At 71.2% G+C, this 56,444-nt stretch carries 51 protein-coding genes (2 of these 51 cut by a window edge); 19 read left to right on the top strand and 32 right to left on the bottom strand.

Annotated features, from left to right (window positions below; genetic code table 11):
* Both NNL39_RS05690 and NNL39_RS05685 read right to left on the bottom strand, forming a co-directional pair.
* On the bottom strand, window positions 1-429 hold the 5' portion of the coding sequence (locus NNL39_RS05690) for an alpha/beta fold hydrolase (RefSeq protein WP_255160723.1). 441 nt of this gene lie to the left of the window's left edge; only the first 429 of its 870 coding nucleotides appear in the window; it begins with the start codon at window positions 427-429; its stop codon lies off the left edge, out of view.
* Window positions 426-1,562 carry an acyl-CoA dehydrogenase family protein gene (locus NNL39_RS05685; protein WP_255160722.1) on the bottom strand — a complete coding sequence of 379 codons (1,137 nt, stop codon included), beginning with the start codon at window positions 1,560-1,562 and terminating at the stop codon, window positions 426-428. The genes NNL39_RS05690 and NNL39_RS05685 overlap by 4 nt, the downstream gene beginning before the upstream one ends.
* 56 nt (window positions 1,563-1,618) lie before the next feature.
* Here NNL39_RS05685 and NNL39_RS05680 point away from each other — a divergent pair, with 56 nt between their 5' ends.
* Complete coding sequence (locus NNL39_RS05680) at window positions 1,619-2,590, top strand: ATP-binding cassette domain-containing protein (RefSeq protein ID WP_255160721.1); 972 nt, start codon at window positions 1,619-1,621, stop codon at window positions 2,588-2,590.
* Window positions 2,587-3,441 carry an ABC transporter permease gene (locus tag NNL39_RS05675; protein WP_255160720.1) on the top strand — a complete coding sequence of 285 codons (855 nt, stop codon included), beginning with the start codon at window positions 2,587-2,589 and terminating at the stop codon, window positions 3,439-3,441. The genes NNL39_RS05680 and NNL39_RS05675 overlap by 4 nt, the downstream gene beginning before the upstream one ends.
* 3 nt (window positions 3,442-3,444) lie before the next feature.
* On the opposite strand, the gene NNL39_RS05670 is transcribed toward NNL39_RS05675, so the two are convergent.
* On the bottom strand, window positions 3,445-4,710 hold the full coding sequence (locus NNL39_RS05670; protein WP_255160719.1) for a kynureninase: 1,266 nt from the start codon (window positions 4,708-4,710) through the stop codon (window positions 3,445-3,447).
* Window positions 4,711-5,085: 375 nt separating this feature from the next.
* On the opposite strand from NNL39_RS05670, the gene NNL39_RS05665 reads away from it, so the two are divergent.
* Both NNL39_RS05665 and NNL39_RS05660 read left to right on the top strand, forming a co-directional pair.
* A complete protein-coding gene (locus tag NNL39_RS05665) occupies window positions 5,086-5,814 on the top strand; it encodes a hypothetical protein (RefSeq protein WP_255160718.1) in 729 nt (242 codons plus the stop codon).
* Window positions 5,801-6,964: a helix-turn-helix domain-containing protein gene (locus tag NNL39_RS05660; RefSeq protein ID WP_255160717.1), complete on the top strand. Its 1,164-nt coding sequence runs from the start codon at window positions 5,801-5,803 to the stop codon at window positions 6,962-6,964. Before NNL39_RS05665 ends, NNL39_RS05660 begins: the two co-directional genes overlap by 14 nt.
* Window positions 6,965-8,257: 1,293 nt before the next feature.
* Here NNL39_RS05660 and NNL39_RS05655 read toward each other — a convergent pair.
* The 3 genes from NNL39_RS05655 to NNL39_RS05645 are packed head-to-tail and all read right to left on the bottom strand — an operon-like array spanning window position 8,258 to window position 12,026.
* Entirely contained in the window at window positions 8,258-9,325 is a 1,068-nt protein-coding gene (locus NNL39_RS05655) for an ABC transporter ATP-binding protein (protein ID WP_255160716.1), read from the bottom strand.
* Window positions 9,322-10,926: an ABC transporter permease gene (locus tag NNL39_RS05650; protein ID WP_255160715.1), complete on the bottom strand. Its 1,605-nt coding sequence runs from the start codon at window positions 10,924-10,926 to the stop codon at window positions 9,322-9,324. Before NNL39_RS05650 ends, NNL39_RS05655 begins: the two co-directional genes overlap by 4 nt.
* Window positions 10,927-10,985: 59 nt before the next feature.
* A complete protein-coding gene (locus tag NNL39_RS05645) occupies window positions 10,986-12,026 on the bottom strand; it encodes an iron ABC transporter substrate-binding protein (protein WP_255160714.1) in 1,041 nt (346 codons plus the stop codon).
* 145 nt (window positions 12,027-12,171) lie between these two features.
* Between NNL39_RS05645 and NNL39_RS05640 the strand changes: the two genes are divergently transcribed.
* Window positions 12,172-12,609 carry an Lrp/AsnC family transcriptional regulator gene (locus NNL39_RS05640; protein WP_255160713.1) on the top strand — a complete coding sequence of 146 codons (438 nt, stop codon included), beginning with the start codon at window positions 12,172-12,174 and terminating at the stop codon, window positions 12,607-12,609.
* Between the two features lie 213 nt (window positions 12,610-12,822).
* On the opposite strand, the gene NNL39_RS05635 is transcribed toward NNL39_RS05640, so the two are convergent.
* The 4 genes from NNL39_RS05635 to aceA all read right to left on the bottom strand — a co-directional run bounded on the left by NNL39_RS05635 (window position 12,823) and on the right by aceA (window position 17,490).
* Window positions 12,823-13,401 (bottom strand): hypothetical protein, encoded by a 579-nt coding sequence (locus NNL39_RS05635; RefSeq protein WP_255160712.1) that lies wholly within the window; start codon window positions 13,399-13,401, stop codon window positions 12,823-12,825.
* 256 nt (window positions 13,402-13,657) lie between these two features.
* Window positions 13,658-13,942: a PIN domain-containing protein gene (locus NNL39_RS13005; RefSeq protein WP_322972929.1), complete on the bottom strand. Its 285-nt coding sequence runs from the start codon at window positions 13,940-13,942 to the stop codon at window positions 13,658-13,660.
* 559 nt (window positions 13,943-14,501) lie between these two features.
* Window positions 14,502-16,154 carry a malate synthase A gene (gene aceB / locus NNL39_RS05625; protein ID WP_255160710.1) on the bottom strand — a complete coding sequence of 551 codons (1,653 nt, stop codon included), beginning with the start codon at window positions 16,152-16,154 and terminating at the stop codon, window positions 14,502-14,504.
* 31 nt (window positions 16,155-16,185) lie between these two features.
* Complete coding sequence (gene aceA / locus NNL39_RS05620) at window positions 16,186-17,490, bottom strand: isocitrate lyase (protein WP_255160709.1); 1,305 nt, start codon at window positions 17,488-17,490, stop codon at window positions 16,186-16,188.
* A 139-nt stretch (window positions 17,491-17,629) separates the two neighbouring features.
* On the opposite strand from aceA, the gene NNL39_RS05615 reads away from it, so the two are divergent.
* Genes NNL39_RS05615 through NNL39_RS05605 form a run of 3 tightly spaced genes read left to right on the top strand, consistent with a single transcriptional unit; the run spans window position 17,630 to window position 20,481 of the window.
* Window positions 17,630-19,099, top strand: a complete 1,470-nt coding sequence (locus NNL39_RS05615) for a helix-turn-helix transcriptional regulator (protein WP_255160708.1) — start codon at window positions 17,630-17,632, stop codon at window positions 19,097-19,099.
* 44 nt (window positions 19,100-19,143) lie between these two features.
* Window positions 19,144-20,115, top strand: a complete 972-nt coding sequence (locus NNL39_RS05610; protein WP_255160707.1) for a hypothetical protein — start codon at window positions 19,144-19,146, stop codon at window positions 20,113-20,115.
* 9 nt (window positions 20,116-20,124) lie between these two features.
* Complete coding sequence (locus NNL39_RS05605) at window positions 20,125-20,481, top strand: GntR family transcriptional regulator (protein WP_255160706.1); 357 nt, start codon at window positions 20,125-20,127, stop codon at window positions 20,479-20,481.
* Between the two features lie 286 nt (window positions 20,482-20,767).
* Here NNL39_RS05605 and NNL39_RS05600 read toward each other — a convergent pair whose 3' ends face one another.
* Complete coding sequence (locus NNL39_RS05600; protein WP_255160705.1) at window positions 20,768-24,274, bottom strand: proline dehydrogenase family protein; 3,507 nt, start codon at window positions 24,272-24,274, stop codon at window positions 20,768-20,770.
* A gap of 60 nt (window positions 24,275-24,334) precedes the next feature.
* Between NNL39_RS05600 and NNL39_RS05595 the strand changes: the two genes are divergently transcribed.
* On the top strand, window positions 24,335-25,924 hold the full coding sequence (locus NNL39_RS05595; RefSeq protein WP_255160704.1) for a phytoene desaturase family protein: 1,590 nt from the start codon (window positions 24,335-24,337) through the stop codon (window positions 25,922-25,924).
* Entirely contained in the window at window positions 25,921-26,790 is an 870-nt protein-coding gene (locus NNL39_RS05590; protein ID WP_255160703.1) for an endo alpha-1,4 polygalactosaminidase, read from the top strand. Before NNL39_RS05595 ends, NNL39_RS05590 begins: the two co-directional genes overlap by 4 nt.
* Here the strand turns inward: NNL39_RS05590 and NNL39_RS05585 are convergent.
* The 6 genes from NNL39_RS05585 to NNL39_RS05560 form a co-directional block, all read right to left on the bottom strand.
* Window positions 26,787-27,101, bottom strand: coding sequence for a DUF202 domain-containing protein (locus NNL39_RS05585; protein ID WP_255160702.1), 315 nt, complete (start codon window positions 27,099-27,101; stop codon window positions 26,787-26,789). The genes NNL39_RS05590 and NNL39_RS05585 overlap by 4 nt on opposite strands.
* Window positions 27,098-27,484, bottom strand: a complete 387-nt coding sequence (locus tag NNL39_RS05580; RefSeq protein ID WP_255160701.1) for a YidH family protein — start codon at window positions 27,482-27,484, stop codon at window positions 27,098-27,100. The genes NNL39_RS05585 and NNL39_RS05580 overlap by 4 nt, the downstream gene beginning before the upstream one ends.
* Before the next feature lie 50 nt (window positions 27,485-27,534).
* Entirely contained in the window at window positions 27,535-28,083 is a 549-nt protein-coding gene (locus NNL39_RS05575) for an acyl-CoA thioesterase (protein WP_255160700.1), read from the bottom strand.
* Window positions 28,084-28,101: 18 nt separating this feature from the next.
* Window positions 28,102-29,082, bottom strand: a complete 981-nt coding sequence (locus NNL39_RS05570) for a DNA-3-methyladenine glycosylase family protein (protein ID WP_255160893.1) — start codon at window positions 29,080-29,082, stop codon at window positions 28,102-28,104.
* Between the two features lie 108 nt (window positions 29,083-29,190).
* Window positions 29,191-29,541 (bottom strand): DUF4190 domain-containing protein, encoded by a 351-nt coding sequence (locus NNL39_RS05565; protein ID WP_255160699.1) that lies wholly within the window; start codon window positions 29,539-29,541, stop codon window positions 29,191-29,193.
* 94 nt (window positions 29,542-29,635) lie between these two features.
* The gene (locus NNL39_RS05560) at window positions 29,636-30,034 is read right to left on the bottom strand and encodes a PPOX class F420-dependent oxidoreductase (RefSeq protein WP_255160698.1); all 399 of its coding nucleotides are present in this window, start codon (window positions 30,032-30,034) and stop codon (window positions 29,636-29,638) included.
* A gap of 113 nt (window positions 30,035-30,147) precedes the next feature.
* On the opposite strand from NNL39_RS05560, the gene NNL39_RS05555 reads away from it, so the two are divergent.
* Genes NNL39_RS05555 through NNL39_RS05545 form a run of 3 tightly spaced genes read left to right on the top strand, consistent with a single transcriptional unit; the run spans window position 30,148 to window position 32,658 of the window.
* Window positions 30,148-31,173, top strand: coding sequence for a 6-phosphofructokinase (locus NNL39_RS05555; RefSeq protein ID WP_255160697.1), 1,026 nt, complete (start codon window positions 30,148-30,150; stop codon window positions 31,171-31,173).
* Window positions 31,174-31,213: 40 nt separating this feature from the next.
* Window positions 31,214-32,263 carry an acrylyl-CoA reductase family protein gene (locus NNL39_RS05550; RefSeq protein ID WP_255160696.1) on the top strand — a complete coding sequence of 350 codons (1,050 nt, stop codon included), beginning with the start codon at window positions 31,214-31,216 and terminating at the stop codon, window positions 32,261-32,263.
* Window positions 32,260-32,658, top strand: a complete 399-nt coding sequence (locus NNL39_RS05545; protein WP_255160695.1) for a DUF1304 domain-containing protein — start codon at window positions 32,260-32,262, stop codon at window positions 32,656-32,658. The genes NNL39_RS05550 and NNL39_RS05545 overlap by 4 nt, the downstream gene beginning before the upstream one ends.
* Here the strand turns inward: NNL39_RS05545 and NNL39_RS05540 are convergent.
* From NNL39_RS05540 to NNL39_RS05525, 4 genes are read right to left on the bottom strand one after another with little or no spacing between them, the layout of a single operon-like run.
* Window positions 32,655-33,497 (bottom strand): uroporphyrinogen-III synthase, encoded by an 843-nt coding sequence (locus tag NNL39_RS05540; RefSeq protein WP_255160694.1) that lies wholly within the window; start codon window positions 33,495-33,497, stop codon window positions 32,655-32,657. The two genes, NNL39_RS05545 and NNL39_RS05540, sit on opposite strands and share 4 nt — an antisense overlap.
* A 40-nt stretch (window positions 33,498-33,537) precedes the next feature.
* Window positions 33,538-33,762, bottom strand: coding sequence for a DUF3618 domain-containing protein (locus tag NNL39_RS05535; protein WP_255160693.1), 225 nt, complete (start codon window positions 33,760-33,762; stop codon window positions 33,538-33,540).
* The gene (locus tag NNL39_RS05530) at window positions 33,759-34,181 is read right to left on the bottom strand and encodes a phage holin family protein (protein WP_255160692.1); all 423 of its coding nucleotides are present in this window, start codon (window positions 34,179-34,181) and stop codon (window positions 33,759-33,761) included. Before NNL39_RS05530 ends, NNL39_RS05535 begins: the two co-directional genes overlap by 4 nt.
* Window positions 34,178-34,495, bottom strand: coding sequence for a YtxH domain-containing protein (locus tag NNL39_RS05525; protein ID WP_255160691.1), 318 nt, complete (start codon window positions 34,493-34,495; stop codon window positions 34,178-34,180). Before NNL39_RS05525 ends, NNL39_RS05530 begins: the two co-directional genes overlap by 4 nt.
* Window positions 34,496-34,648: 153 nt before the next feature.
* On the opposite strand from NNL39_RS05525, the gene NNL39_RS05520 reads away from it, so the two are divergent.
* The 5 genes from NNL39_RS05520 to NNL39_RS05500 all read left to right on the top strand — a co-directional run bounded on the left by NNL39_RS05520 (window position 34,649) and on the right by NNL39_RS05500 (window position 39,634).
* Window positions 34,649-35,653 carry a siderophore-interacting protein gene (locus NNL39_RS05520; protein ID WP_255160690.1) on the top strand — a complete coding sequence of 335 codons (1,005 nt, stop codon included), beginning with the start codon at window positions 34,649-34,651 and terminating at the stop codon, window positions 35,651-35,653.
* Complete coding sequence (locus NNL39_RS05515) at window positions 35,650-36,672, top strand: FecCD family ABC transporter permease (RefSeq protein WP_255160689.1); 1,023 nt, start codon at window positions 35,650-35,652, stop codon at window positions 36,670-36,672. Before NNL39_RS05520 ends, NNL39_RS05515 begins: the two co-directional genes overlap by 4 nt.
* Complete coding sequence (locus NNL39_RS05510) at window positions 36,669-37,721, top strand: FecCD family ABC transporter permease (protein ID WP_255160688.1); 1,053 nt, start codon at window positions 36,669-36,671, stop codon at window positions 37,719-37,721. Before NNL39_RS05515 ends, NNL39_RS05510 begins: the two co-directional genes overlap by 4 nt.
* The gene (locus NNL39_RS05505; RefSeq protein WP_255160687.1) at window positions 37,718-38,533 is read left to right on the top strand and encodes an ABC transporter ATP-binding protein; all 816 of its coding nucleotides are present in this window, start codon (window positions 37,718-37,720) and stop codon (window positions 38,531-38,533) included. The genes NNL39_RS05510 and NNL39_RS05505 overlap by 4 nt, the downstream gene beginning before the upstream one ends.
* An 81-nt stretch (window positions 38,534-38,614) precedes the next feature.
* Window positions 38,615-39,634, top strand: a complete 1,020-nt coding sequence (locus tag NNL39_RS05500; protein WP_255160686.1) for an ABC transporter substrate-binding protein — start codon at window positions 38,615-38,617, stop codon at window positions 39,632-39,634.
* Here NNL39_RS05500 and NNL39_RS05495 read toward each other — a convergent pair.
* The 7 genes from NNL39_RS05495 to hemE are packed head-to-tail and all read right to left on the bottom strand — an operon-like array spanning window position 39,631 to window position 47,274.
* The gene (locus tag NNL39_RS05495) at window positions 39,631-40,992 is read right to left on the bottom strand and encodes a glutamate-1-semialdehyde 2,1-aminomutase (RefSeq protein ID WP_255160685.1); all 1,362 of its coding nucleotides are present in this window, start codon (window positions 40,990-40,992) and stop codon (window positions 39,631-39,633) included. The two genes, NNL39_RS05500 and NNL39_RS05495, sit on opposite strands and share 4 nt — an antisense overlap.
* A complete protein-coding gene (hemB, locus tag NNL39_RS05490) occupies window positions 40,989-41,999 on the bottom strand; it encodes a porphobilinogen synthase (protein WP_255160684.1) in 1,011 nt (336 codons plus the stop codon). Before hemB ends, NNL39_RS05495 begins: the two co-directional genes overlap by 4 nt.
* The gene (hemC, locus tag NNL39_RS05485; protein ID WP_255160683.1) at window positions 41,996-42,985 is read right to left on the bottom strand and encodes a hydroxymethylbilane synthase; all 990 of its coding nucleotides are present in this window, start codon (window positions 42,983-42,985) and stop codon (window positions 41,996-41,998) included. The genes hemB and hemC overlap by 4 nt, the downstream gene beginning before the upstream one ends.
* The gene (locus tag NNL39_RS05480) at window positions 42,982-44,199 is read right to left on the bottom strand and encodes a ferrochelatase (protein ID WP_255160682.1); all 1,218 of its coding nucleotides are present in this window, start codon (window positions 44,197-44,199) and stop codon (window positions 42,982-42,984) included. The genes hemC and NNL39_RS05480 overlap by 4 nt, the downstream gene beginning before the upstream one ends.
* Window positions 44,196-44,861, bottom strand: coding sequence for a hydrogen peroxide-dependent heme synthase (hemQ, locus tag NNL39_RS05475; protein WP_255160681.1), 666 nt, complete (start codon window positions 44,859-44,861; stop codon window positions 44,196-44,198). The genes NNL39_RS05480 and hemQ overlap by 4 nt, the downstream gene beginning before the upstream one ends.
* Window positions 44,858-46,195 (bottom strand): protoporphyrinogen/coproporphyrinogen oxidase, encoded by a 1,338-nt coding sequence (locus tag NNL39_RS05470; RefSeq protein WP_255160680.1) that lies wholly within the window; start codon window positions 46,193-46,195, stop codon window positions 44,858-44,860. The genes hemQ and NNL39_RS05470 overlap by 4 nt, the downstream gene beginning before the upstream one ends.
* Window positions 46,192-47,274: a uroporphyrinogen decarboxylase gene (hemE, locus tag NNL39_RS05465; protein WP_255160679.1), complete on the bottom strand. Its 1,083-nt coding sequence runs from the start codon at window positions 47,272-47,274 to the stop codon at window positions 46,192-46,194. The genes NNL39_RS05470 and hemE overlap by 4 nt, the downstream gene beginning before the upstream one ends.
* 125 nt (window positions 47,275-47,399) lie before the next feature.
* Between hemE and NNL39_RS05460 the strand changes: the two genes are divergently transcribed.
* The gene (locus tag NNL39_RS05460; RefSeq protein ID WP_255160678.1) at window positions 47,400-48,671 is read left to right on the top strand and encodes a glutamyl-tRNA reductase; all 1,272 of its coding nucleotides are present in this window, start codon (window positions 47,400-47,402) and stop codon (window positions 48,669-48,671) included.
* Here NNL39_RS05460 and NNL39_RS05455 read toward each other — a convergent pair.
* The 4 genes from NNL39_RS05455 to NNL39_RS05440 form a co-directional block, all read right to left on the bottom strand.
* Window positions 48,626-49,033: a pilus assembly protein CpaE gene (locus tag NNL39_RS05455; protein WP_255160677.1), complete on the bottom strand. Its 408-nt coding sequence runs from the start codon at window positions 49,031-49,033 to the stop codon at window positions 48,626-48,628. The genes NNL39_RS05460 and NNL39_RS05455 overlap by 46 nt on opposite strands.
* Before the next feature lie 106 nt (window positions 49,034-49,139).
* Window positions 49,140-53,078: a hypothetical protein gene (locus NNL39_RS05450; RefSeq protein WP_255160676.1), complete on the bottom strand. Its 3,939-nt coding sequence runs from the start codon at window positions 53,076-53,078 to the stop codon at window positions 49,140-49,142.
* 291 nt (window positions 53,079-53,369) lie between these two features.
* Entirely contained in the window at window positions 53,370-55,775 is a 2,406-nt protein-coding gene (locus NNL39_RS05445; protein ID WP_255160675.1) for a hypothetical protein, read from the bottom strand.
* 287 nt (window positions 55,776-56,062) lie between these two features.
* On the bottom strand, window positions 56,063-56,444 hold the 3' end of the coding sequence (locus tag NNL39_RS05440) for a serine hydrolase (RefSeq protein ID WP_407665164.1). The gene runs 527 nt beyond the window's last position; only the last 382 of its 909 coding nucleotides appear in the window; its start codon lies beyond the right edge, outside the window; its stop codon occupies window positions 56,063-56,065.

The raw sequence follows: 56,444 nt of genomic DNA, 5'->3' as shown, positions 1-56,444 counted from the left end.
GGCGAACCAGTCGAGGCCGTCGGCGTCGTGCGGCGCGAGCCCGCCGAGACTCACCGCCGCGATGATCCGCGCGGGCTGCAGCGCTGCGCAGGCGATCGCGTGCGGCCCGCCGCCCGAGTGCCCGACGACGGCGAATCGATCGAGGTGCAGGATGTCGGCCAGCGCTGCGGCGTCGGCGGCCGTGTCGGCGACCGAGCGCCCCGGGTTCGCGGTCGAGCCTCCGTAGCCCGGCCGGTCGAACGAGACCCACCGCAGACCGAGCTCCGCGGCCAGCATGAGCAGCGGCCGAGGAGGCGTGCCGACGTTCGGCGTGCCGTGGTGCCACATGACGGGCGCGCCATCGCCGCCCGCGTCGTAGCCGTGCAGCGTGCGCCCGTCGGGCAGCGTGATGTCGAACTCGAGCACATCGCTCGATGCTGCTGCGGTCATGGCACGGGTCCTAACAGGTCGGCGGCCACGGTCGCGTGCACGGCCTCGGTATCGCTCGGGTGGTAGATGCCGGCGAGCACGTCGCGCTGCAGCCGGCTCAGCTCGGCCGACCAGCGGTAGGCGCCGCCGCCCGCGATGCGCATCGACTGGTCGACCACGTGCCGAGCGGTCTCGACGCTGCGGTGCTTGAGCCCCGCCAAGTCGCGGAACCACCGCACGCCGCGGTCGACACCCTGGTCGCGATCGCGCGAGACCGCCTGCAGTTGCGGGGCGAGCGCGTCGAGGGCGAGCGCGGCATCCGCGATGCGCCAGCGGATGTCGGGGTCGTGCGCCTGGGGCGCTCCGCCGGCGCGCAGGCTCGTGCGGCGTCGCGCACTGTCGACGGCGAGCTCGAGCGCGCGGTCGGCGATGCCGGCATAGACGCTCGCGATGAGGGTGTGGAAGTTGGCGGCGATCGCGAGCGTGTACACGTCGCCGCTCGGTCCGACGGGCAGGATGCGCGCCACACGCTCGTCGGTCACGACCGCGCCGTCGAGCCGCGTCGTGTGGCTCTGCGTCGCGCGCATGCCGAGGGTGTTCCAGTCGGGCGTGATCGTGACGCCCGCAGCCTCGCCGCCAGACTCGCGCGTCAGGAAGCCGTGCACGATGCTCGGCTCGCCACCGTCGGCCGGATCATGACGCCCGAGCACGCCGAGTCGCGTCCACGCGGGCGAGAGGGTCGTGAAGATCTTCGTGCCCGTGAAGGCCCAGCCGCCCACGGTGCGATCGACGCGCGTGAGCGAGTCGCTCATCACCCGGTCGTTGCCCGCCTCGCTGATGGCGAAGGCGAAGAGCTCGCCGCGCTCGGCGTCGTCGAGCACCCAGGCGAGGCTCTCGTCGCCGGCGGCCGCGAGATCGCGCGCCACGCCCATCCACACCAGGTGCATCGTGAGGCCGAGCGCGGTCGCGGGCGCGTGGGCGGCGAGCAGTCGCTGATCAGCGGATGCGGCGCTCAGGCCGCGGGGCGCCAGATAGCCCGCGGCGCGCAGCTCGTCGAGATCCTCGGCGAAGAACGCGTTGCGCTCGTCGTAGCCCGGAGCGCGCTCGCGAATGCGCTGCAGCAGGTCGGGGGTCAGCGCACTCGGGTCGGGCATGCCCCCCACGCTACCCGCGCCTCCCCAGCGTCACCCCGGGCGAGTAGCATCCGCGCATGGCATTCATCGAAGCCTCCGGGCTCGTCAAGACCTACACGCCGAAGGGCGCGCCCGTCGTGCGCGCCCTCGACGGCCTCGACCTAGAGGTGCCGCAGGGCACCGTCACCGCGCTGCTCGGGCCGAACGGCGCCGGCAAGACCACGACCGTCAAGGTGCTCACGACGCTCATCTCGCCCGACGAGGGCTCGGCCACGATCGACGGCGTCGACGTGCTCGCCGACCCCCAGGCCGTGCGACGCATGATCGGGGCGAGCGGGCAGTACGCCGCCGTCGACGAGAACCTCACGGGTCTCGAGAACCTCATGATGGTCGGCCGGCTCTACCACCTCGGCGCGAAGGTCGCGCGGCAGCGCGCGACCGAGCTCATCGAGCTCTTCGACCTCGTCGAGTCGCAGAACCGCCCGGTCAAGGGCTACTCGGGCGGCATGCGCCGGCGCATCGACCTCGCGGGCGCGCTCGTCATCAAGCCGCCCGTGCTCTTCCTCGACGAGCCGACGACGGGCCTCGATCCGCGCAGCCGCATCGGCCTGTGGGACGTCATCGAGCGCCTCGTCTCCGACGGCACCACCGTGCTGCTGACAACGCAGTACCTCGAAGAGGCCGACCGCCTGGCCGACTCGATCTCGGTCATCGACAACGGCCGGGTCATCGCTCGCGGAACCGCCGACGAACTCAAGGCCTCGGTCGGCGGGCAGCGGGTCGCCCTCACCGTCGTCGACGAATCCGATGGGGATGCTGTGCGCAGCCTCCTCGCGAGCCACGGCACCGGCGAGCCCGTCGTCACGGGTGGGCGCACCTGGGTCGTGCCGGTGACCGACGGTCCCGCCGCCCTCGCGGCCATCATGGCCGCGGCATCGGCGGCCGGCATCGCGCTGCACGATGCCGGAATGCGGCGTCCGACCCTCGATGATGTGTTCCTGCAACTGACCGGCCACGTGGCCGACGAGACCACGGAGAGTGCGGCATGAGCGCGACGACGACCACGAGCGCAGCATCCCGAACCCTGCAGCCGGTGCCCGGCAGCGCGGTCTCGCGGTTCCTCAGCGACGGGCGGGTGACCACGTGGCGCAACCTCATGAAGATCATCCGGGTGCCCGAGATCCTGCTGTTCAGCCTCATTCAGCCGATCATGTTCGTGCTGCTCTTCACGTACGTGTTCGGGGCCGCGATCGAGATTCCCGGCGACGGCTACGAGTCGTTCCTCATGGCCGGCATCTTCGCGCAGACGGTCGTGTTCGGGTCGACCTACTCGGGTGCCGCGATGGCGCAAGACCTGAAAGACGGCATCATCGACCGGTTCCGCACGCTGCCGATGAGCGGGGCGGCCGTGCTCGTCGGGCGCACGAACGGCGACCTCGTCATCAACTCGCTCTCGATGATCGTGATGATGCTCACGGGGCTCGCCGTCGGCTGGCGGGTCAACTCGTCATCGCTCGAGTTCCTCGCCGGCGTGGGCCTGCTGCTGCTGTTCGCCTACGCGTTCTCATGGGTCATGGCGTTCTTGGGCATGTCGGTGAAGAGTCCCGAGATCATCAACAACGCCTCGTTCCTCATCCTCTTCCCGCTCACCTTCATCTCGAACGCGTTCGTGCCGAGCGAGCGCCTGCCCGACCCGCTGCGCATCTTCGCCGAGTGGAACCCGGTCTCGGCGCTCGTGCAAGCGGCGCGAGAGCTCTTCGGCAACGTGCCGCCCGGCACGCCCGTGGGCGACGCCTGGCCGGCGCAGAACCCCATCGCCACGGTGCTCATCGGCGTCGCGGTGCTGCTGCTCGTGTTCGTGCCCCTGTCGATCCGGAAGTTCGCGACGCTCTCGCGGTAACCCTTAGGACAGGGCCTCGCTGAGGGCACGGATGCCGCGCTCGACCTCAGTGAAGCTCGTGCTGAGCGGCGAGAGGCCGATGCGCACGCCGCTCGGGTGACGGAAGTCGGGGATGACGCCCTGCGCCCAGAGCCGCTGGACCGCGACGGCGGAGTTCGGATGGTCGATGGTCAGGTGGCTACCGCGCCGAGCCGCGTCGCGCGGCGTGCTCACGGTCGCCGTCGGGATGAGCGCGTCGACGAGCTCGATCGCGTAGCTCGTCAGCGCGATCGACTTCTCACGGATCGCCGCGATGCCGGCGGCCTCGATGAGGCTCACCATCTCGCCGAGCGCCACCATCGTGAGAATGGGCGGCGTGCCGCTGACGAGCGAGCCGATGCCGGGCGCGGGCGTGTAGCCCTCGGTCATCGAGAACGGCGCGGCCGCCCCGAGCCAGCCGGGGATCGGGTTGCGCAGCGTGTCATGGTGCCGCGCGGCGACGTACGCCCACGCCGGGGCGCCCGGGCCGCCGTTGAGGTACTTGTACGAGCAGCCCACGGCGTAGTCCACGCCCCAGGCGTCGAAGTCGAGCGGCACCGACCCGACGGCGTGCGAGCAGTCCCAGATGACGAGGGCGCCCGCGGCCTGCACCACGCGCGTCACCTCGGGCATGTCGGCCCACCACGCGCTGCGGTAGGCGACCCCGCTGAACAGCGCGGCGATGGTGCGCGGGCCCACGGCCGCGGCGGCGAGCTCGGGGGTGATGCCGGCGTCGAGCGGAGCATCCACCCACCGCACCGTCAACCCGTGATCGTCGGCGAGGCGCTCGATGATGAACCGGTCGGTGGGGAACTCGTCGCGCAGGATGACGAGCTCGTCGCGGGCCGTGCCTGTTCCCAGCGCCTCGACCGTCTGCTGTGCGGCGATCGCGGCCCGCAGCAGCTTGAAGATGAGCACGCTCGTCGAGTCGGCGACGATCGTCTGACCGGATGCTGCGCCGAGGCACGCAGCCCCGATGCGGTCGCCCAGCTCGGCCGGGCGGGTGAGCCACAGCTCATCCCAGCCGCGGATGAGTCGCCCGGCCCACTGCGTGCGCACGAAGTCGTCGAGGGCGGCGGGAACGCTCGCCACGGGGCGCCCGAGCGAGTTGCCGTCGAGGTAGGCCACGAGGTCGTCGCCCGGCACGAAGTGCGCCGTGTACGCGGCGAGCGGGTCGGAGGCGTCGAGCACCGCGGCGCGGGCACGCAGCTCGGCGGGGTTGGCGGGCTTCGGGGCGTCGGCGTCGCTCATGCCGCGAGCCTAGCCGCGGGCGCGGGTCGGATGCCGGGCGGGGCTAGACGGCCGCGAACGCGAGGCCGGGCCGCTGCACGGCGAGGCGCACGTCGTCGCCCACCTCGGGCAGCTCGACAATTGCCGAAGTGACGCTGCGCATCGCGGTCAAGCTCCGAGTGAGTAGGAAACCGCCGACGCAGTGCAAGTGATGATCGACCTACTCGGAGCCCACGGGTTCTACCTACGCACGGATCATGCTGATCCGGATGGAGGCGGCTTCGTGGTCAGCGAACAGGAAGATGACCGATAAGTACCGCATGCCCGGTGAGCGGATATTGGGAAAAACTAAAGCGTTGTGATACATTCGCTGTAGACAGATGAAGGGACTTGATGATGGCTATCGATGAAGGTCGCGTATGGGCGTTGCAGACACTCGGTCCGGACGGCGTACTGGTGAGAAAGCAGATCTCCTCCATCATCCGCGACTGCCACGAGAAGATGGCGAACGCCCAGGCGGAAGCCGACATGAAACACACCGGCGTGTACGGGCAGATCTGGCGTAAGTGCCTCGATGAGTTCGTGACTGTGCTCGGGCGCCTGCCATCCGCCGAGATCATTCCGCGTCGCGGGTACAAACTGGTCTCGTTCAACGGGGTGGTCTTGTTCCCCTGGCGGTTCGCGAGGGAACGTTCCGCAGATATCGGGTCGCGTCCTTTCGCAGTGTCGGACACGCGCGTCTCCCTGTTCGCCGAGGAACGCGAGCCGACCCATCAGCGTCTGGACATCGAGTTCGAGCACCCCGAGCTTTCTGAGCAAGAGCGGGAACTGCTCGACGCTGAGAGCAAGGCACTCGAGGAAGCACTGTCGTCCCGTTCGCGTGTGGTCGTCGTACCGTATGCGAGCAACCCGTCCGCCCTGTATAGCGTCGATTGGGGCGAGGCGACACTGGGCGGGGACGGTTTTCTCACCTTTGCGTCGATGGAGTCGCTACTCGAGGTGGGCACGGGCTCCCTGGTGGACGTGGACCTGACGGACGAGTCCTTCTCCGACGGGCCTATCCCTCGCCCGGATCTGGGGGTGAAGGGCGACGAGGCGGACGGAGAGGTAGATGGACGACCGTGACACCCTCTTCTCGCTCCTCGGGTCAGCCGAACTTCCAAGTCTCGACGCGGTCGCTGACGCGTTCGACCCAGCCCGGCTGACACAGGCGCGATTCGCAGCCGGCTTGTCGAAAGCGAAGCTGGCCGAGCTGGTCGGCATCACGCCGGCGGCGATCGGTCAGTACGAGTCGCGAGTCGTCACGCCGCGTCGCGATGTGTTGCCGGTCCTCGCACGCGAGCTCGATGTTCCAGTGGGTTACTTCGCCACAGGTCGACCGATCGGCCGCGTTGACGGATCCGAGGCGCATTTCCGTAGTCTGCGCTCCACCACCGCGCGGGATCGATCCAAGGCGATCGCGTTCATCGAGCAAGTCTGGGAACTGACGTTCGCGCTGGAGAAGAAAGTCCGATTCCCCAATGTCGACTTGCCGGTGCTTGATCGGCAGCATGCGGATCCCATATCCGCGGCACACACGCTTCGCGAGCATTGGGGGCTCGGCGTAAAGCCAGTCAAACACCTGGTGGCCTTGACGGAATCGCACGGGATCGTCGTGAGTCTCCTGACGTTGGCCAACGCCGACGTGGCCCGGGTGGGCGCGTTCTCGACTTCTCGCTTGGCTCGCCCGGTCGTCGTCGTGACGCCGGAACGGGCGAAGTCGGTGTTCGTCTATCGGTTCACGGTCGCCCACGAGTTGGGCCACTTGTTGTTGCACGGCGAGGCGGCACCGGGCGATCAGCAGCAAGAGCGAGAAGCCGATCAATTCGCTGCCGAGTTCCTGACGCCACGCTCCCAGATCGTGAACTTGCTGCCGCGGACGGTGAACCTTTCCCGGCTCGATGAGCTCTCCCGACATTGGGGGGTGTCGGTGGAATCGCTACTGCTCAGGATGAGGGAAACCGGTAGCGTCTCCGACGCTTCGATCCGCCGGGGCTACCAGAAGTTGAACCACCTGCGCAGCTCCTCACTGGATGCCCCCGAGCCAGTTAACGCCTATCCAGGTGAAGTGCCGTCGATGCTGGCCGAAGCGGCTCGGCTTGCCGATCAAATCGGATTCACGCAGATAGACCTCGCTCGCGAGTTGCGATGGCACCCAACACGGGTGCGCGAAGTCCTGGGCGTCGACGACCCGAGGCCAACGCTGAGGCTTGTCAACGATCCTTCACCCGAATAGAACACCGCCCATAGGCGGCGAGCGGGTCGGCGGGATTAGCGTGCTTCGAGGCATCGGGGTCGCTCGTGCCGCGATCCTAGCCGCGCTATTCGGCGGTCGACGTTTGGTCTTGTCCAGGAGCATCCGTGGCTCGATCACCGTCGGCAACGCCGTTGGGGACCCACGGCGCCGGCTGACGGAACCCAGCATTGACGGTGTAGAGGTTCCGGCGGCGCTTTCGAAACGTATCTAGATCGATCGACTCTTCAACCCGAACGTCCAAGACACCTTCTGCCACCAGCTCAGCAAGTCCGCGTTTTCGACTCGATCGCGAAATACCGAACCTTGACTCGAAGAACGCGGCGGATACAAAAAACTCTGCATCATCGTGGCGGGTTAGAGCCAACGCACAGAGGTACATTGCGACACCCGCGCCGGAGAGCCGGCCCACAACCCCAGTGCTCCAAAGAGTTCGAGGCACTGGGAGGTAGGGCTCCCCGTAAGGGAGCATGTACGGCGTTGGTTCAGTCGCTCCGTATGCCCATGCAACCTCGTCCAGAAGAGTGATCTCCACACTGGACGAGCTCGCACTAAGGGCGATTACGCCTCGGTCTTCGAGCTCGTGAAGACAGTCTCGTATCGCACGAGCTCCTTCACCTCGAGGGTCATCACGGCCCAACAGGTCTGCCCAGTAGGCGGCAACTCGCCTCGTTGAGAAGGGCTCGCGAGCGCAGACCCAGATGAGACTGAGCAGGAGTGTGATTCGAAGTGCTCCGCCTTTCCCACCTGTAGCCCCCTGAGTTCTCAGGAGTTGAGCTAAAGGCGTGGCCCTGTCATCTCCGTCAAGCCTCTCGACGAACGACCGACGAATGGGCGACGCGTTCCGCTTGATCCGTTCCGCGAGCGAAACGTCACCTTCAACATCTGACACGCTCATTTCCCTTCTGAGCAACCAAGCGATATCGTTGCCTGAACTGATGCGCGATGACGGGAAGCACCTCTATAGGGGTTCCGTTAGGGCAATGTTACGGCTCCTGTTCATAGTATGCAAGGGGTTCAGGCTTGGGCAACGTGAGAACCAGTCTGCCCAGACCGCTGGGCGTAGACGGACGCGAGCAAGACTGTGGTAATCTCAGGATGGCGGCTTAGGCCGCGGCACTCCCGGGCTTGAACCTCCGGCGTCCAAACCCGACAGGGGGAGGGCCTGGTCGACAAAGCCCGACGTATCTTTCGATGCGCGAAGTCGGGCTCGACCCGGTGGGATTGCCGTTCAGCCCCTTCTGGCTTCCAAAACCAGCGGGGGTTGAACCATTTCTAGGGCAGTGTGGCCGCGGCGAACGCGAGGCCGGGGCGCTGCACCGCGAGACGCACGTCGTCGCCCACCTCGGGCAGCTCGACCGCGGCCATGCGCAGCAGCACCGAGGGGCCGTCGACAAGGTCGGCGGTGATCATGGCATCGTGGCCCGCGTACGAGATGCTCGCGACGCGCGCGTCGGCACCCGCGGCGGCCTGGGCAAGCAGGTCGGGGCGCGGCACGATCCACTCGGGGCGCAGCATGAGCCGCACGGTGTCGCCGTCGGCGGGCGTGAAGCCCACGGCGCTCGCTTCGACCGAGCCGAGTGCGCACAGCACGCGGCCGCCGCGCCACTGGCCGGGCAGCTCGACGACGTCGCCGACGAACGAGGCCACCCAGTCGCTCGCGGGCTGCTGGTAGATCTCCTCCGGCGTGCCGAACTGCTCGAGGTGCCCGTCGCGCAGCACGGCGACGCGGTCGGCGAGCGTCAGCGCCTCCTCCTGGTCGTGCGTGACGAGCAGCGAGGTCGTGCCCTGGTCGCGCAGCAGCTCGGCGACCTCGCGACGCAGCCCCGTGCGCAGCTGGGTGTCGAGCGCGGCGAAGGGCTCGTCGAGCAGCAGCAGGTCAGGGCGCGGCGCGAGGGCGCGGGCGAGGGCGACGCGCTGCGCCTGCCCGCCCGAGAGCTGGTTGGGGGCGCGGCCCGTGTAGTCGTCGAGGCCGACGAGGTGGGCGAGCTCGGCGATGCGCTCGGCCCGCGCTGCGCCGCGCCCGCGCGGCACCGCGAAGCCGATGTTCTCGCCGACCGACAGGTGCGGAAAGAGCGAGGCCTCTTGCGGCACCCAGCCGACGCCGCGCTTCTCGGGCGCGACCGTGCGGCCAGGGCGCGAGATCTCGCGGTCGCCGATCGTGATGGTGCCGGCCTGCACGGGCAGCAGCCCGGCGATCGACAGCAGCAGCGTCGTCTTGCCGCAGCCCGAGGGCCCGAGCACGGCGACGAGCTCGCCGCTGCGGATGCTGAGCGAGACGTCGTCGATCGCGAGCGTCGACCCGTGGGTCACGCTCACTGCGTCGACGACGAGGTCGCTCACAACTCCTCCTTGGCCGAACTGCGCACACCCGAGAGAATCACCGCGGGCACCGCCGCGACGAGCACGAGCAGCGCCGCGTAGGGCGCCGCCGCCCCGAACTCGAACACGACCGTGCGGTTCCAGAGCTCGGTCGCGAGCGTCTGCACCCCCGTGGGGCGCAGCAGCAGCGTCGCGGGCAATTCTTTCATGGTCGCGATGGCAACCAGCAGGGCGCCGATGCCGACGCTCGGCAGCGCGAGCGGAACCGTCACGCGCCACCACGCCTGCAGCGGCGACATGCCGAGCGTGCGCGCCACCGAGACGAGCCGCGGCGGCACGTCACCGAGGCCCGCGCGCATCGTGCCGATCGCCTTCGGCATGAAGAGCACGGCGTAGGCGAAGACGAGCACCGCGATGCTCTGGTACAGCGCCGGCACGACGGCGAGCGAGAAGAACACGAGCGAGAGGCCGACGACGATGCCCGGGAGCGCGTGCCCGAGGTAGCCCACCGACTCGATCGCGGTGACGAGTCGGCCGCGGTAACGGGCGGCGAGCGCCGCGATCGGCAGCGCGAGCAGCACCGCGAGCAGCGCCGCGGCCACGGCGACGCCGACCGTCGAGCCGACCGCTTCGAGCAGCCGCGGCACGTCGATCTCGCGCAGGGTGGCCGCCTCGAGCAGGCGCGAGAGCAGCCCCAGCAGCGGAACACCGACGCCGATGAGCGGTGCCACCGCGACGACGGGCAGCATCGAGAGGAGCATCCCGCGCCCGACCGTGCGGGGCGCGACGGCGCGGGCGGCCGCGCGCGGCAGCTGGCGGCGGGCGGCGCGCTCCCCCGCCACGACGACGAGCGCGAGCACGACGAGCAGCAGCGCGAGCGTCGCCGCCTGCGCGCGGTCGAAGCTCGCCGAGTACGCGGCGTTGATGCCCCACGTCAAGGTCGGAAACCGCATCATCGCCACGAGCCCGAAGTCGCTGAGCGCGTAGAGCGCGACGAGCAGCGATCCGGCGATCGCGGCGGGCCGCACGCTCGGCCAGGTCGCCACGAGGAACGCCCGCATCGGGCCGCGGCCCAGCGTGCGCGCGACGCCTTCGAGGTCTCCGGATGCTCCGCGCAAGGCGGCCGCCACCGGCAGCGTCACATAGGGAACCGTCACCGCCGTCAGCAGCAGCCAGCTCGGCACGAACCCGTTCAGGCCCGGGATCACCACGAGCCACCCGTATCCCGCGAGGTACGACGGCACCGCGAGCGGCAGGGCCGAGATCAGCAGCCAGGTGCGCGCGAAGGGCACCCGCATGCGCGTGAGCACGAACGCGACGGCGGTGCCGAGCACGAGCGCGGTGGCCGTCGTGGCCGCGGCGAGGCCGAGCGAGTTGGCGGCGTACTCGAGCACTCGCCCGCGCGACAGTGTGGTGATGATCGTCGCGAGCCCCGACTCGGTCGCGCGCACGAGCAGGTACACGAGCGGGATCGCCGCGGCGGCGGCCGCGACGAGCGCGGCCGCGAGCAACCCGAGCGGCGGCCGGCCGCGCCCCCCGGCACGCGACGACGCCGCGGGGGCGGTCCGGGCATCCGGAACCCCCGCGGTGGTCGGGCGTGCTCGCTCGGGCGCGACGGTCATGCGTCTAGTGCATCACGGTTCGACTGGTCGTCGGCAGAGACCGAAGTCCTGCCCGCGGCTCAGATCAGGCCCGCGTCGGCGAGCAGCTGCTGCGTCGTCGCGAGGTCGTCGAGGTCGCTCAGATCGAGCTCGGGGTTGATGAGGCTCTCCAGGCTCGGCAGGCCGGCAGGCGCGTCGACGCCCGGCAGCAGCGGGTACTCGAAGGTCTGCTCGACGAAGTAGGTCTGCGCCTCGAGCGAGACGAGGTAGCGCACGAACTCGAGCGCGTCGGCGTCGGTCGCGGCGCCGTTCAGGATGCCCGCTCCGGTGACGTTGACGATCGAACCCGCATCGCCAGCCTCGAGGAACTTCAGCTGCGCGCGCATGTTCTCCTCGCCCGCCTCGGCGGCCAGGCCGTACCAGTAGTAGTGGTTGATGAGACCGACCTCGAGCACGCCCTCATCGACGGCCGTGAGGATCGCGCTGTTGCCCTCGAAGATCTGCGGGCTGTTGCCGGCGAGCGCCGACACCCACTCGGCCGCGTCATCCTCGCCGTCGAGCACACGCAGAGCGGTGACGAACGACTGGAAGCTCGCGTTGCTGGGCGCCACGCCCACACGGCCGTTCCACTCGGGGTCGACGTAGTCGTCGATGTCGTCGGGCAGCTGGTCGGCCGTCAACCGCTCGCCGTCGAAGACGACGACGCGCGCCCGGCCCGTGACGCCGACCCAGCTGCCGTCGGTCGAGGTGAAGCCGGCCGGCACGGCATCGGTCACATCGGCGGGCAGGGTCGTGAAGAGTCCGGCCTGGCTGAGGGCGCCGAGCGCGCCGGCATCCTGTGAGAGGAAGACGTCGGCGGGGGTCGCGTCGCCCTCTTCGAGCAGCAGCGCGCCGAGCTCGGCGGTGTTGCCGTAGCGCACCTCGACCTCGATGCCCGTCTCGGCCTCGAACTGGTCGATGAGCGGCTGCACGAGCTCCTCATCGCGACCCGAGTACAGCGTGAAGGCGCCGTCGGCGGCGGGCTCGGTCGGCTGCTCGGAGTCGACCGGGGCGGCGCAGCCGGCGAGCAGCAGGCCGGTGGCGGCGAGGGCGGTGAGCGAGAGGGGTGCGGAGACGCGCATAAGAGGGGATGCTCCAGAGGAGTAGTGAGGACGGGAACCGGCGGCGGCTGTCGAACAGCGACCGCGCCGTCGGTAAGGTTAGCCTTACTTTACCTCGCGCGCCACTCGGGATGCTGGGCGCGGGCCGAGCGCTACGCTCACGGTCATGGATGCCATCGACTACCGCATCATCGACCAGCTGCGGCAGAACGCCCGTGCGGGCTACGGCGACATCGGCGATGTGGTCGGGCTCTCGGCCTCGGCCGTGAAGCGGCGCGTTGACCGGCTCGTCGGTGATGGCGTCATCCGCTCGTTCACCGTTCAGGTCGACCCCGCGGTCGACGGCATGGCGGTCGAGGCCTACGTCGAACTCTTCTGCCGCGGCACCGTCGCGCCCGACGAGCTGCGGCGCATCCTCTCGGCGGTGCCCGAGGTCGTCGACGCCGGCACCGTGACGGGCGACGCCGACGCGATCGTGCACATCCGCTCGCGCGACATCGCCTCGCTCGAAGACGCCCTCGAGCGCGTGCGCGTCGCCCCCAACGTCGACCACACGCGCAGCGCGATCATCCTCACGCGCCTGATCGACCGCCGCAACCAGTAGGTACAACAGCATCGCACCTCTGCTACTCGCTTGACCACGAACAGCCGGCACAGGCGCCCCACCCGGGCGACGACCTTCCGGTCCTCTTCGAGTGATCGGCTCATGGCGTCGTGTTCGACAGCGCTCTCGACTGGCGTTTGTTCTCGCGATCCTTGCGATTTCGTCGCCGAGTCGATGAGCTAGATGCCCAGTTCAGATGTTCCGCGCCCCGGGTCAGGCCTGACCGAACTTCTTCGCGATACGTCGCTCAATCTTGCCGAGGGAATCGTTGATCTCATGAAGGCCATTTCTCACGATCCGCATCTCGTGATGGAGGTGCTTGCTACCAATCTCGAACTCTTCGCGGTGCACCTCACGGCGCCTCGTCCCTCGAAACGAAAGTTCGAGCAGGTGTGCAGGCTCCGCTTCGTCAATGCGTCGACCATTAAAGTCCCAAACTGTCTTCCATTCCTGCCCGGGTGCAAGTATCGGAAGTGCGTCAGGCAACTTCATCTCCTCACCCTTGCCTCTTCCGAAAGTTGATCGAACTGGTCGATCCCACACGAGTCGAATATCGCGAGCGGCCGTCTGCCCAAAGTTCTTGATGATGAGGTCAACACTTGAATGGGCGGATCGCTCCAAGAAAGCGACGACGTACGGTCTCGCTTGGTCGCGACGGGTCTTTGCGGCTTCCCGAACTTGGAAGTAGGCAAAAACTGCAGCGGCCAGAGCCACGGCAAGAGTTCCCATAGAGCCAACGGCCTGCCATGTGTCAGTCCAGGAAGTTCCAGAAGTTGAGGTCGAAGCGAACATGCGTCGACGCTATCGCCCAGGGTTGTCGAGGCCGTTGGGGACGTCTTGTCGGACGACGCTGCTTTCTAGCTTCGTAGTCGTCTGCCAGCGGCTTCTCGCGCGCCAAGAACGGCGAGCTGCTGAATAGCCTCCGCACTTAGCCAGGACGGGGGGCAGAAAAAACCCGCCCTCACATGGAGGACGGGTTGGTGCTACAAGTGTGCCACAGACATCCGCGTAGATGTAACCACCGGTCGCCAAGTGGGGATGACCGTCGTCACCAGCCACTGGGGCGGCGATACTTTCCTACCGGATCAGTGAGCTGACTCCGCAGAAAGTCTGCTGGACTCAGTTGTTTCCACCAGTGACGGCCGGCTCCTTCAGTTGACGAGCCCTTCAGCGCTCCGGCCAGGTAGTTCTTCTGCGGGTTGATGGTGCCCACTGGCACGACCGAACGCGCGAACCGCAATGGCAGGGCAAGGTCTGAGTCGTTCGAGACCACGATCGCAGCGTCAACGTCGTTGCTGTAGACATCTCGAAGAAGGTGGGTAGCGACGTTCACGTCCGACCCCTTTTCCTCGCGCTTCCGAACTGTGGCGAGAATCTCCCCCGTTGGGGTCCGGCGAAGTGGTAGCGCGGAATCCCAAGTCTCAAGCCCAGTAGAAGCCAACAATGAAGGTGCTCGAGAGCCCGCTATTGAACTCGATAGAGGCGCCTCCTTTGCCCACGAGTCATATCGCCCCTCTTCAATCAGGTCTACGGAGCCGGCGGCCAGCAACGCGTCCAGGTAGGCGGACTGATCTACTGCGGCGCTGGGACTGTCTACTGGACTAACTCGAGCAGTGCAGTACACGATCCTCTCGATCGACGAGTTGGACCAACCGGCAAAGGGGAGCACCAGCGCACGAACGTCAAGCCAGCGCCATCCCGAGGTACCTCGGCCACAGTGAGCCCGACCTCCGTAGTAGAGGTTGTAGCCGTCGACGTAAACACCCACTCGCATTGCCCCACTTTAGTGACGAAACCCCGCTTATGGCAGCGATGTGGTCCTTGCAACTCCTTCTGCAGGACTCCGGGGTGCCCGTCCGCCCACTTAGCGGTCGGACACCCGGGAGCCCATCTCAGGCGGCGGCGAACTCGCGCGCCGCCTCCTCGCGCTCGACGAGGAACCGCGTGTAGGCCGGCACCGTGAGGAAGGTCGGGAAGTCCTCCTGCAGCGTGACCGTGCGGAAGACCTCCTCCGCCTCCGCCAGCTTGTGGCCCTCGGGGCGCGGCAGCTCCTCGAGAACGGAGGTCAGCATCCCCTCGACCAGGTCGCGCGTGATGGGCTCACCCTCGACGGTGGTGTGGTCCTGGTGCATCCACTGCCAGAGCTGCGAGCGGCTGATCTCGGCCGTCGCGGCGTCTTCCATGAGGTTGTCGATCGCCGCGGCGCCGACGCCGCGCAGCCACGACTCGAGGTAGCGCACCGTGATCGACACGTTCGCGCGCACGCCCGCGAGCGTCACCTCGCCGCCCGCCGAGCGGATGTCGAGCAGGTCGCGCGCCGTCACGTGCACGTCGTCGCGCTGCCGGTCGAGCTGGTTCGGCCGGTCGGCGAGCACCGCGTCGAACTCGGCGCGCGCCGTCGGGATCAGGTCGGGGTGCGCGACCCACGAGCCGTCGAAGCCGTCGCGAGCCTCGCGGCGCTTGTCGGCCGCCACCCGCTCGAGCGCGCGCTCCGTCACCTCGGGGCTGCGCCGGTTGGGGATGAACGCGCTCATGCCGCCGATCGCGTGGGCGCCGCGCTTGTGCGCGGTCTTGACGAGCAGCTCGGTGTAGGCGCGCATGAAGGGCAGGGTCATCAAGATGCGGTCGCGGTCGGGCAGCACGAACCACTGGCCCCGACCGCGGTAGTTCTTGATGATCGAGAAGACGTAGTCCCAGCGCCCCGCGTTGAGGCCCGCGCAGTGGTCGCGCAGCTCGTAGAGGATCTCGTCCATCTCGAACGCAGCCGGGAAGGTCTCGATGAGCACCGTCGCGCGGATCGTGCCGTGCGGCAGCCCGAGCTGCTGCTCGGCGAAGGTGAACACGTCGTTCCAGAGCCGCGCCTCGCGGTGGTTCTCGATCTTCGGCAGGTAGAAGTACGGCCCCCGGCCGCGCGCGATCAGCTCGGCGGCGTTGTGGAAGAAGTACAGCCCGAAGTCGACGAGGCTCGCACTGGCCGCGTAGGTGCGGCCGCTGCGGTCGGTGTGCTCGAGGTGCTTCTCGACGAGGTGCCAGCCGCGCGGGCGCATGACGATCGTCGGGGTGCGCTCGGCGGTGACGCGGTACTGCTTTCCTTCCGGGCTCGTGTACTCGAGCTCGTCGCGGATCGCGTCCTTGAGCGAGAGCTGCCCCTCGATGATGTTGCCCCACGTCGGGCTCGTCGCGTCTTCCAGGTCGGCGAGCCACACGTTGGCGCGCGAGTTGAGCGCGTTGATCGTCATCTTCGGGTCGCACGGGCCCGTGATCTCGACGCGGCGGTTCTCGAGGCCCGGGCCGGCGCCCGCGACGCGCCACTCGGCGTCCTCGCGAATGGATGCCGTCTCGGGCAGGAAGCGCAGGTCGCGGCCGTTGCCGAGGTCGTAGCGCAGCTGCATGCGCTCGGCGAGCAGCTCGTGGCGGCGGCCGGCGAACCGGTGCTGCAGCTGCTCGACGAAGGCCAGGGCATCCGGGGTCAGGATCTCGTCGTAGCGCGGCCGCATCGGGCCGGCGATTTTCAGGGATGCAGCGGTCAGGTTCTTCGTGCTCATGATCTGGTCTCCGTGTCTCGGTCGTGCGGGCTTAGTGGAACTGCTCGGACTCGGTGGAGCCGACGAGGGCCAGGGTCGCGCTCTCGGGGTTGAGAGCCGTGGCGATGCGGTCGAAGTAGCCGGTACCCACTTCGCGCTGGTGCTTGGTGGCGGTGTAGCCGTGGGCCTCGGAGGCGAACTCGGCCTCCTGCAGCTCGACGTAGGCGCTCATCTGGCGGTCGCGGTAGCCGCTCGCGAGCTCGAACATCGAGTGGTTGAGCGAGTGGAAGCCGGCGAGGGTGATGAACTGGAACGCGTAGCCCATGGCCGACAGCTCGCGCTGGAACTTCGCGATGGTGTCGTCGTCGAGGTGGCGCTTCCAGTTGAACGACGGCGAGCAGTTGTACGCGAGCTTCTTGCCGGGGAACTCCTTGTGGATGCTCTCCGCGAAGGTGCGCGCGAGCTCGAGGTCGGGCTCGCTCGACTCGACCCAGAGCATGTCGGCGTACTCGGCGTAGGCGTGCCCGCGCGCGAGCACCGGACCGATGCCGGGCTCGACCTCGTAGAAGCCCTCGGCCGTGCGGCCGCCGGTGAGGAAGGGCTTGTCGCGGTCATCCACGTCGCTCGTGATGAGGTTGGCGGCGAGCGAGTCGGTGCGCGCGATGACGATCGTGGGCACGTCGGCGACGTCGGCCGCGAGGCGGGCAGCGTTGAGGGTGCGGATGTGCTGGCTCGTAGGCACGAGCACCTTGCCGCCCATGTGGCCGCACTTCTTCTCGCTCGCGAGCTGGTCCTCCCAGTGCACGCCCGCCGCGCCGGCCTCGATCATGCCGTGCATGAGCTCGTAGGCGTTGAGCGGGCCGCCGAAGCCGGCCTCGGCGTCGGCGACGATCGGGGCCATCCAGTCGCGACCGTCTTGCTCGATCTGGCCCGCTCGCAGCAGCGCGTTGTTGATGCGGCGCACGACGGCGGGCACCGAGTTGGCCGGGTAGAGGCTCTGGTCGGGGTAGGTCTGGCCGCTCAGGTTCGCGTCGGCGGCGACCTGCCAGCCGCTCAGGTAGATGGCCTTGAGGCCCGCGCGCACCTGCTGCACGGCCTGGTTGCCGGTGAGGGCGCCGAGGGCGTACGTCCACTCCTCGGGGTTGCCCGTGTTGGCCTGGATCTGCTCCCAGAGCTTCTCGGCGCCGCGGCGGGCGAGCGTGCGCTCCTCGCGCACCGGGCCGCGCAGCTCGACGACGTCCTCGGCGGTGTAGTCGCGGCGCACGCCGTTCCAGCGCGCGTCGGTCTTCCAACGGGTCTCGAGCTCGGCGGCGGTCTCGGTCTGGTCGCCCGGTCGGGTCGGCTGGTTCTGCGTCATGAGGTGCTCCTGAAGGTCGGTGGTTCGAGGTCGTGTGAGCCACACTGGGCGAAGAACGACCCCCTCGACCGGGACTTGTCGACTGAAATACCGCCAAATTTCAGTTGCGCCGAAAAGTTCGGGCTGTCAGGCTCTCGACATGCTCGATTCGCCGCTCGCCCGCGCCCAGGCTGATGATGTGATCGATGCCCTGACCCTCGGCCAACGCCTCCGCGCGCTCCGCACGACCGCGGGGCTGACCCTCGCCGAGGTCGCCGACGCGGTGGGGATCGCCACCTCGCACTTGAGCGTGCTCGAGAACGGCAAGCGCGAGGCCAAGCTCAGCGAACTGCAGGCGATCGCGCGGGCCGTGGGCGCGAGCCTCGACGAGCTGCTCAGTGCGGCACCCCTCACCGGACGCGCGGCCCTCGAAGTCGAGCTCGCCCGGGTGCAGGCCGGTCCGCTGTTCGCGAGTCTGGGCATCCCGCCCCTGCCCCTGCGCAAGAGCGTCAGCGACGAGGCGATCGCGACGGTGCTCGCCCTGCACGCCGAGCTGCAGCGCGTGCACAGCGAGCGCGCCGCGACGCCCGAAGAGGCCCGGCGCGCCAACACCGAGCTGCGGCGCACGATGCGCGACCGCGGCAACTACTTCGGCGAGCTCGAGCAGCGCGCCGCCGAGCTGCTGCGCGCCGTCGGCCACGAGGGCGGGCCGCTCTCGCAGCGTCTCGCCGCCGAGCTCGCCGCGCACCTCGGGTTCTCGCTGCACTACGTGGGCGACCTGCCGGCCTCGACCCGCTCGGTCACCGACCTCGAGCACGGCCGCATCTACCTGCCCGTGCAGACCGCTCCGGGGCGGGATGCTCGCACGACGCTCCTCCAGGCGCTCGCCGGTCACGTGCTCGGGCGATCGGAGCCGCGCGACTACGCCGAGTTCCTCACCCAGCGCGTCGAGACGAACTACCTCGCCGCCGCGCTGCTCATCCCGGAGGCCGATGCCGTGTCCTTCCTGCAGCGCGCGAAGCAGCGCCGCGAGCTTGCCGTCGAAGACCTGCGCGACGCCTTCGCGGTCTCGTACGAGACGGCCGCGCACCGGTTCACCAACCTCGCGACCGAGCACCTCGAGATTCCCGTGCACTTCTTGAAGGTCAGCTCGCAGGGCGTGCTCGCGAAGGCCTACGAGAACGACAGCGTCCAGTTTCCGACCGACGCCCTCGGAGCGGTCGAGGGGCAGCTCGTGTGCCGCAAGTGGTCAGCGCGCCAGGTGTTCGACGAGCCCGACCGCTTCAGCCCGTACCACCAGTACACCGACAAACCCACGGGCACCTACTGGTGCACCTCGCGCATCGAGTCGGGAGCGGGGGGCGACTTCTCGATCTCGGTCGGCACGCCCTTCGCGCACGTCAAGTGGTTCCGCGGGCGCGAGACCGACCGGCGCGGGGCGTCGACCTGCCCCTCCCCGGAGTGCTGCCGCCGGGCGCCCGCCGACCTCGCGGCGCGGTGGTCGGGGCGCGCGCGACCGCAGGCGCGCATCCATGCCAGCCTGCTCGCGACGCTGCCGACCGAGTCGTTTCCCGGGGTCGACCAGACCGAGGTGCTCGGGTTCCTCGAACGGCACGCGCCGAGCGGTTGATCAATGCTCGCATCGTCACCATTTGTATTGCTACAATAAGAGTCATGTCCCCGCATCAGTCTTTCTCCGTCGATATCCCGACCGACGTCTTCTTCGGGGCGCTGACAGCACTGGTCGCGATCGGCATGGGGGCCATTGCGGCAACAGTCATTGTTCAGTTCGTGGCGACATGGCAGGCCTCGGCGCGCGAGAAGATGGTGAACCGATACGCGCTTCGGCTCAATCTGATGGTCGCCGAGGGAATGCGCCCCGCACTCGAGCATCAGCTCGCGATGCGCACGCGCGGCGGGCTTCTCGGCGCGATGGCGGCACTCGGCGTCATCGTCGCGATCTTCTTGCCATGGAGCTCGGCGCCCATGAATCTGGGGCTGGCATCAAGCATCATTAGCGTGGGCTCTGCACTCATGCTCACCCAGTTAGGAACCATCATCGGCGGCGCGCTCGCGCGACGCGCGGCGCCGACGACCGAGACGGTCGCACGCTTGCACCTCGTCGGCCTCGCCGAGCTCGTCGCGCCGGTCGAACGGCGCATGGCCGCTGTCGCGGCGGCCCTTGCAGTTGGGTTGCCCACCCTCCTGCTGGTTATCATCACCCTGCCCGGCGCGGACGCTCCCGAGGCCATCGCACGATCAGCGCCCCCCCTCGCCATCGTCGGACTCGGCGCCGGGTCTCTCTATCTGGCGCTTCCGCGCATCGCGCGGAGGCTCGTCAGCCGCCGCGCCCTCCTCGGCGACGCCGGTGCACTCGCGTGGAGTGACGCGCTCGCGGCGCAGAGTCTGCGCGATCTGCATTGGCTCGTTGCCACCGTCGGGGGGCTCGTTGGCTTCACGGCCCTGCAGGCTCTCGGCGTCGCATTTCCGACGGGCGCCGAGGCCGCCACCATGGTCTGGATCAACCTCATCGGCTATCTGGGTTTCATCGGGCTGCTTCTGGTGATCGTCATCGTGCTCGCCCGCTCGCCCGAACGCCACGTGCAGCGCACCCTATGGCCCGAATTCGCGATCGTCGCGAAGTAGTCTCACCCCATGATCGTCATCGTCGACACTCGACTGTCGACACCGCCCTACGAGCAGATTCGCGTGCAGGTGCGCGACGCGGTCGCGGCCGGCGAGCTCGCCGCGGGCGCGAAGCTGCCGACCGTGCGCGCGCTCGCCGACGAGCTCGGGCTCGCGGTCAACACGGTCGCGCGCGCCTACCGCGAGCTCGAGACGGACGGCATCATCGAGACGCGCGGCCGGGCCGGCTCGTTCGTCGCGCCGCAGGGCGATGCCGGGCAGCAGCAGGCGCAGGTTGCCGCGCGCGAGTTCGTCGAGCGCACCCGGCGACTCGGGCTCGAGGACGCGGCTGCGATCGACCTCGTGCGCGCCGCCCAGCGCGGCTGAGCATCCACCGCCCCGATCAGCCTCGGCCTCGCTCGGCATACCTTGCCGGCGTCCACAGCCGAGCCACACCTGTTTGCGGTTCAGGAAGCTCCGCATGATGAAGGCGATCGGCGGCGTGTCGCACCCCTCACCAGGGGTCTGACGTCGATCTTCCTGATCCGCGAGCAGCGAGCAGCAAGCAGCAAGCACCGAGCACCGAGTGCTGGCCACCTTGTCGATCGCACCAGACGAGCTAGCAAGGTGGGGTGGCATCGCGCGGCACCGCTCCGCGCACGGGAGCGCAGCGCTACAGCTCGAGTTCGGCCATCGCCGGGAACGGGTTGCCGAAGCGGTGCGCCGTGATCGACACGGCCTGTTCGCGCAGGAAGGGCAGCAGCTCGACCCGACCCGCGGCCGTCACCGCCCCCGAGAAGATCGCCACGTCGGGGTCGCCCTCGAGCGCGAGGTGCAGCGCACGCGCCACCTCCGCGCCCTCCGGCGCGATGAGCCGGATGCGGGCGGGGCGCACCTCGCGCATCCGCTCGCTGAAGCGCGCATCCGTCTCGATCGCGATCGAGGCCGCGCGCAGCGCCGAGACGCCGGAGTCGAGCAGCGCGAGCAGGCTCGCCGGCAGCGGCACCGCGCTGCTGATGTCGACGCGCGACCCGGCGCGCGCCGCGGCGAGCAGCACGCGCACGACGTCGGCCATCGCGGCGCCCTCGGCGGCCCGAACGGTGACCGGCGTGCGGCGGTACCGCAGAACGTTGCGCTCGACGACGGCACCGGCCGCGGCACCCAGCCTGCTGTCGTCGCGCGCAACGCCGAACTCGTCCTGCCACGCGCGCTCGTCGCTGAGCGCGCCCGCGCGCGCGGCGTCGAAGCCGACGAAGTCGAGCCCCGGCTGGCTGGCTTCGAGCACCTCGCGCACGCCGCGGTCGAGGCCGCGGAGGCTCAGCGACTCGCGCGGCTCGCGCGGCACCGGCGCGAAGGTGCCGAAGCCCATGACGTACGAGGGTCCGCCGGCCTTGGTCGATCCGCCCACGCTCGAGCGCTTCCAGCCGCCGAAGGGCTGACGGCGCACGATCGCGCCTGTGATGCCGCGGTTGACATAGAGGTTGCCGGCCTCGACGTGGTCGAGCCAGTACGCGACCTCCTCGGCGTCGAGCGAGTGCAGCCCCGCCGTGAGTCCGAACGCGGTGGCGTTCTGCAGGTCGAGCGCCTCGTCGAGGTCGCGCGCGCGCATGATGCCGAGCACGGGCCCGAAGTACTCGGTCGTGTGGAAGGCGCTGCCCGGCGCCACCCCTCGGCGCACGCCGGGGCTCCACACCTCACCCGAGGCGTCGAGCGCGCGCGGCTCGATGAGCCACGCCTCGCCCTCGTCGAGCGTCGTGAGCGCGCGCAGCAGCTTGCCCGAGGCGCGCTCGACGAGCGGCCCGACGACCGTGGTCGGCTCGAGTGCTCGGCCGACGCGCAGCGTGCGCACGGCATCCACGAGCTGGCGCTCGAAGCGGGCCGATGACGCGACCGAGCCGACGAGGATCGCGAGCGAGGCGGCCGAGCACTTCTGGCCGGCGTGACCGAACGCCGACTTCACGAGGTCGGCGACGGCGAGGTCGATGTCGGCGCTCGGCGTGATGACGATGGCGTTCTTGCCGCTCGTCTCGGCGAGGATCGGCAGGTCGGGCCGCCACGAGCGGAACAGCGCCGCGGTCTCCCACGCCCCCGTCAGCACGAGCCGGTCGACGGCCGGGTGCGCGATGAGCGCCTGCCCCACCTCGTTCTCGGGCACGTCGACGAAGCGCAGCACGTCGCGCGGCACCCCTGCGTCCCACAGCGCATCGACCATGACGGCCGCACTGCGGCGGGTCTGCGGCGCGGGCTTGATGATGACCGCGCTGCCCGCGGCGAGCGCCGCGAGCACGCCGCCCGCCGGGATCGCGACGGGGAAGTTCCACGGCGGCGCGACGACCGTCAACCGCACAGGCGCGAACGTCGCGTCGTCGATGCGCGCCAGGTCGCGCGCGCTCTCGGCGTAGTAGTGCGCGAAGTCGATGGCCTCGCTCACCTCGGGGTCGCCCTCGGCGAGCGTCTTGCCGGCCTCGGCCGCCATCACCTCGAGCAGGTCGGATCGGCGGGCTGCGAGCATCCGCCCTGCCCGATGCAGGATGCCCGCGCGATCCTCGACCGACCGCGCGGCCCACCCGGCCGCGGCCTGCCGGGTCTCGGCGACGATGCGTTCGATCGCGGCGACCGTGGCGACTCGGCTCACCTCGACGAGCGAGACGCCGCGGGTCGTCGTGGCGGCCCGCTCGAGGATCGCGCGGGCCCACGCGCGGTTGGCCGGCAGCGCGACATCGGTGTCGGCCGCATTCTCGAAGCCCGAGCGCACTCCGCCGATCGGCAGGGCGTCGTGCGCGTCGAGCGGCCGCTCGTCGAGCCGGTTCTGCACGCGGTGCGGCGCCGGCGCCGCGGGCGCCGCCTGGAATGCGGCGAGGGAGTCGCGGAAGCGCTGCTCCTCCCGCGCGAAGATCTCGGGCGAACGCGTGAGCTCGAAGACGCCGGAGAGGAAGTTCTCGGTGCTCGCGTTCTCCTCCAGCCGGCGGATCAGGTAGCTGATGGCCGACTCGAAGTCGCGCGGGTGCACGACGGGCGTGTACAGCAGCAGGTGCCCGACGGTGCCGCGCACGGCCTCGGCCTGGTCGGGCGCCATGCCGAGCAGCATCTCGACTTCAACGCGCTCGCTCACGCCGCGCGCCTCGGCGAGCAACCAGGCCCACGCGATGTCGAACAGGTTGTGGCCGGCGAGGCCGATGCGCACCGCATCCACTCGATCGGGGCGCAGGGCGGCCTCGAGCACGCGCTTGTAGTTGGCGTCGCTGTCGCGTTTGCTGGGCAGCACGGCGACGGGCCAGTCGTGCAGCGCAGCATCCACTCGCTCCATGGCGAGGTTGGCGCCCTTGACGACGCGCACCTTGATGCCCGCGCCGCCCGCCGCTCGGCGCTGCTGGGCCCACAGCGTGAGCCGGTCGAGCGCGGGCAGTGCCTCGGGCAGGTAGGCCTGCAGCACGATGCCGGCCTCGTACCCGCGCAACGACGGCCGGTCGAGCAGCCGCTGGAACACCTCGATCGTCAGGTCGAGGTCGCGGAACTCCTCCATGTCGAGGTTGAGGAAGGCCGGGTTCACCCCGAGCGCCGCCGTCTCGTAGAGCGGCACGAGCCGCTCGACAACGCGCTCGACGGTGTCGTCGAAGGCCCACATGCTCACCTGGCTGACGACGGCCGAGACCTTGACGGAGACGTAATCGACATCGGGCCGCTTGACGAGCTCGGTGATGCCCGCGAGGCGCCGGTTCGCCTCGCCATCACCGAGCACGGCCTCGCCGAGCAGGTTGATGTTGAGCCGATCGCCCTCGCCCTGCAGGCGGTCGAGCGTGCGCCCGAGGCGGGTCGGGGTCGCATCGACGACGAGGTGCCCGACCATGCCGCGCAGCACGCGCCGCGCGATGGGCACGATGGGCCAGGGCAGCAGCCGGGCGAGGGGTCCGCCGATGGCGATGAGCACGCGCAGCGGCCAGGGCAAGAAGCTCGGGATGCGGTGCGCCAGCTGCTCGAGGTTGCGCGCCGCGACGCCGAGGTCGTCGGGCCGCGCCACCCGGTCGACGAACCCGATGGCGAACTCGAGCCCCACCTCGTCCTGCAGCAGCCCCGCGAGTCGGGCCGCGCCGGCATCGGTCTGCGCACCCTCGGTCTGCCGCAGCCACTGCCGCACGAGTCCGACGGCGGCGTCGGCATCGGGCTGCTCGAGAGTCGTCACACGCCCATCCTCTCGCGTGCGGGCATCTCGCGCCCAGTTCTCGCCGGATACGCTGGCGCCATGATCGAGCAGCGCGACGTCGTCATCATCGGCGGGGGCCACAACGGCCTGACCGCCGCCGCCTACCTGGCCCAGGCCGGACTCGACGTGCAGGTGCTCGAACGCCTCGACGTGCTCGGCGGCGCCGCGATCTCGGCCGAGGCCTTCGCCGGCGTGGATGCGCGCCTGAGCCGCTACAGCTACCTCGTGAGCCTGCTGCCGCAGCGCATCATCGACGACCTCGGACTGAGCATCGAGCTCGCGCCGCGCCGCTACAGCTCGTACACGCCCGTGCCCGGAGGCGACACCGGACTGCTCGTCGACAACCACGATCCGATGGCGACCGCCGAGAGCTTCGGCGCGCTCGACGCCGAGGACGACGTCGTCGCCTGGGCGCAGTTCTATGAGGGCACGCAGCACCTCGCCCGCGCGCTGTTCCCGACCGTCACCGACCCGCTGCTGACGCGGTCGGAGGCGCGCGCGGCGGTCGGCGACGACCGGCTGTGGGATGCCCTCATCGAGCAGCCCGTCGGCCGCACGATCGCCGACACCTTCAGCAACGACCTCGTGCGCGGGGTCGTCTACACCGACGCGCTCATCGGCACCTTCGCGCCGAACGACGACGCGACGCTGCTCGCCAACCGCTGCTTCCTGTACCACGTCATCGGCGGGGGCACGGGCGACTGGAACGTTCCCGTCGGCGGCATGGGCGCCGTGTCGGGCGAGCTCGAGCGGGCCGCGCGGCTCGCGGGCGCGACGCTCACGACGGGGGCCGAGGTCGTCGCGCTGACGACGGAGAAGACGGTGCGCTGGGTCGACGCCACGGGGGTCGAGCATGAGACGAGCGCCGAGCACGTGCTCGTGAACTGCTCGCCGCACGAGCTCGCGCGGCTGCTCGCGGCGGGCGACGCGGGCCCCGCATCCACCGCTGACGGCGCCGCCGCCCCGCCCGCCGAGGGTGCCCAGGTCAAGGTCAACCTGCTGCTGAGCCGTTTGCCGCGCCTGCGCGACGAGCGCGTCGACCCGGCCGCGGCCTTCGGCGGCACGTTCCACATCAACGAGACCTTCAGCCAGCTGCAGCGCGCCTACGACGAAGCCGCGGCGGGGCAGGTGCCGGGCGTCATCCCCGCCGAGATCTACTGCCACTCGCTCACCGACCCGAGCATCCTCGGACCCGAGCTGCGTGCGAGCGGGGCGCACACGCTCACCGTCTTCGCGCTGCACGTGCCCGACCGGCTGCTGACCGAGGCGAACAACGAGGCGATGCGCGCGACCCTGCAGCGGGCCGTGCTCGACTCGCTCAACTCGGTGCTCGCCGAGCCCATCGAGAGCCTGCTGCTCACCGACGCGAACGGTCAGCCGTGCGTCGAGACGAAGACGACGCGCGACCTCGAGCACGTGCTGCGGCTGCCGGGCGGCAGCATCTTCCACGGCGACCTCGCGTGGCCGTGGGCGGAAGACGACGAGCCGCTCGACACCCCCGCGCGTCGTTGGGGCGTCGACACCGGCATGCCCGGCGTGCTGCTGTGCGGCTCGGGCGCCCGCCGCGGCGGCGCCGTGAGCGGCATCGCGGGCCACAACGCCGCGATGGCGGTGCTCGAGTCGCGATGACACGATCCGGCCGGCGAGCGCGCACCGGGTTCGGGATGCTCGCCGCGAGCATCGCCCTCGTGCTGAGCGCCTGCTCCGCGGGCCCCGCAGCGGCGCCGCCAGAGCCAGCCCCGCCCGCCGAGCGGTTCGCCCTGCCCGCCGAGGGCCTCGTCGACTACCAGCTCGGCGGCGCCTCCGAGCCCTCTGCCGGTGTGACGCTCGTCGTGCGCGACGCGACCGACGAGCCCGCGCCGGGCATGCCGAGCATCTGCTATCTCAACGGCTTCCAGACGCAGCCGGGCGAGCTCGAGTCGTGGCTGGACGAGGCCCCGGAAGCCGTGCTGCGCACCGCCGCGGGCGACCCGGTCATCGACCCGAACTGGCCCGACGAGGCCCTGCTCGACCCGCGCACGCCCGAGGCTCGAGCGGCGATCGTCGACCGGCTCGGCCCGCTCATCGACCGCTGCGCCGAGCGCGGCTTCGTCGCGGTCGAGTTCGACAACCTCGACAGCTACACGCGGTCGGGCGGCGTGCTCACCGCCGACGACGCCCTCGCCCTCGCCTCCCTGCTCGTCGACTGGGCGCACGACGCGGGGCTCGCCGCCGGGCAGAAGAACGCGCTCGAGCTCGGCGCGCGCGGGCGCGACGAGGCCGGCTTCGACTTCGCCGTGCTCGAGGAGTGCGACCGCTGGGCGGAGTGCGCCTTCGCGACCGCGGTCTACGGCGACCAGGTGCTGAACATCGAGTACGCCGACGACCTGCGCGGCACGTGGGCCGAGGTCTGCGCCCGCGGCGAGGTCCCCGCGCTCACGGTGCTGCGCGACCGGATGCTCGCACCCCCCTCGAGCCCCGACCACGTGCTCGCCCACTGCGCCCCGAGTCGCTAGAGCTCGAGCGCGACCGCCACCACGAGCATCACCGCGACGAGCGCCGTGGCGCTCAGCACGATCACGGTGCGCACCATGAGCATCCACGGATCGCGGTCGGCGACCTCCGACCGCTTCACGCGCGGCGTCGTCGCACCGACGAGGATCGCGAAGCCCGCGATGACCGCCCCGCCCACGGCGACGGCGGGCTCGCCGAGCTGCGTCGCCGTCACAGCGGCGACCAGAGCGAGCAGGGCGGAGTGCATCGCCGTACGCTGCCACGAGAGGCTCGTGCGATCGACGGGCGCGCGCGGGGCATCCAGCTCGCTCACCGCGCCAAATCGATCGCCTGGAACGTCGCGAGCACGGCGAGCAGCAGCCCGACCGCGACCACGCCCGCAACGACCCAGGGCAGCACCGAGGGCTCGGGGATCGGCTCGCGCAGCCGCAGCGCGCGCTCGGTGCGGCGCCACGAGACGAGCGCCCACACCGCGAGCGCCGCGCCGCCGAGGCTCGCGAGCCCCGCGATGACGAGGATGACGAGCGGCAGCTCGCCGAAGCTCGAGAGGGTCGCGAGGGCGACTCCGCCCGCGATGAGGGTCATGCCCGTGCGGATCCACGACAGGGCCGTGCGCTCGTTGGCGAGCGAGGCCTGCACCTCGGGCTCGTCGCCCACCCCGTAGACGCTGCGGGGCCGGCGGTCGTCGTCAGTCATGACGCGACGGTACCGCGCGACCGGCCGTCAGATGCACCCCTTGACGCGCGTCACTCCCACACGCTCGGCGCGGGCTCGCGGCGCGAGGGCAGGGCGGCGTTGCCGCTCCACTCGGCGAGCCAGGCGGGCAGCGGGTGGTTCTGCGGGTCCATGTCGAAGAGCTCGGCGAGCTCGGGGATGGGCACGATGCCACCCGACTTCTTGAGGAAGCGCGCCTTGATGACCGCGCGCGCGACGATCTCGCCGTCGCGCACGAAGCGCTGCTCGACGTAGGCGGCGATGTCATCGATCCCCACGATGCGGCTCTCGAGCTCATAGGTCTGCCACAGCTCGAGCGAGCGGCGGTAGGTGATGGTCGAGCTCACGATGACCGGGTAGTAGCCGCGGGCGGTGAGCTCGCCCCACACCCCCGACCGCACCATGAGGTCGATGCGGCCGAGATCCATGAGCGAGAGGTAGACGCCGTTGTTCATATGGCGCTGCAGATCGAGGTCGTTGGGCAGCACGCGGAACCGCACCGAGCCGACGTCAGTGGGGGCGAGGGGCGTGGCGCGACGGGCACGCCACAGCACCCAGAGGAAGCGCAGCAGTTTGTTCACGCCGCCACGCTAGGGCGGTCAGCGCCCGCGGTGGTCTTCGATGGTGGCCTTCGCACCGAAGCGGGGCGCCTCGACGCCGAGCGAGGTGATGAGTCGCACAACCCGGTGCCGGTGACCCGCATAGGGCGCGAGCAGATCGAGCATGCCGGCGTCGTCGACGCGAACGCCCGTGAACCACGTGCCGATGACGTGCGGCAGGTGCGCGTCGCCGACGCTGAGCGTGTCGGGGTCGCCGTGCGAGCGCTGCAGCACTTCGGCCGCCGTCCACTCCCCCACGCCCGGAATCGAGCGCAGCGCCGCGACCGCCGCCGGCCCGCCGCGACCGAGCGCGAGGGTGCGCTGCAGCGCCGGCTCGACGGCGGCGACGCGGCGGATGGTCGCCATGCGCTGCGGTCCCACCCCCGCGCGATGCCAGTCGTGATCCGGGATGCTGCGCCACCCCACCCCGTCGGGCATCACGGTGAGCCCCTCGGGCGCGGGGCCGGGCGCCCGCTCGCCGTGCTGCCGCACGAGCTGCCGCCACGCGCGCCGCGCCTCGACTCCCGTCACCTTCTGCTCGAGCACGGCGGCCACCGCCGCCTCCAGCACGAGGTGGGATCGGGTGAGCCGAAGCCCGCGCGTGCGCCGGCGCAGGCGATGCAGGGCCGCCGCCGCGGGGTCGCCCTCCACCGTGCGCTGCGCGAGCAGGGCGTCGAGCCCGCTCCAGTCGTCGCCGTCGCCGAGCAGCTGGGGCGCGTGCGCGAGACTCCACGCGGCACCGGGGCCCCACGCGGCGAGGTGCAGCCGCCGCGCCGCGGTGGGCGGGCCGTCGAGCACGGTCAGCCGCAGCGAGGCGCAGCCCTCGGGTGTGCGCTGCGCGCGCCAGACCTCGCGCCACGCATCCGGCCCCGCGGCGGTGTGCAGGGTGGGGTCGCCGCGGCCGCGGCGCAGGAAGGCGAGGGTGGCGCCGAGGTCGAGGGGCTCGGGCGGGGCGAGCTCGCGCTCCGCATCCGGCATCATCTCGACCACGCGCTCAGCGTACGACCGCGCCCTGACCATGCAGAACGGCGGGGAGGCCGCTCGTGATGAGCGCCCTCCCCGCCGTCGCGGACTGTCGTAACGGATGCCTTACGGGCACTCGTACGTGACGCCGTTGACCTCCCAGACACCGGACCCGAGCTCGGCGCAGACCTGCGCGAGGCCGCCGAACAGTGCGGCGCCGCCCGCGACGAGGCTGATGATCACGATGATGCCGATCACGAGCCCGACGAAGCCGACGATGATGCCGGCGAGGGCGAAGCCGTTCTTCTGGCCCGCCTTCTTCGACTGGTTGAGGCCGACGAAGCCGACGATGATGCCGATCAGGTGCAGGCCGATGATCGACAGCACGAGAGCGACGATTCCCATCGTCTTGCCGGGGTTGACGGGGGCGGCGGGAGCGCCGCTGTAGGCGGGTGCGGGGGGAGGGGCGTCGGTCATTCTGACTCCTGCGGGGTGGGGGGCCGAGATGGCCCCGTTCGCTCGAATCGTACTGCCCCGCGCGCCCCGCGCGTGAGAGCAGTTTCTGCTCAGGTCAGGCGGACGGCGCGACGAGCCGCACGACGACCGAGCTCGACGCTGATCGGCCGCGCAGCCGGCCCATCGCCCGGATGGCGGCGTACTGCACGCCGTACTTCTCGCTGAGCGCCGTGTCGAGGTGCGCACGCGAGGCCTCGTCATCATGCACGCTCGCGATGGCCTCGACGACGGGGGCTCCGTCGAGCGGGCGCCCGACCCGGTCGCAGGCCTGCAGCGTGACGCGCGGAGTGTGCCGGATGCGCTTGACCTTGCCCGCCTCGGCGCCCGTCGTCACAAGCAGCGCCTCGTCATGGCGCGCCACCCACACGGGTGTCGCGACGGCGACGCCCGAGCGGCGAGTGGTGGTGAGCAGTACGTACTGCTCGTCGGCGAGCGCGACGACGGGGTCGGTCATGAGTCCTCCAGCAGGGGCGGGGTGCGGCGTTCACGATAGCGCCGGGCCCCGGGCGCGCGCCGAGAGCCCGCCCGTTTTCGCGCCGCCCGCCGCGACGGGCCATGATGGAACCCATGCGCATCGGAATGCTCACCTCCGGCGGAGACGCCCCTGGCCTCAACGCGGTCATCCGCGGGGCCGTGCTCACCGGCACCACCGTGCACCACCACGAGTTCGTCGGGTTCAAGGACGGCTGGAAGGGGCTCGTCGAGAACGACACGCTGCCGCTCGGCCGGCACGAGGTGAAGGGCATCTCGAAGCAGGGCGGCACGATCCTCGGCACGAGCCGCACGAACCCCTTCGAGGGCCGCGGCGGCGTCGACCGCATCAACGACGTCTTCGCCGAGAACCGCCTCGACGCGCTCATCGCGATCGGCGGCGAGGGCACGCTCGCGGCGGCGAAGCGGCTGACGGATGCGGGCATCCGTATCGTCGGAGTGCCGAAGACCGTCGACAACGACCTCGATGCCACCGACTACACCTTCGGCTTCGACACGGCCGTCGGCATCGCGACCGAGGCGATGGACCGCCTGCGCACGACGGGCGACGCCCACAACCGCTGCATGGTCGCCGAAGTCATGGGCCGCCACGTCGGCTGGATCGCCCTGCACTCCGGCATGGCGGCCGGCGCCCACGCCATCCTCATCCCCGAGCAGAACACGAGCATGGACCAGTTGTGCGCGTGGGTGCAGAGCGCCTACGACCGCGGGCGGGCGCCGCTCGTCGTCGTCGCCGAGGGCTTCACGCTCGACGGGGCCGACCAGCCCCACTCCGAGCGCGGCCTCGACGCCTTCGGCCGCCCGCGGCTCGGCGGAATCGGCGAGATGCTCGCGCCCATGATCGAGGAGCGCACGGGCATCGAGACGCGCGCGACGACGCTCGGCCACATCCAGCGCGGCGGCACCCCGAGCGCCTTCGACCGCGTGCTCGCGACGCGCCTCGGCATGGCCGCGATCTCGGCCGTCGACGATGCGCGCTGGGGCGAGATGGTCGCCCTGCGCGGCACCGAGATCGTGCGCGTGCCGTTCGAGGCCGCGCTCGGAAAGCTCAAGACCGTGCCGCAAGCGCGCTACGACGAGGCCGCACTGCTCTTCGGCTGAGCCCTCGCCGGGCGACGCCGCGCGGCCTAGGCTGGCGGGCATGACGCGCGGCTGGCAGATCACCCTCGATGACGCGGGCCCGCGCGTCGAGCTCATCGAGCTCGACGAGACCGTGCTGAGCCCCGCCGCCGACGAGCGCGGCGATGTCGAGGTCGCGGTGAGCTACTCGGGCCTCAACTACAAGGACGCCCTGGCGTTCGCCGGCACCCCCGGCGTCGTGCGCCGCTCGCCCCTCGTGCCCGGCATCGACGTCGTCGGCACCGTGATCGCCTCGAGCGACGCGCGCTGGGCCCCGGGCGATCGCGTGCTGCTGAACGGCGCCGGGGCGGGCGAGACGCGGGCCGGGGGCCTCGCCGAGCGCGCGCTGCTCGACGGCGGCACGCTCGTGGCCACGCCCTCCGCGTTCACGGATGCACAGGCCGCCGGCATCGGAACCGCAGGCTTCACTGCCATGCTCGCCGTGCTCGCCCTCGAGCGGCACGGAATCACTGAGGGCGACGTGCTCGTGACGGGCGCCAGTGGCGGACTCGGATCCTTCGCGGTCGCCCTGCTCGCGCGCGCGGGCTTCACGGTCACGGCCGCGACCGGGCGGCCCGAGAGCGCCGCGCGCCTGCGGGCGCTCGGCGCCGCGAGCATCCTCGACCGCCGCGAGCTCGACCGCTCAGAGCCCGACCGACCCCCGCGCGCGCTCGAGTCGCAGCGCTGGGCGGGCGTCATCGACGCCGTCGGCGGGCAACCCCTCGCGACCGCGCTCAGCCAGCTGCGGCAGGAGGGCGCGGCGGTTGCGTGCGGCAACGCGGCCTCGCCCGCGCTGAGTACGACCGTCATGCCCTTCATCTTGCGCGGCGCGGCGCTGCTCGGCGTCAACTCCTCGCTCACCCCGCTCGCCCGCCGCGAGCAGGCGTGGGCGCGACTCGCGCGCGACCTCGACCCGGCGGTGGTCGACGACATCGCGCGCGTCGTCGAGCTGGAGGAGGCCGCCGAGCAGGCCGCCGAGGTGCTCGCCGGCCGTGTGGCCGGGCGACTGGCCGTGCGGGTCGGCGCGAGCTCCGCATCCCCCACCGCCCGCATCGAGACGGAGACCGCATGATCGGACTGACCCTCATCGGCCTCGTGCTCGCCGGCATGGCGGCGACCCTGCACGTGGCGTTCTTCGTGCTCGAGAGCGTGCTGTTCCGGCTGCCGTTCGGCCGGCGCCTGTTCGGGGTGCGGGCGGAGCACGACTCGCCGCCGCTGCGCCTCTTCGCCGTGAACCAGGGGCTCTACAACCTCGGGCTCGGCATCGTCGTGTTTCTCGGCATCGTGCTCGTGGCGATCGATGCCGGCTCGATCGCGGGCGTCGCCGTCATCGTCACCGGATGCGCGATCATGGGGCTCGCGGGCGCGGGCCTCGCGCTCACGGCGCCGCCCCGCATGATCCCGATCGCGCTGGCGCAGGGCGTGCCACCCCTGCTCGCGATCGTCGCGCTGCTCGCGGGGGGCTAGGAGACGACCGGCGGAACGCTGTCGTCGGGGTTCATCGCATACTCGGCGAGCGCGCGCACGAGGGCCGCGGTCGAACGCTCGTCCGCGATCCGGTGCACGGTGAGGCCGGCCGCGCGGGCGTCGAAGGCCGTGCGCGGGCCGATGCAGACGACGACGGTGCCCTCGGGCAGCGGCGCGAACTGCTCGGCGATCTGGCGCGCGACGCTGCCCGAGCTCACGATGAGGCCCCGGATGCGCCCGGCGGCGACGTCGGCGACGACCGCGGCGGGGGCGGTGACTCCGACCGTGCGGTAGGCGCTCACGAACTGCGCGTCGATGCCGCGGTCGGCGAGGCCGCTCACGAGCGTGGGCTCGGCGATCTCGCTCTGCGGCACGAGCACGGCACCCTGCGCCGCGGTGCCCGGCCACTCGCGCACGAGCCCGCGCGCCGAGTGGTCGCTCGGCACGAAGTCGACCGAGTAGCCGGCCAGCTGCAGGGCGTGCGCGGTGGTCTCGCCGACCGCGGCGATGCGCGTCGTCGCGGGGACGCGCACGTCGTGGCCGACGAGCACGTCGACCGTGGTGGCGCTCGTCACGACGAGCCAGCCGTACGCGCCCGACTGCAGGCGCTCGAGCGCCGCGGAGAGCTGCTCGGGATGCTCGGTGCCGGCGAAGTTGATGAGGGGCGCGATGACCGGCACGGCGCCCAGCGCGCGCAACTGCGCGGCGACGCCGTCGCCCCACTTGCCGCCGCGCGGCACCAGCACCGTCCAGCCGAGCAGGGGCTTGATGACGGGCAGCGCGCCCGTGGGTGTGCGCTCGATCGTCACGTCGTGCAGGGAGGAGAACATCTCCTCCATGATGACTCCGCTCGCGCGAGAGTCATAATCGGCCGGAAGCTCAGTCGTCGCTGAAGATCGCCCAGGCGACGAGGCCCACGACCACGACGGTCGCGGCGGTCGCCCCGATGATCCACGGCACGGGGTTCTGCTGGTACGAGGTCTTGACGCGCTCGGTGAGCTCACCGGCCTGCTTCTTGACGTCGAGCTTCTCGTCGATCGCGTCGAGCGTCTGCTCGAGGCGGGCACGGGTGGCGGAGACGGTGCTTGCGACGGTATCGCTCATGATGCTCCTCGCTTTCTCAGTCCGCGCACGACGCGGACATCTTCTTTGACGCTCTCGATGGTCTGGGTGGGGGTGGGCGGCACCCCGTGCTTGAGCTGCGCGACGCCGATGGCGGCGGCGAGGCCCGCGAGCACGAGCAGGGCTCCGCCGACGATGAGGGCCGCGGCCCAGGGCGGGAGCACGAGCGCGAGCGCGAGGATTCCGGCAGCCGTGAGCACGAGCGTCGCGAAGAACGCGAACACGCCGGCGGTGACGAGGAACCCGGCGCCGATGCCGGCGGCCTTCAGCTTGCCGACGATCTCGGCTTTGAGCGCCTCGATCTCGGCCTCGATGAGCTCACGGATAAGCCCGGGAATGTCGGCGATCAGCTGGAAGAGGCCGCGGCGCTCGCGCGTCGTGGCCGGCGCGGGCTCGCTCATGACGACGCGGCGGGCTTCTTCGCAGCGGTGGTCGGCTTCTTCGCAGCGGGCTTGGACGCGACCGGCTTCTTGGCCGCCCCGCGACCCGTCACCTGGTCGACGACCTTCTTGGCGCCGTCGGAGACGAACTCGGCGACCTCGGGCGCCTTCTCCTTCACGAAGTCTTCGACCTGGTCGACCCGGTGCTGCACGCGGGGGTCGTTCCAGAAGCCCATCGCGGCGTTCTTGAGCTGCTCGTAGCGCTCGCGGCCGGCGCGGGTGCCCAGCACGTAGCCGACGGCGAGGCCGGCGGCGAACAGGATCTTGCCTCTCATGACGCACTCCTCACGCTGCCCGACCGTGGCGGATCGGCCGCGGCAACTCCCCCAGCGTAGTGCGCCCCGCCCTCGAGGGGTCGAGTGATGCTGAGGGGATTCCCAGGGGAGGGGGCGTGGTGCTACCCTCGCGGCACCATGCATACTTAGGTAATGCTTACCTTACCTGGCGAGGCGACCGAGGCGGTCACCCACCCCGCCTACCGCCCCTACGCCGTGACGGTGCAGCGCGTGCTGCCGCTCAGCCCCCACCTCGTGCGCGTCACCGTGACCGGCGACGACCTCGTCGTCTTCGGCACGCGCGGGCTCGACCAGCGCATCAAGCTCGTACTGCCCCTCGACGACGGTTCGCTGTGTGACCTCGGCGAGCACGACGAGGCGGCGCAGCGGGCGGGCGACTGGTACGCCCGCTGGCGGGCGCTGCCGGATGCTCGCCGCAACCCCTTCCGCACCTACACCGTGCGCGGCATCCGCCCCGACCGGCGGCAGCTCGACATCGACATGGTGCTGCACGAGCCGACCCCCGGGGTGGATGACGGCCCGGCCGCGCGGTGGCTGCGGCGGGCATCCCTCGGCGATCGCCTCATCGTCATCGGACCGGACGCCCGCACGGCCGACCCGACGATCGGATGCGACTGGCGCCCGGGCGCGGCCCGCCACGTGCTGCTCGTGGGCGACGAGACGGCAGCCCCCGCGATCTGCTCGATCCTCGAATCGCTCGACCCGGGGGTGACGGCGCAGGCCTTCATCGAGGTCGCCTCGAGTGCCGACGTGCAGAACGTCGTGCCCCGCGGGCGCTCGCGGCTCACCTGGCTCGCGCGCGACGCCGGGTGCGAGACCGCGCAGGGCTTCGAGGCGATCGCGCCGCACGGCGAGCTGCTCACGCGCGCCGTGCAGCGCTGGCTGCCGCGGCACATGCGCGAGCTCTCCTCGGTCGTGCGCGCGACGCCCGACGTTCTCGACGACGTGGATGTCGACAGCGCGCTGCTGTGGGATTCACCGCTCGACCCCGAGTCGGGCGAGTTCTACGCCTGGATCGCCGGCGAGGCGGCGATGGTCAAGCAGCTGCGTCGACACCTCGTGAGCGAGCTCGGCATCGCCCGCACGAACGTGGCCTTCATGGGCTACTGGCGGCGCGGGCGCAGCGAAGCGCAGTGAGGCGCGCTGAAGCACAGGGCCGCCGCGCCCTCGGCGCGACCGCCCTCGTGGTCGCGCTGCTCCTCGCCGTCGTCGCGAGCCTCGCGCTCGGCGCGCGCGGCATCGACCTCGGCACGGTGCTGACGGCGGTGCTGCGACCCGGCGACCCGGGGCTCGACCCCGTCGACCTCGTCGTCGTGCGTGAGTTACGCGTGCCCCGCACCGTCATCGGCCTGCTCGCCGGAGCCGGGCTCGGCATCGCCGGGGGCATCATGCAGGGCGTCACGCGCAACCCCATCGCCGACCCGGGACTGCTCGGTGTTACCGCGGGCGCCGCCTTCGCCGTCGTGCTCGGCATCGCCGTGCTCGGCGCATCGAGCCCGCTCGCGTTCGCGGGGCTCGCACTCGTGGGTGCCCTCGGCGCCTCCGCGCTCATCGCCGCCCTCGCCGCGCGCCCGCGCATCGCCGACGCGCCCGTGCTGCTCGTCGTCGCGGGCTCGGCCGTCACGGCGGCGCTGACCTCGGCGACCTCGCTGCTGCTGCTGAGCGATCCGGAGACGCTCGACCGCTACCGCTTCTGGACCGTCGGCGCCCTCACCGCCCGCGGCCTCGACGAAGCCGTCGCGCTCGCTCCCCTGCTGGCCGCGGGCCTCGTCGTCGCGCTGCTGCTCGCTCGGCCCCTCGACGCGCTCGCGCTCGGTGACGATGTGGCACGCGGGCTCGGCGTCCGGCTGGGCCGCACGCGCGCGCTGAGCCTGCTCGGCATCGTGCTGCTCGCCGGCGCGGCCACCGCGCTCGCGGGACCGCTCGTCTTCGTGGGCCTCGTCGGCGCGCACCTCGCGCGGTGGCTCGTCGGGCCGCGCCACGGCGCGCTGCTGCCCCTCGCGGGCGTCGCGGGCGCGACCCTCGTGCTCGCCGCCGACGTGCTCGGCCGCCTCGTCGCACCCCCCGGTGAGATCGAGGCCGGCATCGTCGTCGCCGTGCTCGGAGCCCCCGTGCTCATCGCCCTCGTGCGCTCGCGGGCGGGGGCGGCGCTGTGAGCCGGCTCGAGCATCCCGTCGACCCGATGCGGCAGCTCGCCGGCATGCGGGCACGCGACCGCCGCCGTGCGCTCGCCGTCGACGGCGGCCTGCTCCTGACGATCGCCGTGCTCGGGATGCTCGCGCTCGGTCTCGGCGCCGTCGCCCTCTCCCCCGCCGAGGTCGTCGCCGCGCTGCTCGGCCTCGAGAGCGCTCCGGGTGCCGCGTTCATCGTGCAGGGCGTGCGGTTGCCGCGCCTCGTGCTCGCCCTGCTCGTGGGGGCCGCACTCGGCCTGGCCGGAGCCCTGTTGCAGTCGGTCGTGCGCAACCCCCTCGCGAGCCCCGACATCGTCGGCATCGCGCAGGGCGCGAGCGCCGCGGGCGTGCTCGTGATCGTCGCGGGCGCGAGCGGCGCGGCCGTCACGGGGGCCGCGATCATCGGCGCGCTGCTCGCGGCGGCCCTCGCGGTCACCCTCGGTGGGCGGGGGGTGAGCGGCGCCCGCTTCGTCGTCGTCGGTGTCGCCCTCGCCTTCCTCGCCAACGGGGTGCTCGGCTACGCCCTGACGCGCGCGGCGCTCGTCGACGCGGGCAGTGCCTACTTCTGGCTCGTCGGCTCGGTCGGCTCCCCCTCGTGGCCCGACATCGCGATCGTCGGCGGCGTGCTCGCCCTGTGCGCGGTGCTCCTGCTCGCCGGGCGGCGCCTGCTCGAGGTGCAAGCCTTCGACGACGCCACCGCGCGGGCGCTCGGCGGGTATCCCGTGGCCGTACGCGCGGGTGCGATCGTCGTGACGAGCGCCCTCACCGCGGTCGCGGTCGGTGCCGCGGGACCCATCGCCTTCGTCGCCTTCGCCGCGGGCCCGATCGCCCGAGGTCTGCGCGGTCGCGGCCCCGCGCTCAGCACGGCCGCGCTCGTCGGCGCCGCCGTCGTGCTCGGCTGCGACCTCATCGCTCAGCACCTCATCCCCTCGACCTTCCAGCCCCCGGTCGGCCTCATCACGGGCGCCCTCGGCGCGCTCGTGCTGCTGGCGCTGCTCGTGCGGGGCGACCGACGCACGGAGGCCCGCGCATGATTGACCTGCCCCACACCGAGAGCCCTCAGCTGCGCGCCGAGGGGGTGCATCTCGCCTACGGCGACCGAGCGGTCGTGCACGGCGTCGACCTCGCGATCGCCCCCGGTCGCCTGACGGCGCTCGTCGGGGCGAACGCGAGCGGCAAGTCGACGCTGCTGCGCGCCCTCGCCGGGCTCATCGCCCCGAGCGCGGGGCGCGTGCTGCTCGACGACCACGATCTCGCCCGGGTGCCGCGCCGGCGGCTCGCGCGCACGATCGGCATCCTGCCGCAGTCGCCGCTCGCGCCCGAGGGCATCCGGGTCGGCGACCTCGTGGCGCGCGGACGGTACCCCCACCACGGGCTGTTCCGCGGACAGCGCAGCGACGACGATGCCGTCGTGGCTCGAGCGCTCGCCTCCACCGACGCGCTCGGGCTCGTCGACCGCCGCGTCGACGAACTGAGCGGTGGCCAGCGGCAGCGGGTGTGGATCGCGATGGCGCTCGCGCAGCAGCCGCGCATCCTGCTGCTCGACGAGCCGACGAGTGCGCTCGACGTCGCCCACCAGGTCGAGGTGCTCGACGTGCTGCGCGGCGAGGCGGCGGCGGGCATGACCGTCGTCATCGTGCTGCACGACCTGACGCTCGCGGCGCGCTACGCCGACGAGCTCGCGATGCTCGCAGGCGGGCGGCTCATCGCGCAGGGCGCGCCGGGCGCCGTGCTCACCGCCGAGACCGTGCAGCGGGCGTTCCGGGTCGACGCGCGCATCCTCACCGACCCCGACACGGGCCGACCCGTCGTGCTGCCGCGAGCGGGGTCAGCGACACTGAGTTAGTTAGGTTAGGCTAACCTTACTGAGCGAGCCACGCGGCTCGAGCATCCCCCGCCCGCACCGACCCCTCGCAAGGAGCCCCTCGTGACACGCCCCCGCCGCGCCGCCCGCAGCGCCGCCCTCATCACCGCGCTCGCCCTCACCGCGCTCACCGGATGCGCCGCCCCGCCCGCCGCCCCCGAGTCCTCCGCTCCTGCCGACGGGTTCCCCGTCACGATCGAGCACGCCTTCGGCGAGACCGTCATCCCCGAGCAGCCCGAACGCGTCGCGACCTGGGGCTGGAGCACCGCCGACGCCGTCATCGCCCTCGGCGTGACGCCCGTGGCGATGCCGTTCCAGAGCTACGGCGGCGACGAGCAGGGCGTGCTGCCCTGGGTGCGCGAGGCGCTCGACGACGCCGGCGCCGAGACGCCGATCATCCTCACGAACACCGGGGAGGACATTCCCTACGAGGAGATCGCGGCCGCCGACCCCGACGTGATCCTCGCCCAGTACAGCGGCATCACGCAGGAGCAGTACGACACGCTGAGCGCGATCGCCCCGACCGTGGCCTACCCCGACCAGCCGTGGACGACCCCGTGGCGCGACGTCATCAGCATCACCGGCACGGCCCTCGGGCTCGAGACCGAGGCCGAGGCCGTGCTCGCGGGCATCGACGCCGAGATCGCCGCGGCTGCCGCCGCCCACCCCGAGTTCGCCGGCCTCACGCTCGCGACGGCGTGGGACGTCGGAGGCGTGTTCTACGTCTACGCCGATGAAGACCCCCGGGTCGAGTTCATGCTCGACCTCGGCTTCGTCAACGCCCCCGCCGTCGACACGCTCGACACCGACGAGTCGCCGTTCTACTTCACCCTCAGCTACGAGCGCGTGAACGAACTCGAGAGCGACGTGCTCGTCGTCTACGGCAACAGCGACGACGAGGTGCGCGCGGTGACCGAGGGCGGCTACGCCCAGTCGCTGCCCGCGATCGAGCAGGGCGCCGTGGCCGAGCTCGTCGGCGTCGAGTTCATCGCCGCCGTCTCGCCGCCGAGCGCGCTCTCGCTCACCTGGGGCCTCGACGAGGTCGTGGCGCAGCTCGCCGAGGCGGTCGCCGCCCGCGGCTAGGGGCGCACCGCCGCCGCGGCGGCGCGGGCAGCTGGCCGCGCCGCCGCGAGCACGCGGTCGATCGCCGCGTCGTCGTGCGCGGCCGAGACGAACCACGCCTCATACACGCTCGGCGGCAGCGAGACCCCGTGCTCGAGCATCGCGTGGAAGTACGGCCCGAAGCGCCAGGTCGCCTGATCCTGGGCCTCGGCGTAGTTCTGCGGGGCATCCGCCCGGAAGAAGATCGAGAACTGCGAGCCGGCCCACGCGACGATGTGCTCGACGCCCTCCGCTGCCAGCGCGGCCGAGAGCCCGTCGCCGATCGCGCGGGCCGCACGCCGCAGGTGCTCGTAGACCTCGGGCCCCGCGCCGCGCAGCATCGCTGCGCCCGTCGCGACCGCGACCGGGTTGCCGCTCAGCGTGCCCGCCTGGTAGACCGGGCCGAGCGGCGCGAGCAGGTCGAGCAGCTCGGCGCGACCGCCGAGGCCCGCGAGCGGCAGGCCACCGCCGATGATCTTGCCGAAGGTGGTGAGGTCGGCGTCGTACGGCATCCCCTCGCGCTCTTCGAGCCCCCACCAGCCCGCGGCCGTCGAGCGGAATCCCGTCATGACCTCGTCGCTGATGAGCAGCGCGCCGTGCGCGTGCGCGGTGTCGGCGAGCAGCCGGTTGAAGCCGGGCTTGGGCGGCACGACGCCCATGTTGGCGGCCGCGGCCTCGGTGATGACCGCCGCGATGCGGTCGCCGTGCGCCGCGAACACGGCGGCGAGCGCCGCCTCGTCGTTGTACGGGATGACGACGGTCTGCGCCGCGGTCTCGGGCGTGATGCCCGCCGAGCCGGGGATGCCGAGCGTCGCGATGCCCGACCCGGCCTCCGACAGCAGCGCGTCGGAGTGGCCGTGGTAGTGGCCCGCGAACTTGACGAGCAGTGGTCGTCCGGTCGCACCGCGCGCCAGCCGGATTGCCGTCATGGTCGCCTCGGTGCCCGTCGAGACGAGCCGCAGCTTCTCGATCGCGCGGCGCTCGGCGTGGCCCTCGCCCAGCGTCAGCCGGTCGAGCACGAGCTCGGCGAGCTCGACCTCGCCCGTCGAGGCGGCGCCGAAGCCGAGCCCCCGGTCGACCGCGGCGTGCGCGGCGGCGATGACCGAGGGATGCGCGTGCCCCAGCAGCGCCGGACCCCACTGCCCCACGAGGTCGACGTACTCGGTGCCCTCGACATCGGTCACGTAGGGGCCGCGGCCGCTCGCCAGGAAGACGGGGGTGCCACCGACCGAGCGGAACGCACGCACGGGCGAGTTCACCCCGCCGGGCGTCACGAGGAGCGCGCGCTCGAAGGCCTCGGCGTTGGTGGTGGGCGTGCGCCCCGAGACGAAGCGCGTCATGCGATGAGTCCTCTCTCGACGAGGTCGAGGCTCGCGTAGCTGAGCACGGCGTCGGCGCCCGCGCGGCGGATCGAGACGAGCGCTTCGAGCTGCGCGCGGTCGCCGTCGATCCAGCCCCGCTGGGCGGCCGCGGCGATCATGGCGTGCTCGCCCGAGACCATGTAGGCCCAGACCGGCACGGGCGAGACGTCGGCGACCCGGCGCAGCACGTCGAGGTAGGCGAGCGCGGGCTTGACCATGACGATGTCGGCGCCCTCCTGCACATCGAGCGCGGCCTCGCGCACGCCCTCGCGCGCGTTGGCCGGGTCGAGCTGGTACGTGCGGCGGTCGCCCTGCAGCGGCGACTCGACCGCGTCGCGGAAGGGCCCGTAGAACGCCGAGGCGTACTTGGCCGAGTAGGCGAGCAGGGCCACGTTGGTGAAGCCGGCCGCATCGAGGGCGGCGCGGGCGACCCGCGTCTGGCCGTCCATCATGCCGCTGAGGCCGAGCAGCTGCGCGCCCGCCTCGGCCTGCGCCACGGCCATCGCCGCGTAGCGCTCGAGGCTCGCGTCGTTGTCGACGCGGCCCTGGGCATCCAGCACCCCGCAGTGGCCGTGGTCGGTGAACTCGTCGAGGCAGAGGTCGGTCTGCACCACGAGCGACTCGCCCACCTCGGCGACGACCGCGCGCGCGGCGGCGTTGAGGATGCCCTGCGGGTCGGTCGCGCCCGAGCCGACCGCGTCGCGCCGCTCGGGCACGCCGAAGAGCATGATGCCGCCGAGCCCCGCGGCGGCCGCGCGCGCCGAGATCGCACGCACGCTGTCGAGCGAGTGCTGCTCGACGCCCGGCATCGAGGCGATCGGCTGCGGGGCGTCGAGGCCCTCGCGCACGAACACCGGCAGCACGAGCTGGTGCGGCCGCAGCTCGGTCTCGCGCACGAGACCGCGCATCGCGGCCGTCGAGCGCAGGCGGCGGGGGCGGATGCTCGGGCCGAGGTCGCCCGGCGTGTCCGATGTCGGCGCGCTCATCGCGCACCGCCGAGCGGCGCGAGGTCGGCGGCGCCCAGCTCGAGCAGCTCGTCGACGACGCGCTTCGCGGCATCCTCGCCGGGCGTGCGCGTGTCGTCGACGTAGAGCGCGTGGGCGGCCGACACCTGCTCGCCCGCGTCGGAGTAGACGCGCGCGGCGAGGAAGAGCATGCCGCCGTCGATGAAGGCGTTGGCGCCGAGCGGGGCCGAGCAGCCGGCCTCGAGCAGGCGCAGGACGGCGCGCTCGGCCTCGACGCTCGTGCGCGTCGCGGCGTGGTCGATGCCCTGCAGGGCCGAGCGCAGCGGGCCGGAGACGCTCGCGAGCGTCTCGACCGCGAGGGCGCCCTGCCCGGGCGCGGTCGGCCAGCCCGCGATACCGAGGTGCTCGGTGATGACGTCGTCGCGCCCGAGGCGCTCGAGGCCCGCGACCGCGAGCACGACGGCGTCGAGGTCGGCCTCGATGCCCTCGCGGTCGCCGGTTGGTTCAGAGCCGAGCACGCGGCCGATGCGCGTGTCGACGTTGCCACGCAGGTCGACGACCTCGAGGTCGTCGCGCCGCCTCCGCAGCTGCGCGCGGCGCCGGGGCGACCCGGTGCCGACGCGAGCGCCGGCCGGCAGCTGCTCGAGCGTCAGGCCGTCGCGCGCGACGATCGCATCGCGCGCATCCGCCCGCTTGGGAATCGCCGAGATGCGCAGCTCGGGGTGCGGGCCCGTCGGCAGGTCTTTCAGCGAGTGCACGACCACGTCGCACTCCCCGGCGAGCAGGGCCTCGCGCACGGCCGTCACGAAGACGCCCGCGCCGCCGAGGCTCTCGAGCGGAGCGGTCGAGCGATCGCCGAGCGTCGAGATCGTCACGAGCTCGACCGGGCTGCCGGTGCGGGCCGCGATCGAGTCGGCGACGCGCTGCGATTGCGCGAGGGCGAGCGCGGAACCGCGGGTGCCGAGCCGGATCGGGGCGGCGGAGTCTGATGACGAACTGGGGCTCACGGCTCGAGCCCCGAGATGGCGGGCTTGAAGCCGGCGCGCACGTTCTCGCAGCAGCCGGGGCGGCACACGTCGTACCAGGGGCCGAGCGTCGTCTCGCGCACGCGGTCGGCAGGTGCCGTGCCGCGCAGGCGCTCCTCGACGAGGTCGATGAGTCCGCTCACGTAGACGGGGTCGACGCCCGGGGTGGGCACGCGCAGGCCGCGCACGCCGTGCTCCTCGCACGTCTCCATCGCCTCCGTGTCGAGATCCCACATGACCTCCATGTGGTCGCTCACGAAGCCCACGGGCACCATGACGATCGTCGTCGCACCCGCGGCGGCGTGCTCGGCGATCGCGTCGTTGATGTCGGGCTCGAGCCATGGCTGCGTCGGAGGGCCCGAGCGGCTCTGGTAGACGAGCTGCCACTCGACGTCGGGCACGTCGGCCCCTTCTTCACGCAGCGTCGCGATCGCCCGCTGGATGATGACCCCGCTCACGGCGAGGTGCTGCGCGGCGTAGGCACCGCCCTCGCCCCACTCGACGTCGCGCGGCCCGCTGCGCTCGGCATCGGTCGTCGGGATGCTGTGGGTCGCGAAGAGCACGCGCGTCCCGGTGAGGTCGACGCCGTCAGCGAGAAGCGTGCGGAGGGCATCCACGACCCCGGCGACGAAGGGCGCGACGAAACCGGGCGCGTCGAAGAACTGCGCCACCTTGTCGATGCGCACCTGGCCCCAGAGTCCGGTGGCCTCGAGAGCGTTCGCAAAGTCCTCCCGGTACTGGCGGCAGCTCGAGAAGCTCGAATAGGCGCTCGTCGCGAGGCCGAGGATCGTGCGGTGGCCGTCGTCGAAGGCCTGCTGCAGGGCCTCCGGCAGGTAGGGATCCCAGTTGCGGTTGCCCCAGTAGATCGGAATCCCGAGCCCGCGGCGGTCGGCCTCGGCCTGCAGCGCCGCCTGCAGCTCGCGGTTCTGCTGGTTGATGGGGCTCACACCGCCGAAGTGGCGGTAGTGGTGGGCGACCTCCTCGAGGCGCTCGTCGGGGATGCCGCGCCCGCGCGTGACGTTGCGCAGGAAGGGGATGACGTCGTCCTGCCCCTCCGGCCCGCCGAAGCCCGCGAGGATGACGGCGTCGTAGGAGACCGGGACGGTGACGTGGCCGCCCGCGGATTCGGCGAGCGCCGCATCCGTCGCCGCCAGGGGGTAGTTCCCGTTCGCCTGTTCGAATGAATTCAGTGTCATGCCAGCACCTCCAAGATCTCGGCGTCGAGCGCCGCGTCGTCGAGTCGACGACCGGTGAAGAACGGCACCTCCTCGCGCACGTGCCGGCGCGCCTCGGTGTAGCGCAGGTCGCGCATCATGTCGACGAGCTCGAGCGGGTCATCGCTCTCGAGCCCCAGCAGCCACTCGTAGTCGCCGAGCGCGAAGCTCGCCACGGTGTTCGCGAGCACGCCCGTGAAGGCGCTGCCCTTGCGGCCGTGCTCAGCGAGCATCTCGCGGCGCTCGTCCTCCGGCAGCAGGTACCACTCGTACGAGCGCACGAAGGGGTAGACGCACAGCCAGCCCTTCGGCTCCTTGCCGAGCATGAAGGCCGGCGCGTGGCTGCGGCTGAACTCGGCCTGCACGTGCACGCCCATGGCGTTCCAGGTCGGCAGCGTGTCCTCCAGCAGCGGCGAGCGGCGAAGCGTGCGCACAGCCGCCTGCAGCCCGTCGACCGTCTCGCCGTGCAGCCACAGCATGATGTCGGCGTCGGCGCGCAGCCCGCTCACGTCGTAGATGCCGCGCACGGTGACACCCTGCGCGGTGACCGCCTCGACGGCCTCCTGCACGCCGCCGCCTGCGGCGCGTCGCTGGGGGTCGCGCCGCAGCACGACGTAGACGGTGTAGGCGAGGGTCTCGCTCACGGGGTGCTCTCTTTCGTCGGAGAATCAGCGTCGTCGGGCGCACCCAGGCGCTCGGCGGTCGCGCGGGCGTGGGCGATCACAGCGGCGAGGCCCGTTCCGGCCACCTGCTCGCCCACGATGGGGATGCCGTCGTCGGTCACGGCGATGCGCGCGGCGCGCAACCAGGTCACGACCTCGCCGGCGAGCACACGATCGCTCGGGATGCTCACCCCGAGCAGCGCTTCCGCGTCGAGCCGCGCCTGCTCGAGCGACGGAGGCCGCTCGTAGCTGAGCCGCACGACCTCGCGGCCGTCGGCCGCGGCCCGCACCGTGGCCCACTTGGCGGTGACGTGCGTGAGGGCGCGCGCGACGACGCTCGTGCCGCGCGCGACGAGCACGCCCGTGCCGCGTGGCGCGGCCGCGAGGGCCGGATCGGGCGCGAGCACGAGCAGCGCGAGGTGGGTCGCCGTCTGCACGGCGCTCGAGCCGTCGGCGGGGTCGACGAGCCCGGGGGCCGCGACGACGACGTGGCCGTGCCGCACCTCGGGCTCGGCGTCGTCGCGCTCGCTCGCGAGCACCACGTGGTCGGCGTGCACCTCGGCGACGCGCACACCGTACTCGACGGGCACGCCGAAGCGGTCGAGCTCGGCGAGCAGCGCGTCGACGAGCGTCGCCATGCCGCCCTCGAGGCTCGCGACGAGCGACCCCGCCGGGGCGTCGATCCGCATGCGGGCGACGGCGCGGCCGAGCGAGTTCTCGCGCAGCAGGTTGTGCACGAGCCCGGGCACGGCCGTGACGGGCAGGTCGTCGGGGTGCGTCGAATGGATGCCCTCGACGACCGGGGCCACGAGCTTCTCAAGAATGGCGTCGCCCATGCGCCGCCGCACGAGCGCACCCACGGTGGGCAGGCGCGAGCCGACGGGGCCGGGGAGGAGGGCATCCAGCAGGCCGCGCCAGGCGCCGCGGCGACCGACCACCGCGACCACATCGTCGGCGAGCGGCGCGGCCGGAATGCCGAGCAGGCTCACGGCGGGCAGCGGCACGGTCTGCCCCTCGGCGGCGTGCAGCCACGCGGGGGCGTCGCGCGGGGCGATGATGCGGTCGGCGAGGCCGAGGCGCTCGAGGTACTCGCGCACGGTGCCGCCGCGGGTCGCGAAGGCCTCGGCGCCGGCGTCGAGGCGCAGGCCGTCGAGCTCGACGCTCGCGACCTGCCCGCCCGCGCGGTCGGAGGCCTCGAGCACGCGCACCTGTCGGCCCTGCAGCACGAGCTCGCGGGCGAGCACGAGCCCTGCGATGCCCGCGCCCACGACGAGGGTCTCCGCTGGCGGTCTCTCAGCGGGGTCGGGCGTCGTCACCAGTCGGTCCTCGTCGGGGTCGTCTCGCCCGCGTGGATGTACTGCACGAGCCGCGTGAGCACGTCGGGGTCGGTCTCAGGCGGCACGCCGTGGCCGAGGTTGACGATGTGGGCGGGCGCGCGCCGACCGCGCCGCAGCACGTCGTCGACGTGCGCGCCGAGCACGGGCCAGGGTGCGGTCAGCAGCGCGGGGTCGATGTTGCCCTGCAGCGGCAGCGCGTCGCCGAGCGTCGCGCTCGCCTCGTCGAGCGGGATGCGCCAGTCGATGCCGACGGCGTCGACGCCGAGAGCGGCGATCTGGGGCAGGATGCGGTCGGTGCCGAGCCCGAAGTGGATGCGCGGCACCTCGAGCCCGCGCAGGTGGTCGAGCGCCCGCTTGGTGTGAGGGGCAACTCGGCGCTGGTAGTCGACGGCCGAGAGCGAGCCCACCCACGAGTCGAAGAGCTGCGCGGCCGAGGCCCCTGCCTCGACCTGCGCGCGCACGAACTGGCCCGTGACGTCGGCGCACCAGTTGAGCAGTACCGCCCACGAGCGCGGGTCGGCGTGCATCATGGCTCGCGCGCGCTGCTGGTCTTTCGACGGCCCGCCCTCGACGAGGTAGGCGGCGAGCGTGAAGGGGGCGCCGCCGAAGCCGATGAGCGGCGTCGAGCCGAGCTCGGCCACGGTCATGGCCACGGCCTCACGGATGGGCTCGAGCGCGGCCGGGTCGAGCGGGCGCAGCCGCAGCACGTCCGAGGCGGTGCGGATGGGCTCGTCGAGCACGGGCCCGCGACCCGGCTCAATGCGGATCGGCAGGCCGGCGAGCAGCACGGGCACGACGATGTCGCTGAAGAAGATGCCCGCGTCCACGCCGTGGCGACGCACGGGCTGCAGCGTGATCTCGCTCGCGAGCTCGGGCGTCAGGCACGCCTGCAGCATGTCGCCGCCCGCGCGCAGCGCGCGGTACTCGGGCAGCGAGCGCCCGGCCTGCCGCATGAACCACACCGGCGGCCGTTCGGGCCGATCGCCGCGCAGGGCCCGCACGAGGTGGGATTGCGCGGTGCGGCCATCGACGAGGGGATGCGCGGGGGGCAAGGTCACCCCCACAGAATAGGGCGGCCTCCTGGAGAGGACTCCCGGCCGGGACACAGGTCGAATCCGGCTCATCTGTACCCCCCGGGGGTTGTCCAGGATCCGCGTCGGCCGCGCGCCTACACTGGTGCCTCGTGCTGCTGTGCGTCACTGCGAACCATCGGAACACGCCGTTCGAGATCCTCGAACGGCTCTCCGTCGACGCGGGCCTCCTCGCCGAGACAGTCGCTGCGGGCAGCGAGGCCGTGCGCGGCGCCGTCGCCGTGTCGACCTGCAATCGCGTCGAGCTCTACCTCGACGTCGACGCACCCGCGATCAGCGCGCACGCCGTCGCCCGCCAGGGTTTCGAGCGCGCTCTCGCCGCGCTCGGCGGCGACGAAGCCCGCGGCCTGACGACGAGTGCCGAGGTGCTCGACGACGCCGCGGCCGTGCACCACCTGTTCTCCGTCTGCGCGGGCCTCGATTCGGTCGCGGTGGGCGAAGAGGAGATCGCCGGCCAGGTGCGCCGAGCTGCCGCCCACGCGCGGGCGACCGGCACGAGCTCGGGTCGCCTCGACCATGTCCTGCAGGAGGCGATCCGCACGGCGCGTGCCGCCCGAGCCCAGGGCGATGCGAGTCGCACCGGCCGCTCGCTCGCCCGACTGGCGCTCGACCTCGTCGGCAGCCGCTTGACCGACTGGGCGTCGACCGAGGTGCTGCTCATCGGCACCGGTCGCTACGCCACGACGACGGCCGCCTCGTTGCGTGAACGCGGGGCGCAGCGCATCACCGTCTACTCCCCCACGGGCCGCGCCCAGCTGTTCGCGAAGCGGCAGGGGGTGACCGCCACGAACGACCTCTCGTCCGCCCTCGCGCGGGCGGCGGTCGTCATCACCTGCACGACGCGCTTGAGCATCGGCGTCGACGACGTGCCCGCTGGCACTCGCGCGCTCGTCGTCGACCTCGGCCTGCCGCGCAACGTCGACCCGGCCGTCGGCGCCCTCGAGGGCATCGCCCTGCTCGACCTCGAGACGATCCGCCTGCACGCTCCGCTCGTGCACTGGTCGGCCGAAGAGGATGCGCGGGCCGTCGTCGACGCTGCGGCGCACTCCTACGTCACCGCGGCATCCGTCGAACCCGCCGTCGTCGCGCTGCGCGAGCACGTGCTCGGCGTCGTGCAGGCCGAGATCGACCGCGCCCGCGCTCGCGGCGACGACGGGCGGGTCGAGGAGGCGCTGCGGCACCTCACGAGCGTGCTGCTGCACACTCCCTCGACGCTCGCCCGACGGCACGCCGCCGCGGGCCGCGGCGACCAGGTGCTCGACGCCGTGCGAACGCTCTACGGTCTCGAGGTCGTTGCGATGCCGGCCGAGGGGGACGCTCAGACGGTCGCGCGCTCCAGCAGCGCGAGCAGCGCCAAGCCGTAGGCCTCGGGGGCCGAGACGCTCTCGAAGGCGCGCTCGGCCTGGTCGATGCCGATCGTCACCCGGTAGCCATCGTCGGTGCGCTCGAGGGCGCGGAACGCCGCGCGCAGCAGGTCGCGCAACTGGTCTTCGCGCGGCAGCCACAGCGTGTCGTCGACCTCGACCGAATCGAGCGCCCACTCGGTCGTGCCGTTGAAGCCGAGCGCGGTGCCGGTCGGGTACTCGTGGGCCTCGATCGTGAGCTCGCTCACCGTGAAGACCTCGGCGTCGAACTCGTGGCGGTCGATCTGGAATCGGTCGCCCGAGGCGGGCTTCCAGCGCAGGCCCGAGTCGCGCAGTTGTCGGGCGAGTCCGGTGCTGATCATGCCGTCATCGTTGCGCGCCGACCTGGGCGCGAGCAGAGCAGTGCACCGGGCCGCTTTCGGGTCGGCCCGGTGCACTGGTTCGGATGCGCGCCGTGAGGCGCGGGGGTCAGGCCCGCTGGCGGCGGGCGACCATGACGCCGAAGCCCACCAGCACGAGCAGCAGCGATGCCGCACCGAGCCCGGCGAGCGTGCTCGTCGCACCCGTGAGGGCAAGGGTCGGCAGGCACTCGTCGTCGAGCTCGACGGCGGTGAACTCCCACAGCGTCTGCGCCTCGGCCGGGAAGCCGTAGCCGGGGAGCGGGGTGGCCGTCACGACGACCTCACCGACCTCGACCGGCTTCGTGCCCGCGGTCACGGCGGTTCCGTTGATCCACCACTGCACGCCCTCGACGCTCTCGAGCGAGACGCGGTTGGTCATGTCGAGGCAGCTCGCGGGGGTGAACTCGGCGCTGCCCTCGGTGAGCGGCAGGGTCGGCAGGCAGTCGTCCTCGTACACCGTGAAGGTGCGCTCGAACGGTGCCGGGTCGGGCGAGATCGTGTAGCGATCACTCGCCGGCGCGGGCATGACGTTGACGCTGTCCCCCTCATTGACGTCGTAGGTGCGCGTCGTCTCGCCGTCGTTCCAGACCACCTCGAAGGGCTCGTCGTCGTTGATCACGACCGTGTAGACGATTCCCTCGACGCGCGTGATCGTGAAGCTCGCCCCGAGCAGGCAGCTGTCGACGTACGAGACCGGGTCCTTCAGCTCGATCGTCGTCACGCACGCCTCGCTGCGGTCAGGACCCAGCAGCGTGCCCGTGAAGGTGAGCACGGTGCCGTTGTTCGAGACCGTGCGCCCGGGCACCGGGGTCGAGGAGTCGAAGAACCGGGCGTCCTCATCGATCGTCACGAAGACCACCGAGTAGGTCGGGCCCGTGAGCGAGGAGAGCTCGGGGGCGTAGCGCGCAAGCGCGGCATCCGCCACCACGAACTTCGTCGGGTCGAGCTGCTGACCGAGGTCGCACGTCGGGGCGATGAAGCCGATCGACGCGTCGGTGATGGGCAGCGTCGGCGGCTCGCAGATGTCGTCGTCGGTGAAGGTGAAGCTGAACGACTCGGCGGCTCCCGGCTTCAGGGCGTAGGGCCCTCCCTCGGCGTCCGCGTCGATCGCAAACGTGATGTCGACCGTTCCGGCAGCAAGCACCGGCACCGTGCCAGCCGCGCGCTCCTGGCCGTTGACGAACCAGGTGACCCCGGCGATCGCGGGCAGGGTGTACGACGCCGAACCGCCATCGAGACAGGTGCTCTTCGTCGCGACGGGCTCGAGCTCGACCGGACCGGCCACGCACTCCTCGCTCGCGGGCGGGTAGGCGATCGCGATCTGCATCTCGGGGTTCACCGACAGGGTGACCTCGGTGAGCGCGCGCGTCCAGCGGAAGTTCACGTCGTCAGCGGTCTCGACCCACTCGCCATCGACGAAGGCCCAGCCCGGCCAGCCAGTGGGCTCGTTCGTGATCGGGTCGACACTCGCACCGGGCCACAGCACGCGGCCCTGCAGGGCCTCACCCGCCGTCACCTCGCCGAGCACGATGGTGTGGTTCTTGGTCGCGTCGGTGGGGTGCACGAAGGTGATCGACGCCGTGGTGCCGGTCAGCTGACCGTCGGGGTCGTTGACGACGACCGAGTAGTTGATCCACGGGGTGTCGTTGTCGCACTGCGAGGCGGTCGACGTGCGCCCGTCGAACTCGGGCTCGGCGCAGTCAGCAGGCTCGGTGAAGGTGAGCGAGAAGTCTCGCGTCGAGCTCAGCTGCCCGCCCTCGTAGAGCACGTATCCCGATGCCGCCGTCGCACGCAGCACGATCGTGCCCGCCGTGTCGACGCTGTAGGTGCCGGGCTGCACGGTCTGCCCACCGATCGACCAGACCACGCCCGCGACGGACGGCACCGTGTAGCTGCCGTCGGTCGCGCAGGCGATGTCGGTGACGGGCTGCACGGCGAGGGCGCAGACCTTGTCACGACCACTGGCCTTCGTCGTCGATTCGGCGATGATCGTGGAGCCGTCGCCCCAGTGCAGGGTCACGGTATACGACTGCGCGGGATTGGTGCGCGGCACGGTCAGGTCGAAGAACGAGTCACCCGGTGCGGCCACACCCGAACCATTGAGCGCGGGGTTGCCCGAGACCGTGTAGGTGTAGGGAACGCTGAACGACTCGGCGTTGCGCACGCGGAAGGAGTACGTGCTGTCGGGCGCGCACTCCTCCATGTAGGTCAGCCGCAGATCGACGTCGACGGGGCACTCGTAGCGCTCGCCCAGGTCGAACTGCCACTGCCGCACGGTGCCGTTCGGGAAGATGTAGCCGCCCAACGGCGTCGCGACGACCGTGAAGACTCCCTCGGTCGCATCCTGCAGGTTCACCGGCTCGAGCCCGGCCACCGAGCCGTTCTGCGCCGCACCGCGGTAGACGGTGTAGCCGACGTAGGGGTTCGCGACGTCGTCAATGTCGATCGAGCCGACGGTGCCGCACTCGACGATCGGGTTGGCGGTCGGCGCGATGGGGTTCACGACGTTGCAGCCCGGCGCAGTGTTGAGGTACGTCGGGTTCGGGCCGGTGAAGCCCATGTTGTGCAGGAAGGTCTCGCTGAACGGGTTGCTGGGGCCGTAGAGCTCGGGGCCGACGTAGGGCATGCCCGTGAACGAGGCGTAGACGTCACCCTGGCCGCACGCGACCGGCGCGTGGAAGAAGTAGGTGCCCACCGAGCCGATGTAGCCCTGCGGGTGGTCGCCCGCCGGGTCGGTCGACCGCAGCGTCTGCGGCCAGATGCTCGTCGACGAGCTGTAGTTCCACGCCGCCGCGACGACCCAGAAGTCGTTGCACAGCTCGGTGCTGAAACCCTCGCGGGCTGCAACGGTGATGAGACCCGAGTTCGCCGGGTTCGCCATGGAGGCGTTGCTGAGGTTGTAGTAGGTGTAGCTGACTGCGCTGGACGGCAGGCAGGGCAGCACGCAGTCGTCGGGCTCGGTGAACGTGAAGGTCCACTCCGACTGCGCACCGGGCTCGATGCCGTAGTCGGGCGCGATCGCGACGGCGCGCACGGTGACCGTGCTCGCCGTGTCCACGGTGTAGGTGCCCGGCTGCACCTCGGTGTCACCGATGTACCAGCGAATGCCCTCGACGCGGTCGAGCGTGTAGGAGCCGGCGGTGTCGCAGCCGAGATCGACCATGCGGGCCGTCGGCGTCACGAGCTCGTCGGTCGGCAGGTCGCCGCAGACCACGAAGTTGGCGCTCACGCGCTCTTTGTTGAAGAAGGTGCTGTTGAACTGGATCCACTCGATCGTCCACTGACCCGTGAGGTAGGTGCTGTAGGCGAAGACGATTCGACCGGCCGCCGCGTCGGCAGCCGAGATCGGCACCTTGACGTTCGGAAGGCCGATGGCGTCGAACTTGTAGAGGGCGTAGAGGCCCGAGGTGCTCGCCGGGTCACCGTTCGCCGTCTGAACCTCGTTGATCTCGACGTTGATCTGACCGCGCTTGCCGTTGTACACGATGTCGACATTGATGTGATCGGAGCCGTTGAGGGCACGGCCGACCAGGAACTCGATGGTTGTGCAGTCGACGTCGGTGCTGGCCGCCGGCACGGTCGGCACGGTGCAGTAGATGACGTGGCTGATGCTGCCCTTCTCGGGGTGCACGAATGTGTCGCCCGCGGTCAGCGTTCCACCGCTCTTGTCTGTCGTGAAGACGGCGTTCTCCTGAACGACGCTGCGGCCCGAGCTGCCCGCCTTGACGATGACCTTCGAGTACGTGCGATCGGCGGCGATCGACGGCAGGGTGTACGGCGTCGCCGCCGAGTCCTCGGTCGAGAACGACGGCTTGACGCAGATCTCACCCGGCAGCTGCTGCCAGTAGGCCTCGTTGTTGGTGTTCGTCGAACCGCCGCTCGCGGTCGCTGCCGCGGCACCGCCGACGACGGCGCCGAGGGCGAGGAGGACGGCGGTACCAGCCGCGATGACGCGGGAACGGACGAGGGCGCGGCGCGCACGGCGCCGCTGCTCTTTGCGCAGCATAGTGATGTGCTCCTGGGGGAGGGAGCCCGTGCTCTCGCGGGTGACGAGAGTGCAGGTGTTCGGGTATTCGGGTAGGTGGTGCGATCGTGACCTCGGGCGAACGTCGGGTGTGCCCGATTCACGATGTGAGGTCATCCTAGCGGGAGGTCGAGCGACCCTCATCATGGACCGGTCTGTCTACCCGCGCTCTGGGGGGTGCGGCCGAGCCGCACCGTGGTGGGTCGCGCAGGCGGATGCGCCGGGCCGTATTCGGGTCGGCCCGGCGCATCCGTTTTCGCAGAGAGGTGCGGGTTACACCTCGACGCGGTGGCGGCGGAGCACGAAGCCCATGCCGGCCAGGGTCATCAGCACGGCGGCGACGCCGAGCCAGTTGGTGACGGCGCCCGCGCCCGTGAGGGCGAGGGTCGGGAGGCAGTCGTCATCAGCGACCGGGAAGAGCTCGCTCCACTCGGTCTGCTGCTCCGGATCGCTCCACGTCCAACCGCCGGGGAACTCATCGCTCGGACCCTCGAGGGCCGCCGTGAGCTCCACGAGCGTTCCCGGCGTGATGTCGTACGAGCTGTTGCCCGCGACGACCTCGCCGTTGAGCGTCCAGATGACACCACCCTCGTTGGTGAGGGTCACCGACCCGGGGTTGCCGAGGCAGTCGGGCAGCACGAGCTCCGCGTCCGCCTCCGTCGCCGGGAAGGTACCCGGGCAAAAGGCCGCACCGATGAAGGTGTAGGTGAACGGCTCCGTGCCCTCCGCGAGGCGGAAGTCCGCATCAGGGATCGCCGTCACCGTCACGACGGCGAGCGGCGCGACCGCGATGGTCACCTCGGTCTCACCGTCGGGGAACACGACGTCCGTCTCCGGGCCATCGCCGACGGTGTAGACGTACCGCAGGTTCGGCGCCGAGGTCACCGTGAAGGTGGCCGTCTGCACCGCCTCGCGGCCCGTGCCCACGCACTCGTCGACCACCGTGATCTCGGGCACGACGACCGGCGGGTTCGCGCAATCGGGGGTCGCGTTCGGGTACGAGACGTCGATCGCAATCTCCGGGTTCACCTGGATGAAGAGCTCGACGTCTCCGCCGCGCACCCAGCCGAAGTTGCTGTCATCGATGACCCACTCGCCATCGACGAACGCCCAGCCCGGCCACGCCGTGCCGTTGCCGTCGTCATCGACCGCCGCTCCCGGCCACAGGGCCGATCCGGTCGATGCCCCCGTGCCCGTCAGCTCGTACGCCGGGAACTCGTAGAACTTCGACGGGTCGGTCTTCGAGCGCAGCGTGAGCGTCGCGTTCGTCGGGAACGAGATCGACTCGCCAGCGTCGGTGAGGTCGATCGTCCACTCGAGGTACGGAGCATCCTGCTCGCACTGGCTGGCGGCAGTCGAGCCTTCGAGCGTCGGGCAGTCCGTGGGCTCGGTGAACTCGAAGGTGTAGGTGATGTCGCCCGTGACGGGATCGGGGATGACGTTCTCACCCGACTCATCGACGAGGGCATAGTCGCCCTCGGCGCTCTCGTCGAGACTCACGGTGATCGTGATGGTCACGTTCTCCGAGACAGCGTGCTGCACACCCGTGGCGGTGTCGCCCGCGTACTCCGCGGGGCCGACCGTCCAGTCGAGCAGAGCGGCGTCTTCAGCGCTCACGCCGAGCCCGGGGCCGAAGCGGAACCAGCCGTCGAGGTCGCACGTGATCGCGGCGGAGTCAGCCACGACACCGATCGCCGGAAGCGTCGGCGGGTCGCAGTTCGGACCCTGAGCCAGTCGGTAGGCCACTCCCCATCCGCCGGGGACGAGGTCTTCCTCGGGGTTGTTGGGCCCGTTGAGGAAGCCGCCCGCGATGAGGTTCGTCGTCGTCTCGCCCTCGAAGTACTTGTCGAGCTGGTAGCAGTCGTTCCCGAGCGGGATGACGTCCTGGCTGATCGGGGTGTCGCAGTCGGTGTCGTGCACCGAGACGTACGTCTGCGGCCACGTCGGCGTCGTGCTGTTCGCCCAGCCGGGCATCTTCCAGACCACGACGACGCACGTCGGGGCAGGCGGCGGGGGCGGCGGAGTTCCACATGCGGTCTCGTTGGTCGACGCCGTGCCGTTGTACGTGTTCGGCAGCGGAGTCGTCTTGACGCTGACTCCTGCCACAGCGGTCTGCGTTGTCTTGTACTCGACCTCGCCCACCGTCAGGTTGCCGGAGAAGAGCCCCGAGCCGCCCACACCCGCGGTGTAGTCGGTCGCCGGGCCGGCCTCATGACGGATGCGGAAGATGTAGTCGCCGGCCGCGTAGGTGCCCGGCACGTTCGTCACGGTGCCGGCGGTCGTGACCTTGCAGATGAAGGTCACGCGCGCCGTGACGTTCGTCGGCTCCGGGGGCGGTGGCGGACCCTCGGGGTCGGGACACTCGGAGACGTCGGGCTCGCCCTGCTGACCGCCGCCCTGCCGCTCGTCGAGCGCGAGCACGTACGAGCGGCCCTGAGCGTCAGCGAAGTAGGAGCCCACTCCCTGGTAGTTGGGGATCGCGTTCACACTCACGCTGATCGGGTTGTTGCCCGTCTGCAGCCGTTCGTCGTCACCGGGGGTGCCGACGTACTTGCAGACGAACACTTTGACGCCGGTATCGGTCGGCGGTGTCGCCATGGCGGCTCCTGCGCCGCCGACGCTCATGCCGAGCATCAGTAGGGCAGCTGTCGCTGCCGCCAGAATTCGGGTACGCAACATGGTGTGCTCCTGGGGGTCGGAGCCCAAAGATCCACGCAAGGTCTTGGCGAGGGCCGTTCGGGTATTCGGGTATTCGGGTGGTGAAATCGCGCCCGCGGGTGTGAATCTTTTTCGGGCACAACTTCGAGTATCTCGGGGTGTCGCGCGCAACCCTCGACGAACTTCGGGTATGTCGAGCCTGCGTGCGGTGGAAGATTACTCGCGAACGCCGACATCCGACAATATAGACAGAACGGTCTACCCTCAAAGGGGGCACGCGACGCGCTCGGTCGACCGGCGCCGGATGCTCAGTGCACGAACTCCAGGAGGTCGACGCCGAACGCGCGCAGAGCATCCATCACCCGCAATCGGCGGGGCAGATCGGTGTCGTCGAAGTGCACCGAGACCGCGTAGGCGAGACCCGCACGCGGACCGCGCAGAATGCCGGCCTCGCTGCGCACACCGACGTCGGTGCCCGTCTTGTTGACCATCCACGTGTTGTGCTCGACCCCGCGGTGCGAGAGCGGGTCGCGGCCGAAGGCGCTCGCGACCATCGACAGGTCAGCGTTGAGCGAGAGCCAGCTGAGCACGCGCTGGCTCGTCACGGGATCGATGATGTGGCCGTTCGCGAGGGCCTGAAACAGCCAGGCGAGCTCGGCGGTCGATCCGACCGAGAGCTGGGGAGCGTCG

It is taken from the genome of Microcella humidisoli, assembly GCF_024362325.1.
Lineage (GTDB): Bacteria > Actinomycetota > Actinomycetes > Actinomycetales > Microbacteriaceae > Microcella > Microcella humidisoli.
This window is presented reverse-complemented; position numbering and strand designations above follow the sequence as displayed.

Coding starts and splice junctions, on each gene's coding strand:
- NNL39_RS05660 (WP_255160717.1), top strand. CDS start 5,801: ATGGACGACCGTGACACCCTCTTCTCGCTCCTCGGGTCAGCCGAACTT.
- NNL39_RS05610 (WP_255160707.1), top strand. CDS start 19,144: ATGTCCCCGCATCAGTCTTTCTCCGTCGATATCCCGACCGACGTCTTC.
- aceA (WP_255160709.1), bottom strand. CDS start 17,490: ATGACGCAGAACCAGCCGACCCGACCGGGCGACCAGACCGAGACCGCC.
- hemB (WP_255160684.1), bottom strand. CDS start 41,999: ATGAGCGCGCCGACATCGGACACGCCGGGCGACCTCGGCCCGAGCATC.
- NNL39_RS05670 (WP_255160719.1), bottom strand. CDS start 4,710: ATGAGCGACGCCGACGCCCCGAAGCCCGCCAACCCCGCCGAGCTGCGT.
- NNL39_RS05530 (WP_255160692.1), bottom strand. CDS start 34,181: ATGAGCGAGCCCGCGCCGGCCACGACGCGCGAGCGCCGCGGCCTCTTC.
- NNL39_RS05685 (WP_255160722.1), bottom strand. CDS start 1,562: ATGCCCGACCCGAGTGCGCTGACCCCCGACCTGCTGCAGCGCATTCGC.
- NNL39_RS05545 (WP_255160695.1), top strand. CDS start 32,260: ATGATCGGACTGACCCTCATCGGCCTCGTGCTCGCCGGCATGGCGGCG.
- NNL39_RS05550 (WP_255160696.1), top strand. CDS start 31,214: ATGACGCGCGGCTGGCAGATCACCCTCGATGACGCGGGCCCGCGCGTC.
- NNL39_RS05580 (WP_255160701.1), bottom strand. CDS start 27,484: ATGACTGACGACGACCGCCGGCCCCGCAGCGTCTACGGGGTGGGCGAC.
- NNL39_RS05605 (WP_255160706.1), top strand. CDS start 20,125: ATGATCGTCATCGTCGACACTCGACTGTCGACACCGCCCTACGAGCAG.
- NNL39_RS05680 (WP_255160721.1), top strand. CDS start 1,619: ATGGCATTCATCGAAGCCTCCGGGCTCGTCAAGACCTACACGCCGAAG.
- NNL39_RS05535 (WP_255160693.1), bottom strand. CDS start 33,762: ATGAGCGATACCGTCGCAAGCACCGTCTCCGCCACCCGTGCCCGCCTC.
- NNL39_RS05595 (WP_255160704.1), top strand. CDS start 24,335: ATGATCGAGCAGCGCGACGTCGTCATCATCGGCGGGGGCCACAACGGC.
- NNL39_RS05635 (WP_255160712.1), bottom strand. CDS start 13,401: ATGTTCGCTTCGACCTCAACTTCTGGAACTTCCTGGACTGACACATGG.
- NNL39_RS05450 (WP_255160676.1), bottom strand. CDS start 53,078: ATGCTGCGCAAAGAGCAGCGGCGCCGTGCGCGCCGCGCCCTCGTCCGT.
- NNL39_RS05495 (WP_255160685.1), bottom strand. CDS start 40,992: ATGACGCGCTTCGTCTCGGGGCGCACGCCCACCACCAACGCCGAGGCC.
- NNL39_RS05565 (WP_255160699.1), bottom strand. CDS start 29,541: ATGACCGACGCCCCTCCCCCCGCACCCGCCTACAGCGGCGCTCCCGCC.
- NNL39_RS05665 (WP_255160718.1), top strand. CDS start 5,086: ATGGCTATCGATGAAGGTCGCGTATGGGCGTTGCAGACACTCGGTCCG.
- NNL39_RS05560 (WP_255160698.1), bottom strand. CDS start 30,034: ATGACCGACCCCGTCGTCGCGCTCGCCGACGAGCAGTACGTACTGCTC.
- NNL39_RS05525 (WP_255160691.1), bottom strand. CDS start 34,495: ATGAGAGGCAAGATCCTGTTCGCCGCCGGCCTCGCCGTCGGCTACGTG.
- NNL39_RS05480 (WP_255160682.1), bottom strand. CDS start 44,199: ATGACACTGAATTCATTCGAACAGGCGAACGGGAACTACCCCCTGGCG.
- NNL39_RS05570 (WP_255160893.1), bottom strand. CDS start 29,082: ATGATGCCGGATGCGGAGCGCGAGCTCGCCCCGCCCGAGCCCCTCGAC.
- NNL39_RS05650 (WP_255160715.1), bottom strand. CDS start 10,926: ATGACCGTCGCGCCCGAGCGAGCACGCCCGACCACCGCGGGGGTTCCG.
- NNL39_RS05675 (WP_255160720.1), top strand. CDS start 2,587: ATGAGCGCGACGACGACCACGAGCGCAGCATCCCGAACCCTGCAGCCG.
- NNL39_RS05445 (WP_255160675.1), bottom strand. CDS start 55,775: ATGTTGCGTACCCGAATTCTGGCGGCAGCGACAGCTGCCCTACTGATG.
- NNL39_RS05520 (WP_255160690.1), top strand. CDS start 34,649: ATGCTTACCTTACCTGGCGAGGCGACCGAGGCGGTCACCCACCCCGCC.
- NNL39_RS05640 (WP_255160713.1), top strand. CDS start 12,172: ATGGATGCCATCGACTACCGCATCATCGACCAGCTGCGGCAGAACGCC.
- NNL39_RS05645 (WP_255160714.1), bottom strand. CDS start 12,026: ATGCGCGTCTCCGCACCCCTCTCGCTCACCGCCCTCGCCGCCACCGGC.
- NNL39_RS05505 (WP_255160687.1), top strand. CDS start 37,718: ATGATTGACCTGCCCCACACCGAGAGCCCTCAGCTGCGCGCCGAGGGG.
- NNL39_RS05455 (WP_255160677.1), bottom strand. CDS start 49,033: ATGATCAGCACCGGACTCGCCCGACAACTGCGCGACTCGGGCCTGCGC.
- NNL39_RS05555 (WP_255160697.1), top strand. CDS start 30,148: ATGCGCATCGGAATGCTCACCTCCGGCGGAGACGCCCCTGGCCTCAAC.
- aceB (WP_255160710.1), bottom strand. CDS start 16,154: ATGAGCACGAAGAACCTGACCGCTGCATCCCTGAAAATCGCCGGCCCG.
- NNL39_RS05615 (WP_255160708.1), top strand. CDS start 17,630: ATGCTCGATTCGCCGCTCGCCCGCGCCCAGGCTGATGATGTGATCGAT.
- NNL39_RS05540 (WP_255160694.1), bottom strand. CDS start 33,497: ATGGAGGAGATGTTCTCCTCCCTGCACGACGTGACGATCGAGCGCACA.
- NNL39_RS05590 (WP_255160703.1), top strand. CDS start 25,921: ATGACACGATCCGGCCGGCGAGCGCGCACCGGGTTCGGGATGCTCGCC.